This window comes from Aureimonas sp. D3 (assembly GCF_001463805.1).
Taxonomy (GTDB): domain Bacteria; phylum Pseudomonadota; class Alphaproteobacteria; order Rhizobiales; family Rhizobiaceae; genus Aureimonas; species Aureimonas ureilytica_A.
In genome coordinates, this window is sequence record NZ_BBWM01000038.1 from 1 (window position 1) to 56072 (window position 56072).

Below are 56072 nucleotides of genomic sequence, written 5' to 3' on the forward strand. Positions count from 1 at the left end.
GCCCCCCGAGCTGGATCGGCAGGGCTGCCCCGAGCGCGGCGAGGCGGTCGCGATGCTCCGCGAGCGGGCGCGCCCAGGTGGCGAGCTTGTCGGCGGCGGTGAAGGGGAGCGCGGCCTGCATGCGCGTCTGCGCCATCAGCGGGGTCGCACCTTGCGTATCCGCGAGGGTTTGGAGCGCCGCGAGGATGGTATCCAGCCGGCCGCCGAGGAGGCCGAGCAGCGTCTTCATGCGCAGCATCAGGCCCGTGTCGACGGCGTCCTGGCTGGTCGCGCCGCGATGAACGAAAGCGCCATAGGGCTCGCCCATGGCCGCCCGCAGCGCCTTCACCAGAACGGGAATGGGCACGCCGTCCCGCACCATGCCTTGGCCGATCGCGGCGAGATCGGGCGCGAAAGACTTGATCGCGTCTTCGATCGTCTCGGCGGCGGCCTCCGACAGGGCGCCGATGTCAGACTCCGCCCGAGCCAGCGCCGCCTCGAAGCGCAGGATAGCAGCCACTTCCGCCTCCGCGCCGAAGAGCGCCGAAATCTCCGCGTCCTCGATCAGCGAGGCGGCCAGCGAGGCGCGGGCGGGCATCACACCCGCTCCAGCGCGATCGCGATGCCCTGGCCGACGCCGATGCACATCGTGGCCAGCGCGCGACGCTTCCCCGTCAGCTGAAGTTCCAGCGCCGCGGTGCCGGTGATGCGCGCGCCCGACATGCCCAGCGGATGGCCGAGCGCGATGGCGCCGCCGTTCGGGTTCACGCGCGCGTCGTCATCGGCAATGCCCAGATCGCGCAAGGTGGCGAGGCCTTGGGATGCGAAAGCTTCGTTGAGTTCGATCACGTCGAAATCGCCTGCCGTGAGCCCCAGCCGCGCCATGAGCTTTTTCGAGGCCGGCGCGGGGCCGAAGCCCATGATGCGCGGGGCCACGCCCGCCGCCGCGCCGCCGAGGATGCGCGCGATGGGCGTGAGGCCATGGCGCTTGGCGGCCTCTTCCGAGGCGACGATCAGCGCGGCCGCGCCATCGTTGACGCCGGACGCGTTGCCGGCCGTCACCGTGCCGCCCTTGCGGAAGGGCGTCGGGAGCTTCGCCAGCGTCTCGACCGTGGTGGCGCGCGGGTGCTCGTCGGCCTCCACGACTTTCGGATCGCCCTTGCGCTGCGGGATCGTCACCGGCACGATTTCCTTGGCGAGACGCCCATTGGCCTGCGCTTCCGCCGCCTTGTTCTGCGAGCGCACGGCGAAGGCGTCCTGATCCTCCCGGCTGATCTGGAAGTCTTCGGCGACGTTCTCGCCGGTCTCCGGCATGGAATCCACGCCGTATTGCGCTTTCATGAGCGGGTTGACGAAGCGCCAGCCGATGGTCGTGTCGTGAATTTCCGCGTGGCGCGAAAAGGCGGTTTCGGCCTTCGGCATGACAAAGGGCGCGCGGCTCATCGATTCCACGCCGCCTGCCACGATCAGCTCGGCCTCGCCGGACTTCACCGCGCGCGCGGCTTGGATCACCGCGTCCATGCCCGAGCCGCAGAGCCGGTTGATCGTGGTGCCCGGCACGCTCTCGGGCAGGCCCGCCAGCAAGAGGCTCATGCGTGCGACATTGCGATTGTCCTCGCCCGCCTGATTGGCGCAGCCGAAGATCACGTCGTCCACCGCGGCCCAATCGAGCGAGGCGTGCCGCTCCATCAGGGCTTTGAGCGGCACCGCGCCGAGATCGTCGGCCCGCACCGACGAGAGCGCCCCGCCGAAGCGGCCGATGGGCGTGCGCAGATAGGCGCAGAGAAAGGCGTCGCGCATGGTCAAAGCTCCGGCACGATGAGGTCGAGGACGGGGCCGCTCCGATGAAGCTCCGCGCCGGTCAGGGTCTGAAGCTCGCCCAGAGAGAGCGAAGGCAGCTTCTCGCGCAGAACGAAATGCCCGTTCTCGATGTCGATCACGGCAAGGCTCGTATAGATGCGCGTGACGCAACCGACGCCCGTCAGCGGCAGCGAGCAGCGCTTCACAAGCTTGGGCTTGCCGTCCTTGGTGACATGCTCGGTGATGACGGCGACGCGTTTCGCCCCATGCACCAGATCCATCGCCCCGCCCACCGCCGGCACGCCCTTCGGCCCGGTCGACCAATTGGCGAGATCGCCGGTTTCGGCGACTTCGTAGGCACCGAGGATCGCGACATCCAGATGCCCGCCGCGCACCATGGCGAAACTATCCGCATGGTGGAAGAAGGCCGTGCCGGGCTTGAGCGTGACGGCCTTCTTGCCGGCATTGATCAGGTCCCAGTCTTCCTCGCCCGCTTTCGGGGTTTCGCCGAAGCCCAGAATGCCGTTCTCGGTGTGGAAGATCGCCTCGCGGCCCGGCGGCTGGAACTTCGCCACCATCTCGGGAAAGCCGATGCCGAGATTGACATAGGCCCCGTCGGCAATGTCCTGCGCGGCGCGCCAGGCGATCTGGGTGGAGGTGAGTTTGGTGCTCATGCCGCCCTCGTAGGGTAGACTGCGTTCGCGCGGTTCAGCTCTTCTTCCTGCGCGGGGCTCGCGACCTCGACCAGCCCTTGCACGAAGATGCCGGGCGTCACCACGCTTTCGGGGTTGATCGCGCCGGGCTCGACGATCTCAGACACCTGAACGATCGTGACGCTCGCAGCCATGGCCATCAGCGGGTTGAAGTTGCGCGCCGCCTTGTTGAAGGTGAGGTTGCCCAGCCGGTCGCCCTTATGCGCCTTGATCAGCGCGACATCCGCCTTCAGCCAGCGCTCGCGCACGTAGGGGCGGCCGTCGAACTCCTCCACCGGCTTGCCCTTGGCCAGATCCGTCCCGTAGCTCGTCGGCGTGTAGAAGGCGGGAATGCCCGCGCCGCCGGCCCGGATGCGCTCGGCGAGCGTGCCCTGCGGCACCAGCTCCAGCTCGATCTCGCCGGCGAGATATTTCTCCGTGAAGACGCGCGGGTCGGCCGAGCGGGGGAAGGAGCAGATGAGCTTGGCGACCATGCCCTGCTCGATCAGTGCGGCCAGACCCACATGGCCGTTGCCGGCATTGTTGTTGACGATGGTGAGATTCTTCGGCGAACCCGTCGTCAGAAAGCGGTCGATCAGCGCGTGGATCAGCTCGATCGGCGCGCCCGAGCCGCCGAAGCCGCCGATCATGACGGTGGCCCCGTCCTCGATGCCGGAGACGGCCTCGGTGAGGCTGGAAAGGCTCTTGTCCATGAGATCACATATCCAGGAAGACGGTTTCGTTCTCGCCCTGAAGGCGGATGTCGAAGCGGAAGACGGGCAGCCCGTCCCTCTCCGTGCGCGGCGCGATCAGGGTCGCGCGCCGGGCTGGTTCGGGAATGCGGTTCAAGAGCGGATCGGCCGCGTTGGCCTCTACCTCGTCGCCGAAATAGAGCCGCGTGTGGAGGCCGAGATTGATGCCGCGCGCGACGATCCAGACCGTGACATGCGGGGCTTGAAGCCGGCCGTCGGGATAGGGCACGCGGCCGGGCCGGATCGTCTCGAAGCGGAATGTGCCGTCTTTCTCCGACAAGGGCTGGCGCGCCCAGCCGGCAAAGGCGGGGTCGGCCTTGCCACGTGTCTCGGCGGGCGAATTGTGGAAGCCCTCTGCGTCCGCCTGCCAGATCTCGATCAGCGCGTCGCGCACCGGCGAGCCCGCGCCGTCCGTCACCTGACCCTCCAGAATGACACGCTCGCCCTTCGTGTCCGGCCCGACGATGACGAGGCCGAGATCGTCTTTCCAGACGCCCGTGATCTCCACCCAGTTCGGGTTGGTGCCGATATGGACGTAAGGTCCGGCCGTCTGCGAGGGCGACTCTTTGAGGTAGTCGAGGCGCTGGGCCATCAGTTCCCCTCCATCCGGTTTTCGAACATGGTGGAGCGGCGGCCGCGCAGCACGATGTCGAACTTATAGGCCAGACTGTCCATCGGGATCGTGGCATTGCGGTCGAGCGCGGCGACGAGCTGTTCGATCGCGGCCCGGTCGGGGATCGTCTTGACGATCGGGCATTGCCAGATCATCGGATCGCCCTCGAAATACATCTGCGTGATCAGGCGCTGCGCGAAGGCGTGGCCGAACACCGAGAAATGGATATGGGCCGGCCGCCAGTCGTTGACGCCATTCGGCCAGGGATAAGCGCCGGGCTTCACCGTGCGGAAGGAATAGCGCCCCTCCGCGTCCGTGATCGCGCGCCCGCAGCCGCCGAAATTCGGGTCGATCGCCGCGAGATAGCTTTCCTTCTTGTGGCGGTAGCGCCCGCCGGCATTGGCCTGCCAGAACTCCACCAGCGCGCCGGGCACGGGGCGGGCGTTCTCGTCGAGCACGCGGCCATAGACCACGATGCGCTGGCCGATGGCCTCGCCGCCGTCGCGGCTGAAATTGCGGATCAGGTCGTTGTCGAGCGCGCCGATGAGATCGTGCCCGAAGACCGGCCCGGTTTCCTCCGAATGCGTCGTCGGCAGGGAGAGAGGCGCGTTGCGCGGGCTGCGCAGGATCGAGGTCTTGTAGCCCGGCGTCAGGGCCGGCGGATGCCAGTCCCGGTCGCGCTGAAAATAGGAACCGCTCATCGTGCCGCGCCCTCCCGCTCGGTCCATGTCATCTCGGTGAATGTCGTCTTGGCGATCTTGATCGCGTGATTGGCCGCCGGCACGCCGGCATAGACGGCGACATGCAGGAGCGCCTCGGCCACATCCTCCGAGCTCGCGCCCGTGTTGGCGGTGGCGCGCACATGCATGGCGACCTCATCATCCTGCCCCAACGCGGCCAGAAGCGCGATGGTGACGATGGACCGCTCGCGCCGCGTGAAATGGCTGCGCGCCCAGACCGAGCCCCAGGCCCCTTCCGTGATGAAGCGCTGGAAGGGGGCGTCGAAGGGCGTGATGGCGGCCGTCGCGCGGTTCACATGCGCCTCGCCCAAGACGGCGCGGCGCACGCTCATGCCCGCCTCGAAGCGGCTCGTCTGCCCGTCCTCGCTCGGCATGACATGGGCGGCGATGAGCGCCGCAAGGTCCTCGGGCCGCTCCAGACAGGGCAGATGTCCAGCACCCGCGATCACCTCGAAACGCGCGCCGGGAATGCGCTCGGCCGTGGCGCGCACGAGGTCGGGCGTCGTGGCGCGGTCACCGTCTCCCGCCAGAGCCAGCGTCGGCGCGCGGATGGTGGCGACGAGATCGGTGTAATCGGCCTCGCGCAGCGCCTCGCAGGCCCCGACATAACCCTCCGCCGGCGTCGCCTCGAACATGCGCCGCCACGCCGCGAAGCGGGCCGGCTGCGCGGCGGGAAAGCCCTCCGACACCCAGCCGCGCAGGACAGTTTCCGAAATGGACTTGAGCCCCTCGCCGCGCACCGCGCCGATGCGCGCGTTCCACGAGTCCACCGAGCCGATGCGCGCCGCCGTATCCAGAAGCACGAGCCGCTCGACACGCTCGGGGTTATGAATGGCGAGGTGCTGCGCGATCAGACCGCCGATCGAGAGGCCGACCAGCGAGACGCGGCTCCAGCCGAGCGCGTCCAGAAGCGCGGTCACGTCACCCGCCAGGAGCGGGATGGTGATGGGCTCGGCCCCGGTCTCGGACAGGCCGTGGCCCCGCTGGTCGAAGGTCAGGATTTGAAACCGTGAGGCGAGCCGCGCGACCGTCTCGCCCCAGATGCGGCGATCCGACCCCAGCGAGTTCAAGAACACCAGGCGCGGCGCGCCCGCGCGCCCCTCGACCTCGGCGTGGATCGCGATGCCATTGGCGGTGATGAAGGCCATCTGTGTCCTCCCCAGACATGACGTGAGAGCTAGGACGCTTGATCGCTTATGTAAAATAATCATTGCTGCCACAGCGATAACTCAGAGGTTATGCCATGTCCCTCTCCGCCGTTCGCCTGCGACATCTCCGAACCTTCGTCTCCGTCGCGCGGCAGGGCGGCGTGATGCGCGCGGCGTCCGAACTGGCCGTGACGCAGCCGGCCGTGTCCAAGACCATCAAGGAGCTGGAGGCGATCCTGGGCGTCGATCTTCTGTCGCGCTCGCGGGGCGAGGCGTTCCTTTCGCCCTATGGCGAATTGTTCCTGCGCCATGCGGAAGCCAGCCTCGCGGCGCTGCGGCGCGGCGTCGAAGAGGTGGAGGGCGCGGCCTCGCCCAGCGCCCTGCCCGTGCGCGTCGGCGCGCTGCCGACCGTGTCGGCGCGCCTCCTGCCCGAGGCGATCCGGCGCTACATGACGCACGGGCTCGGCGCGGTGCCGCGCATCGTCACCGGGCCGAACGACTATCTCGCCGGCCAGCTGCGCGAGGGCGGGCTCGACATCGTGATCGGGCGCATGGGCGAGCCCGACGCGATGACCGGCTTCGTCTTCGAGCATCTCTATTCCGAGCCGATCGTCTTCGTGGTGCGCGCCGGCCACCCGCTGGCGGACAAGCCGTTCGAGCCCGGCGATCTCGCGGCCTATGAATGCCTCCTGCCCCCGCCCGGATCGGTGATCCACCCGGTGCTCGACCGGCTCTTCACCGCCGCCAACCTGCCCGCGCCGCCGCGCGTGATCGAAACCGTGTCGCTCGCCTTCTCGCGCACCTATGTCCAGACCAGCGATGCGATCTGGGCGATTTCGGAAGGGGTCGTCCTGGACGACCTCACCGCCGGCACCCTCAAGCGCCTCGCCCTCGGAACGCGGGAAACGCAGGGGCCGGTCGGCATTACGCTGCGCGCCGGCATCGCCCCCTCGCCCTCCGCCGCGATCCTTCTGGAGGAGCTGCGCGCGGTGGCCGCGACGATCCGGGGCGAAAGCTGAACGGCATTTCATTCGTCGGCTCTTGACACGAACGTACCAGTTCGTACAAATTTTGCACCATGCCCGTGGGAGCGTGGCTTTTTTCGAGACATTTGGGAGGCGCGGATGGCTCTGCTGGTGCAGGAGCGGTCACACGCGAACACGCAGGACGTCGGGCCAGAGCGCGGGCGTTCGGTTCTCGCCGGCCTGATCGGCGCGGGCATTCAGCGCTCGCTCACCCCGGCGATGCACGAGCGCGAGGGCGATGCGCAAGGGTTGCGCGTCCTGTATCAGAAGATCGACCTGACGCCGCTTGGCCTCGGCGTCGAAGCGCTGCCCGAGCTTTTGACGGCCGCCGAGCGCATGGGCTTTGCCGGGCTCAACATCACCTATCCCGCCAAACAGGCCGTGATCGCGCATCTCGACGAATTGTCGGACGACGCGCGCGCGCTCGGCGCGGTGAACACGGTGGTGCTTCGCGAGGGCCGCCGCATCGGCCACAACACCGACTGGTGGGGCTTTGCCGAAGGCTTCCGGCGCGGCCTGCCCGGCGCGCAGATGACGCGCGTGGTGCAGCTGGGCGCGGGCGGCGCGGGCGCGGCGGTGGCCCATGCGTTGCTGACGCTGGGCACGGGCGAGCTGATCCTCTCCGATGTGGAGCCCAGCCGCGCGCAAGACCTCGCCGCTTCGCTCTGCGAGCGCTTCGGCGCGGGCCGCGCCCGCGCGGCCGGTGATCTTCAGGCCGATCTCGCCGCTGCCACCGGCCTCACCCATTGCACGCCCACCGGCATGGACAAGCTGCCCGGCCTGCCGCTGCCCGCCGAGTGGCTGCATTCCGGCCTTTGGGTCGCGGAAATCGTCTATTTCCCGCTCGAAACCGAGCTTCTGCGCAGGGCGCGCGCGCTCGGCTGCCAAACGCTCGACGGCGGCGGCATGGCGGTGTTCCAGGCCGTGGAAGCCTTCCGGCTCTTCACCGGCCTTGACCCCGACGCCGAGCGGATGCGCCGCCACTTCACCGAGATGACCAGCGCCAGCTGACATCACGCCCCGCGCCCCGTCAGGCTGGGAGAGCCACGGGCCGGGTCCGACACACCACCGAGAGGAGGAACAACCATGACATCTGAGGCAAGCTCGGTGCGATCAAGCTCGGCGCGATCGGCCACGGCCGGGGCGCATCCGCACGAGATGCAGGCCCCCCGCAAGGCGGCGCTCGCGAGCTGGATCGGCAGCGCCGTCGAATACTACGACTTCTTCATCTACGGCGCGGCCGCGTCCCTGATCTTTCCCAAGCTCTTTTTCTCATCGGAGAACCCGCAGGCGGCGCTGATGCTGTCCTTTGCGACCTTCGGCGTCGCCTATATCACGCGCCCGATCGGCGCGGTCGTGCTCGGCCATGTCGGCGACAAGTTCGGCCGCAAGAAGGTTCTGACCTTCACGCTGCTCCTCATGGGCTTCTCGACCTTCATCATCGGCTGCCTGCCGACCTATGCGCAGGCCGGCATCTGGGCTCCGGCCATGCTGGTCGTGGCGCGCCTGCTGCAGGGCATCTCGGCCGCCGGCGAGCAGGCGGGCGCCAATTCCATGACGCTGGAACACGCGCCGGCGCATCGGCGCGCCTTCTTCTCCAGCTTCACCCTGTCGGGCACGCAGGCCGGGCTGATCCTCGCCAATCTGGTGTTCCTGCCGATCACCGCCCTGCCGGAAGACCAGCTTCTCTCCTGGGGCTGGCGCGTCCCGTTCTTTCTGAGCGCCCTCGTCGTTGCGGTCGGCTTCTGGGTTCGCCGCACCCTGCCCGAAACCCCGGCCTTCGAGAGCGAGGAGAACAAGACGGAGCGCGCGCCCGTCGTCACACTGTTCCGCGAGCAATGGCGTGATGTCCTGCGCGTCGTCTTCGCCGCGCTCGTTTCGGTGGTCAGCACGATCGGCGCGAACTACGTTCTGGCCTATGCCGTGCGCGAGGCGAAGATTCCGCAGGCGACCACGCTGCTCGTCCTGATCTCGGCCAATCTCGTGGCGCTCGCCGCCATTCCGCTCTGGGCCATCCTGGCCGACCGGATCGGCCGCCGCCCCGTCTTCATCTTCGGCGCGCTCGGCTCGGCCGCCACCGTCTGGCCGATGTTCTGGGCGGTCTCCTCGGGCGACGTCACCTTGATGTTCGTCTTCGGCATCCTGCTTCTGGGCGTCGTCTATTCGGCGGCCAACGGCGTCTGGCCCTCGCTCTATGGCGAGATGTTCGACACGCGGGTGCGCCTGTCGGGCATGGCGATCGGCACGCAGATCGGCTTCGCACTCGGCGGCTTCGCGCCCACCATCGCCGCCGCCATCCAGGGCACGGGGCCGACCGGCTGGCATCCCGTGGCCATCTTCGTCACCATCACCTCGGTGATCGCGGCGATCTCGGCCTTCACGGCGCGCGAAACCTATCGCACCCCGCTGCATCTGCTCGGCCCCCGCGCCCGCTGACACGGCCCGATGACGACGCGCGTCCGCCGGGTATCGGCGGGCGGACGAGGCTGCGGCGGGCCGGCCGTCACGCGCGCTCGCCTCCCGAAGCTCCGGCCAGCCCTCGCCACTCTCTTCGCCCCATGACGCATTCATCGCCTTTCCATGGCGGGTCCGTGCTGTCTCCCGGCGCGAACCAGGGTCACAGTCGCGCATCGATCCGCCCTCCGCTGAAGGGCGGTGGATCGAGCGCCCGGCCTTATGACGCCGGAATGGGTTCACAGGGGCACGGCGCGTCTGCGCGGCCGCGTTCCGAATGGGAGAAAAAGCGATGGCAGTGATCTCGGGAAATGACGTCTTTTCTCATGTGATGATCGGCGCAACCGATGTCGCGACCTCGGCCGCGTTCTACGACGCCGCGCTGGGCGCGCTCGGCGTCAACAATCTCGGACCCTTCGGCAACGGCTGGGTGCTCTATGGGCGGGACAAGCCGGCCTTCATCGTCGCCAAGCCCGGCAATGGCAGTGCCCCCACCAGCAACGGCGTGACGATCGGCTTCGCGGCAAAGACCACCGCCGAGGTGGACGCCTTCCACAGCGCCGGGCTGGGTGCGGGCGGCACAGACGAAGGCGCGCCCGGTCCGCGCGGGCATCTTCCCGGCGCCTATGCCGCCTATCTGCGCGATCCCGCCGGCAACAAGATCTGCGCCTATACATTCACCGACGGCAACTGATCGGGCATTCCGCGGGGCCGTGCGGCAAGCACGTCCCCGCCGAAACACGCGCCTCCTGTCCCGAACCATCCGGGCTGGGCACGGCGCATCCGTTCCGGCATCGCCCAACGATCGTCCCTCCATCCCCTTGCGCCGCCCCCCGTTCGCTTGTTCATCGGGGGCGTTTGCGCGGGGCAGTCTGTGAGGACAGGCGAGACTTGTGGCTCGCATGGGGGTAGCGCCGATGCCGCGCGAAGCCCGAGCATCGCCAACGATGCCGACTGGGCGAAAGCGCAGGCGGACCGAAAAGCACTGGCGGACCGACCCGAAGGGTTCCGTCCCCGGTTCCGTGGGCTCCGGCGTCTTTCCCCATGTCAGCGGAAGGCAGACGGGTGGCTCCGTGCCCGGTCCCTCCGCCAGCCGAGGCGGGGCGAGGCGTCCCTCACGGTCTCCCTCCATCCATCATACCCCCCAATGGAACCCTTTGGGTCGGCGCGGCTTGCCGGGTCTGCGTGCCGTGATCGCGCGCCAGCCGGTGATGGACGCATGACGATCGAGACCCTTGTCGCCCAATATGGATTGCCCGCGATTTTCCTGGGGGCGGGCCTCGAAGGGGAGACGGTCGCGATCCTGGCGGGCGTGATCGCCCATAGCGGCACGCTCGGCTTCTGGCCGACCCTCGTCACCGTGGGCCTCGGCTCCTTCGTGGCCGACCAGATCTTCTTTCTGTGCGGACGCTTTTTCCGTCAGGCGCGCTTCGTGCGGCGCGTGAGCCAACGTCCCTTCTTCGCCAAGGCTCTCGCCGCCTTCGAGAAGCGGCCGGTCCTCTTCACCTTCGGCTTCCGCTTCATCTACGGCTTTCGCACCGTCAGCCCGATCGCCATCGGAACCACGCAGCTTTCGACCGCGCGCTTCGTGCTGATCAATGCGCTCGCCGCCGCGACCTGGGCGCTGGTCTTCGTCTCGGCCGGATACTGGTTCGGCAACGGCATCGAAGCGGCCTTCGGCCAGCTCCGCCTTCACCATCGCCTTCTCGCCTGTCTGGCCGGCGCGGTTCTGTTCGTCGCCGCGCTCGCCGTCTGGACGCGGCGGCGCTGGATGCCGAAGGGGCTGTAAGGGCCTCCCCTCAGGCGGGCTCGTGCGCCGCGCCGATGCGACGGTCGCGGAACGGGTCGTGCGGGACGGGTCGGTCATCACCGCCAGCGGCGTGACCTCGGGCATCGATTTCGGCCTCACCGTCGTCGCCGAACTTCTCGGCCGTGAGGAGGCCGAAACGATCCAGCTTTCGCTCGAATACGACCCCGCTCCCCCCTTCGATGCCGGCTCCCCCCACTCGGCCCCGGATGCCGCCATCGCAGCCGCCAAGGCTCGCATGGCGGGCTCGCGGCGCGAACGCGAGACGCTTCTGTCGTGATAGCACGGCAGGTCGGGAGGATGGTGGAAGGGCCGTCTCGGCGCCCGAGGCCGTGAACAAGTCAGCGCCCTGCGAACCTGCACATCGCGTCCCGAAGCCGACAGCGGCCTTTCCACCAGTGAAGCTGTCCGCAGACGGCCCGCTTCGATCGCCGCGGCGATCCGTGAGCGTCCATCTTGGCACACTCTATGTGCTGGCCCACCACGGGGAGATGCAGGCCGAGCGCCATCTCTCGAAAGAGGCCGTCCGGTTCCGACCCGACCTCGCCGAACGAAGAGGTTTGCAGCGTGATCGGAAGCGGACTTGAGCGAGTGCCCGGGCTGTTGTCGCGGAGCAGCCTGGGTTCCGATGGTCGGGGCAAGTTCAATTAGGCATGAGCCGAGCGGAGTGCGGAGACAACACCCGTATTCTTTCGATCCCTCGGCGCGAACCGGGTCTGATTGCGTCCACCTTCCTTCGCGGCATAGAGAGCCGCGTCCGCCTTTTGGTAAAGCGCGTCAGGCGATGCAATGCCAGCCGGTCCGACAGCGAGCCCCACGCTCACAGTGACCGCGCCCGCGCCAAGGCCGGCCGACGGAACCGCCAATGACGCGATGGCCTCGTGAAGCTTGGCCGCGATGCGGGAGGCGCCCTCGATATCGGTCTCCGCCAGGAGGATCGCGAACTCTTCGCCGCCAACGCGGGCAACAAGATCATCCGGCCGATGAACGCTGCCCTTCAGGCAGGCGGCGATCCCCTTGAGAACCTCATCGCCGACCGCGTGCCCATAGCGGTCATTGTATCGCTTGAAGTGATCGGCATCGACGACAAGGAGAGAGAACGACCGGCCGGTCCGCTTCGCACCCGCCCACAGGCCCTCAAAGGTCTCCTCGAACCGACGTCGGTTCGGAAGTCCCGTCAAATCGTCGGTGCGCGACAGTTCGGCCAGCTCCGCCTGCATGGCGGCTTGGCGTCTCAGGTCCCGGCCGTACAGCAGCGAGAGCAGCACGGTCAGCCCGCAAAGGATCAGCATGACACCGCCGATAACGAGCGCTTTCACTCCCCATGCAACCTCGATCTCATGGGTTGAGAGGGCGACGTTCAGAACCAGCGGCCATTCGCCGACCTGCGTGAAGTTATAGAGGCGTTCCACGCCATCGCGCACGGATGTGCCAACGAAGGACCCTCGGCGCTCGCGTACGAACCGGTCGAAGTTGTCCGTGCCGGCGATGCTCACGCCGATGTCTTCTTCCACGAAGGGATGGCGCATCAAACGTGTGCCATCGCGCAGATAAAGGTTGATCGCGCCGTCCTTGCCGAGGCCGATCTGGTCGAAGAGACAGCTGAAGTAGGACAATTTCAGGCTTGCGAGAACAATTCCGCCGAACGAACCATCCGGCTTGTCGATGCGGCGGCTCAATACGACGACGCGGTCTCCTGTCAGACGGGAGATCAGCGGCTTACTGATGACAAGTCCAAGCTTGGGGTTGGCCTTATGCGCTTGGAAATAGTCGCGGTCGGCGTTGTTGAGCTTGCGCGGCGGCACGGACGCGGCGTCGATGATGCTATCACCGTTCTCGTCCAAGACGATCATTGCGCCGAGGTCGGGAGCTGTCGAGGCTCGGTCGAACAGGATGAGCTGCCGGAGTTCGGGCGTGCTCTCGGCCACGCCGGGCGCTTTCAGGTTATCGACGACAGCCCGTAAGGACAGGTCGATGATCTCGACGTTACGAGCAATGTCCCGTTCGATGACCTGCATCAGGTTCTTCGAGGTCTGGTCCGCCATGGTCCAGGCATCGCGACGCAAGTCGAGCAGCATCATGCCTGACATGATCACCATGCCGATGGGGGCGAGGATGCCGAGCGCAATCCACGTACGGGCGGAGCGCAAACGTTGCGCGAGATGGTGCGGCAGGGCCATAGATTCGGCTCTCCCAAGCTCGATATTCGATGCGTGCAAGGTAAGGGCGGAAAACCTTACGTTGCCTCTCTATCGGATGAGCCCTCCATGTCGTTTCGGGATATCCCCAAGGCGGAGTAAAGACGCGGGCGAAAATTCGACGGGCGGTGAAGAACAGCAAGCGGGGTCAGTTTCGACGCATTCCCTCGAGGCGGCAAGGAAGCGGGGGCGGCTGAGACTCTGTCACCCGCTTATCCCTTTCTAACGCCTCGAACCGGACCGGCAGCCACCACCCATCTCGGCCATGGCCGGGGTCAAGCAGCCATGGGCAGGGCCGGCTTTGACGGGGTAGACTTCAAGGGCGCGATTTCCGGCTTTCCGGCCGCAAACGCCTCCGCCAGGGCCTGAAGTCCGTTTCCGTCACGGCCCGCTTCGATACCCGCCAGAATGACCCGCGCTTCGCCGTCGTTGAGACGGAAGATCGCCATGCGATCCTCCAGCCGCGCCGCCTGGTCCGATAGCTGTTCGGAGGTCGCTGCCATTTGGTTGGCGGCGCCGGCATTGGCCTGCGTCACCTGATCCAGCTGGCCAATCGCCTGGTTGATCTGCTCGATGCCGACCGACTGCTCGCGGCAGGCCGCCGAAATCTCCGACACCAGTTCGGCCGTCCGACGGATGTCGGGAACAAGGCGTTCGAGGCGCGAGCCGGCGTCCTCAGCCACCATCAGCGTTCGGCTCGACAGGTCTCCGATCTCGGACGCCACCTTCTGCGCCCGCTCGGCGAGCTTGCGCACCTCGGAGGCAACGACCGCAAAACCCTTGCCATGTTGCCCAGCGCGGGCCGCCTCGATCGCGGCGTTCAGCGCCAGAAGATCGGTTTGCCGGGCGATCTCGCGCACCAGGGCGATCTTCTCGGCAATCTCGCGCATGGCCTGGGTGGATTGCACCACCGCGGACTCGGTCGTGCCGACATCCCTGGCGGCATGGGCTGCCATCGTCTCGGTCGTCGCGGCGTTGTCGGCGGTCTGGCGAAGGTTGGCGCTCATCTCCTCGATGGCCGCCGAGGCTTGCTCCGAGGCCGCCGCTTGCTCGGTCGAGCCGGAGGAAAGTTGAGCGGCCGTGGCGGAGGACTGCTGCGAGCCGGCGGCGACCTGAATCGCTGCGCTCTGCACGGCATGGACCGTTCCCGACAGCCGCAGGCGCGTCTGGCACAGGCGCGTCAGGAGATCGCCGAGTTCGTTTTGGCGCGAATGGACGATGCGTTGAGACAGATCCCCGCTCGCGATGCGATCCATGTTCTCGGCCAGTTGGCGAAGGCCGCCGTTCAGGGAATGGATGATCCAGGCGGCCAGCCCGATGCCCAGAACCACGACGCCGGCAATGGCGCCGAACAAGGCGAGCTGCGTGCTGTCATAGCCGGTTTGCCCAGCGCGCGTGAGGGCGTGGATGCTCAAGGCGTTGATGGTGGCGGTGGAAACGAGCAATGCCCCGAAGCTGAGGGCAAGACGCGACTTAATAGTGATACGCATAGAGGCGAACTTTCAGGCAATAGATATATTCTACAGCAAAAACATCTCGTGCGAGGCGTCACCTAGCGTCTCACCGGAACGGCGACGAGGGGCATTTGTCGCGGCTGGTGTTCCAGACGTGAACGACATCGTTCAAATGTCATGGGTCCGCGCCGTGAGCGGGTCTGCGATCATCCTCCGACACTGCGAAACGCAGCGCGTGACAGCATAACGAGATGGGGTAAGGGAGTGTGATGTCAGGCGCGCGGTGCCAGCGTAGCACTTGGGCGGCACGCCAGCACCATGCCGACGCCTTGCGACAGGTCTCTCAGTCATTCTCGCAAACCGTAATGTTTGCATCCTGACTTTAAGCCTCAGGTAATCTTAGGTCTCCAAATTGTAATCCCTGATTACGGAGAGGAAGATGGTCGCAAAATGCAAAAGCTTTCACGCCGATCCAGAGCCGACCGCAGCGCAGTCGCGCGCGGCCCAAGTGGTCGCACTCAGCTCGCAGATTTGCGAAATTACGGAAGTGGCAGCCGCGGCTATCGGAGCCGATCTGGATACCTTGGACACTGTCCCGATCGAGCTCGGTGAGATGTACGAAGGGATGGCGAATGTGTTTCTCGCCCTTGCGCGGAAGGTGCAGGAGAAGCATCGCCCGGCCTGTTCGAAGCTTTAGGCTTGGGCTTTGCGGCTCACGCTTCGCCGATCTCTCGAACGGCCCGCACGCTTGCCCTTGGTCGGAACGGCTCGGTGGCGACGAGCAAAAGGCTCCCGTCGGCGAAGGTAGCCTGAAAGATCGCTTACGATAAAATGTTCAGCAAATTTGAACCATCCCCGCATCAGTATGGCAATCGGATTTTCTGGACCTCGGACGATTGCCATGCGCCTGAATATGAAGCTGAAGCTCGCCGCGAGCTTCGGGACGATCCTGTGCGTCACAGGCGCGGTCGGATACTTCGGCCTCGCCTCGGTCGCCTCCACGAACGATATGCTGAGGGCATTTTCGGAGCGTCCCTTCGTTCAGGTGCAGAGCGCCAACCAAATCCAGACCAACCTCGCAACCATCCGTCGAGACATCCTGACATCGTTCTTCACGTCCGACGCTGAAATCCTGAAGCAGACGGGCGCGGAATATGACCGGAACTGGTTGAACGTCGAGACGAACCTGAAGGACGTTTTGCGGAGTATGTCGCCGGAAGGGCGCGAAGCCTTCAAGGACATCGAGCCGCTGTTGCACGACCTCAAGTCGGTTTCCGACGAGACATTCGCATTGGGAAAGAAGGCCGACACGAGCGCCACCATCAGCGGCCTTGTTCGGAGCGAAGCGCCCATCGGGGACATCAACCGCCAGCTGGCGGACCTGCGGGCAGCGGTCGTGCCTGCCTCGGCGACCGCGACCGTGTCGCCGCCGGAAGCCATCCAACGCATTGCGACCCTCGTTCTGGACGCGCGCATCCAGATGGCAGAAGCCCTCGCTTATGATGACGACGCTCAGATTGCGAAAGCCAGCCAGCGGTTGAACGAGCTCGATGGGACGATCAAGGCGGCAATCGGCGAGCTGACAGGACGCCTCCCCCAGCAAACGGCCCGCATGCAGGCCCTGCAATCGACCTGGACCCAAACATTCCAGACGATGCGCGCGGCGGCCGATATCGGCGTCGACAACTGGCTTGCCAAAGCCAGCGATCTGGCCAACACGAAACAGATCCCCATGGCGGCCGCCGCCTCGAAGCGGCTCGACGAGTTGAACGCGGCGGCCGGTGACCAGGCGAGAAACTTCCTCGCCGATTCCGATCGAAGCTACCGGACGACGCGTCTGTGGCTCCTCTGCCTGATCGCAGGTGGCATCACGCTGGGCGCCAGTGCCGCGACCTGGATCGCCTTGTCGATCTCGCGCGGGCTGGGGCGTGCGGTAGGCTTGGCCGACGCCATCGGTCAGGGCGACGTGTCCCAGCGCGTGTCCGCCAGCAGTTCGGACGAGATCGGCGATCTCCTGCGCGCCATGAACGCCATGAGCGTCAAGCTTGGCGAAGTCGCTTCGACCGTGACATCATCGTCGGGCCAAGTGGCGTCCGGTTCGTCGCAGTCGGCGGCAACCGCCGAGCAGCTGTCGTCGGGATCGAGCGAACAGGCTGCCGCCTCCGAACAAGCCTCCGCCGCGATCGAACAGATGGCCGCGAACGTACGGCAGAATGCCGACAATGCCGGGCAGACCGAGAAAATTGCCGTCCAGGCCTCGACGAGCGCTCGCAAGACCGGCTCGGCCGTTGCCGCCTCGGTCGAGGCCATGCGCACGATCGCCGAGAAAATATCGGTGGTTCAGGAAATCGCCCGTCAGACCGACCTTCTGGCATTGAACGCGGCCATCGAGGCGGCCCGTGCCGGCACCCATGGCAAGGGGTTCGCGGTCGTGGCCTCGGAAGTGCGAAAGCTCGCCGAGCGGAGCCAGGAAGCGGCTCGCGACATCGGCCTCCTGTCGTCGCAGACGCTGCTGACCTCCGAAGAAGCCGGGCAGATGCTGGATGCGCTGGTGCCGGATATCCAGCGCACAGCCGATCTCGTGTCCGAGATTTCCGCCGCGTGCCGCGAGCAGTCGGTCGGCATCGATCAGATCAACCAGGCCATCCAGCAGCTGGACCAAGTGACCCAATCGAACTCGGGCGCCGCCAACGAGATGGCAGCCACCGCGTCCCAGCTTTCGGCAGAGGCCAGCCGTCTCCAACAGAGCGCCAGCTTCTTCAGGTTGGCCCCCTCCAGCCGCACCGAGCCGGCAGCGGCGCCAGACGATGTTCGCTCCGTGCAGCGAAAGGCGGACACCAGCGTGACATCGGCGCAAGCCAAGCCGACCGCGAAACCGGCCCCCAGAGCCATGTCCAAGGCCCGGACCGAAACCGGCCCAGGCTTCGCTCTCGAGCTGGACGACCATCAAAGCTTCGAGCGCATGAGCGCTTGATGGACCCGGCGCTCCTGCGCTGATGTAATTGGGCCGAGAGCGATCAGGCCGCTCTCGGGAAGGGGGAGCGGACAAAGCTGCAGTGTTGGATCGACATGGGCATTCGAGCACCGTTTCCCTCAGCGTGATGCCGACAGGGTGGTAGAAGCTGGGATCGCTGATCCAGGTGACGACCTGCCCCACAATGTCGAAGGGCGCGGGGAAGAAGAGCCGATCGGCTCAAGGTAAGCCCGGTTCCAGTCGCTCGAGATTACCCATGGCCGATGATGCGGCGAACGGTTCGCAGCCTTGATCGGGACCTGTTTGGCCGACTTTGTCCTGCGGGTTTGCGAGAGGTGGAAGTCCAGCGTCTCGCCGCCGTCGCCGATCGCGCGGTAGCGATACATCCATTCGCCCCGAACGCCTTTGAGGCGCTGCCCTTGCAGCTGAGACCTGCTGCCGGTACACGCAGGCACGTCCCCAACGACGATGCCGCTTCGAAGCGGCCATACCTCGTCCTCAACCATCCCGCCGAGGAATGAAACCGCCCTCCGCGCCGCCAGATCAAGGCCAAGACGCAGTTCGCTGTCGCCTTCGGGAACCGCTTCGGCCCCTGACAAAGCCAAGGCTTCCCGCACAGAATGCGTGACAGTCCCCATCATGAGATGGGGGCACGGCCGTGCCGATTGCCAACAGGCGGTAGCCATGCCGTCCGCCCTTCGGCGGCCCCGGACGCGATAAGGTGCGCAGACGCACGGACCCGTCTCATAAGCGCTCTACGAGCCTTGGTGGGACGAGTTGCCAGAAACATCGACCCATCTGGGACCTTTCATCTCGTTTGTTTCAAACGAGGAGATAGGACCTTCGGTTCTTTCAATTCGGTCATATTCATAATCATGAGTTAAAATCAGAACTCTCTTAACCTCAGCATACAGCTTTTCCGGCCGAATAGAATTTACTTAACCGGCAAACCAATATCCTTATCATAGCAAGTGGTGTTTATTATTCTCGTTATCTGAGGTTTTTTGCCTTGTCCGCCTCAAAGATGCTTCTTATTTTCGGAACGTTTGTGACGCTTCTGTTTGCCGCAGAGCTAGGAACGCAAACATATGCATTCCTTAACTTACGAATCGGCAGCGAAAACTACGATCGCATTATTGCCGGGCGCGATCTTCAAGCCGACATCCTGCCACCGCCCCTCTTCCTGTCGGGAGCCTATCGACTGGCGTTTCAGGCGAGATTTTCTCAAGGCGATCTCGATCCGATCCTGAAGTCGATCGAGGCCGCGCGCGCCAGTTACACGGAGCGGAACGCCTATTGGGGCTCCCACGAACTCGCCAGTCAGTTGAAGACGGCGCTGCTCGGCCCTGTCCAGGCGACGTCTCGGGAGTTCTGGAGGGTGCTGGATACTCAGGCTCTTCCTGCCATCCGGTCGGGAGACGCGGCGCAAATCGACACCGCTTTCAAGGCTCTCGGGCAGACGTTCAGTCAGCATGCGGCCGCCGTCGACAGTCTCGTGAAAGATGCCACCACCTATGCCCGAGAGAAGGAGCAGAAGGCTGCGGAGAAGACGCATTCCCTCCTCGTTCTCTCCAGCCTCGTCTCCGCCATGTCCCTCGCTCTCTTTCTGGGCGGCCTCCTCTTCTTCAACCGGAAGGCTATCGCGCCTTTGCGCTTCGTCTCTGCCCAGATCAGCCGTTTTGCCGAGGGCGACCTGCGGCCCGCTCACTCGAACGGCTCGCGACGTCTGAGCGGCGAGTTGCAGATCCTGACGGAGCGCATGCGGACCAATCTGGTCCGGGCGCTGCAGGCCGCTCAAATATCGGCCACCAGCGTTTCCGCCGGATCGACGCATTCTGCTGCGACAGCCGAGCAATTGTCCGCTGGTTCGACCGAGCAGGCAGCGGCGTCCGAGCAGGCCACGGCCGCCGTGGAGCAGATGGCGGGAAACATTCGGCTGAATGCCGACAATGCCTCGCAGACCGAGAAGATCGCCATCCAGGCCAATGCCAGCGCGGAGCGCACAGGCACGGCCGTGGTGGAGTCGATGGAAGCGATGCGGATCATCGTTGAGAAGATCGCGATCATCCGCGAGATCGCGCGTCAGACCGACCTTCTCGCCTTGAACGCGGCGATCGAGGCGGCGCGGGCGGGGCAGCACGGGAAGGGCTTCGCGGTGGTCGCTTCGGAAGTGAGAAAACTGGCCGAGCGGAGCCAGGAGGCCGCGATGGAAATCAGCGACCTATCGAACTCGACGCTCGTTCGGTCCGAGGAAGCGGGCGACATGCTGAGCCGGTTGGTGCCCGACATCAGGCGTACGGCTGATCTGGTGGCCGAGATTTCGGCGGCCTGCCGCGAGCAGTCCGTCGGCATCGAACAGATCAATCAGGCGATTCAGCAGCTCGATCACGTGACGCAGAACAATGCCGGGGCCGCCAACGAGATGGCGGCGACCGCCGAGCAACTGTCCACCGAGGCCGCCCGTCTCAGCGAGCATGTCAGCTTCTTCACGTTGGACGGGGAGACCACCTCTGCTCCTGTGCATCATGAGGTGTCCGACGCTGACACCAGCGGGACGTCACCGAACGAGAGCCAGCTGAAGGGTAGATCCTCCGTAAGCCGACTTGCTCCAGTGGTCATGACCCGGACTTTGGCCCAGGCGTCATGAGAGTTCTCGGGCTGTTCTGAGTTAGTCCGCGACCTCGGCCGGGGTTCAAACTGCCGAGGCTCGTATGCGGTCGGTGGCGCGGGCTCCGGACGATCGGACCCTGCCTTTAGATGGCAGGTCACTCGCCGGACCCAGCTCGTGCGTCGGCGGGTGGTGTGCATGCTTATGGCGCTGCCGTGACGTACCTGCCCCATAGTGCCTCTTTCCATTCTACGGAAAGGGTCACACCATCAAACCCCGGGATCGAACATCTAGAGGAAATGGGATAGGTCGCAGAGGTGCGCCGAGGCGTCGACGCCCTTCTGGAGGCGGTGCCAGCGGCGGTCCTGATAGACGAGAGCGTCGATGTCGGAAGCGTCCCCGTCCGAGCCCACCTCGCCCTCAAGGAGCTCGGCCGCCACCAGCGTCGCCCCTTCGACCGGAAGGAGGCCGAGCTTGCGGACGCGGAACCAGGTGCCGACGCCGGTGTAGCGTGGCTCGCCGGTCGACAGCCGCTCCCACGGCGCGGCCGCGCCGAAGCGTTCCGCGCCGCTCGACGCGCCGAGCTGGGCGAGATCGAGATCGGCATAGCGCAGAAAATGCACGACCATGGTTTCGGCGCGCAGCATGGGCTCGGTGGAGTTCGAGCGCGCCGACAGGGAGAAGGCGATCACCGGAGGAGTCGCGCTGACCGAGATCAGCGACGAGATCGTCAGCGCCACCGGGCAGTCGCCCGGATCGGCCGTCACGACGGCAACGCCGGCCGGATGGTGGCGGAAGGCCGTGCGAAAGGCGTCGGACATCTTGGACTGCTGGTTCATCGGCCTTGTCTCGCATTGAACATAAGGGGTGGCCCGGCGACCCGCGCCGGGCCACGGGCTCACTTCGGTTCGACGAGGTCGTAGAAGCGCCAGACGCGATCGGGCCAGAGCCCGCCGATATTGCGGCCCGCCGAGGTCACGATGCCGGGCGCGATGGTGAAGTGATTGGCGCCCACCATCATCTCGCGGAAGGTACGCTGGAGGGTTCCCGCGCGCAGCGACGCGCCGCCGGCGGCGCGGTAGGCGAAGGTGCAGACATCGACGCCGACCTCGTGGATCTCGGACTTGGCGAGATGAACGAGGCTGATCTGGCGTGTCGAAACCGGATGGCCCGCTTCCACCGTGGCCTCGACGTCGCGCCAGACCTCAAAGACGAAGGCGCGGGCGCCGCGGTAGCGGGCTTCCAGGCGGGCGTAATCGTACCAGAATTTCTCGCTTTCGCCGATCAGACCGGCGCGCCCGGATTTGGAGCGGGCGAAGCTCGCGATCTCGTCCAGCATCCGCCGGCCCTGCCCCATCGCCCAGCCGGTGTGGCCGATCGCGGCAAGACCCACGACGCCGAGGCTGAAGAGCTCCCTCTGACGCTGCGGAACGGCCGTCTGGATCGGGAACACCAGATCGTCGGGAATGAAGACGTCGTTGGCCGCGTAGTCGATGCTCCCCGTGCCGTTGAGGCCGAGCACGTCCCAGTTGCCGAGCTTGTCATGTTCGGATATCGGCGCATGGGCGCACAGGATGAGGGCGTTGCCGTCCGCGTCCTTGGCCGGCCTGCCCGTCCCGTCGTCGAGAAAGGCGGCACTGTGGGAATAGGTGGCGTGGCTGAAGCCGCTGCCGTAGCTCCACTTTCCGGTCAGGCGGTAGCCGCCCTCGACCTTCGTCAACAAGCCGAGCGGCGCGCCTTGGCCGGAGAAGCGATTGTCGGTGCCGGGGCCGAACAGGCGCTCCACCGCGCTGTCGGGCAGGAAGGCCGCCGACATCGCGCCGATGCAGCAGTGAACCATCGAGACCCAGCCCGCCGCGCCGGAATGCCAGGTGATGGCTTCCAGAAGCTCCAGCACCTGCGTCGGGCGAAACTGGGCCCCGCCCAGCGCCTCGGCGGCCAGCGCGTGGGACATGCGCAACGGCTTGAGCGCCTCGAAACTGTCGGCGGTCAGCTCGCCATTCGCCTCGTCCGCCTCGGCATTGGCTTCCAGAAGCGGGCCGATCTCGGCGACCTTGTCGAGGAGCTGCCGATGATCGACGCTCGAGCCCCAATAGCTGTGATGGATGGGTTTGTTCATGATCGTATCCTCCGCTGTTGTGTCAGGACGCCTCGTCGAGGAAGTCGCCAATTCGTTGCAGGACGTCCGGCCGCTCCTGCAGGATCAGATGCCCGGCGCCTTCCTCCAGGAGGACATGCGCGTCGGGCAGCGCCGCAGCCCAGAGGTCCGCCTGCCCCGCCGGCAGCAGCCGGTCGTTCGTGCCCCACACGACGAGGGCGGGCTGGCGGATGCGCCGCAGAAAGCGTGCGAGGTTCGGGTGGCCCATGCCGAAGGGCGCGGTGAGGCGGCCGACCGCCGCGCCTTCGCGCGCACGGTCCGCGCCGAAGCGCTGCGCGGCCGCCTCGTCCGAACCATCGGGGAAGTAGCCGAGAGCCACGGACGGATCGTGCGACAGATAGGCCGGAAGCGCCTGTGGCTGGACGGCGGCGAGATCCGTCGCGGGATAGGCCGGATCGTTGAGACCGGCCGGGGACACGAGCACGACCTTGCCGAAGCGTTCGGGCGCGAGGCCGGCGAGTTCGCTCGCCATCCAGCCGCCCATGGAAAAGCCCATCAGATGGGGCGGCTCGGGCAGAGCGAGCCTGTCGAGAAGGTTCAGGTAATGCAGCACCATGTCGGTCATGCCCGACACGTCAGGCGCATCGCCCGAGAAGCCGAAGCCGGGATGGCTCGGGCACAGAACGCGGAACCGATCGGCCAGCACGGCCGCGAAGTCGAAGCCTTCGAGCGTCGCCGCGCCGTGGAGATAGAGAAGGGTCGGGCCTTGGCCGATCGCCTTCACCACCGTTTCGACCCCGTCGATCTCGAAGCGGAGCGTTTCGAACGCAACCGTCATGTTGGTCGTCTCCTCAAGCCTTGGCAGGTTGAATCAGCACCTTGCACGTCCCGGTGCGCCGTCGCAGATCTTCAAAAACCCGGGGGACCGCCGAAAGGCCGATCCGGTCGGTGATGAGCGCCTGGGGACCGCCGCCGCGCAGCGCCTCGATCGCCATGCCGAACTCGTTTCCCTGGTGGAAGAAAGCGGAGAAGACGAGGTGCGCTTCCTTCGACAGCGCGACGAACGGGTTCCATTCGTCGCCGCCGAGGCACAGGCCGACGCCCACCACCGTGCCGCGCAGGCGCACCGCGCGCATGGCGGTTTCGATCAGGCCGCGACGGCCGACGCATTCGAACACGATGTCGGGCGCGCCGCCGCAGAGTTCCGCGAGGCTTTCCGTCAGCCGCTCGTTCGACAGGGCGAAACCGGTCGCCCCGAGTTGCAGCGCCCGCTCGCGCTGATGGGTGTTGAGATCGGCGATCGCCACACGGTTCGCCCCCAGCCGCCGCGCCCAGAAGGCCACGAGAAGGCCGATCGGACCTGCACCGAGAATGGCGACGCGCGCGCCGGGCTTCATCTGCGAGCGCAGAACGGCATGGAGCGCGACGGCGAGCGGCTCGGCCAGCGCGCCATCGGCCGTTGTCACGTCGTCCGGCAGCACCCGGCATTGCCGCGCGGCGACGAGAACACGCTCGGCATAGCCGCCGCCGATCAGCGTCATGGCGGAACAGCGTGCGGGGTCCCCTTCGCGGCAGGCGTCGCAATGACCGCAGCCGCGCATCGGCGTCACGGCGACGCGGTCCCCCTCGCGCAGGTCCGCCACCTCGGCGCCCAGGGCGACGACCTCGCCCGCGATCTCGTGACCGAGGACGAAGGGCGCGAGAAGGCCGAACGGCGCGGGATCGTGGGTCATGTGAAGGTCGCTGCCGCAGATGCCGCAGGCCTCCACCCGTAGGACCACCTCGCCCGGCCCCGGCGCGGGATCGGCCATGTCGCCGATGCGCAAGGGGGTTCCGACCTCATCGAAAATGGCGGCCTTCATGACGGCTCCTCAGCTGCGAAGGGGGTTGGCGAGGCGCCGGCCGGTCGGAAACCAGGACATGTCCCAGCGCTGCGAGACCAGGCCCCAGATGCCCTTGGGCGCAAACAGGGCGGTGGCGAGCGTCAGGAGGCCGAGCGCCACGAAGTAGACCGAGCCGTAGGAAGCGAACCAGCGCTCGGCGAGGAAGAAGACGAGCGCGCCGATCAGGACGCCCTCGATCGAGCCGATGCCGCCAATCATGACGATGAAGATCGCGACGTTCGCCCACATCGGGTCGAAGGCCGCGCCGGGCGTGATGCGCAGCTGCGCCATGAAATACACCGCCCCGACGAGGCCGCAGCCCGCCGCCGCCGCGACAAAGACGAGGAAGCGCAGCCGCGCGACGTCCACGCCCTGGCTCGCGGCGGCGGTCATGTTGTCGCGGATCGCGACGAGCGCGATGCCGAAGCGCGAGCGCAGGAGCCAGTAGCTGCCGCCGAGCGTGACGAGAAGCATCACCGCACACAGGATCGACATGGCGACGTTTCGCTCGAAGGCGGAATAGGTGCCCATCACCCGCAGCGACATGCCGGCGCCGCCGTTCACCAGCGGCAGGTTGGTGCAGACGAGGCGGAAGACCTCGGCGACGACCCAGGTTCCGATCGAGAAATACGGCCCCTCGAGCCGGTGCAGGAGAAGATAGACCGGCACCGCGAGGATCACCGGAACAACGAGAGCGAGGGCGACCGACACGAACGGGTTGATGCCGACAGTCTGAGCGAGCACGAACAGCGCGTAGCCGCCGGCCCCCATGAAAGCCTGCTGCCCGACCGAAACGAGCCCCGCATAACCGGCAAGGAGATTCCACATCTGCGCGATGGCGATGTAGCAGCACAGGACGAGGACCGATCGGATCGTGCCGGTGGAGGCCCACCAGGGCATGACGGCGACGGTCAGAAGCGCGAGCGCCGCAAGCGTCAGGGCGAGGCGACCGGACGTCGTCTGCCGGATCACGGTCACGGCGGGAGGAGCAGCGGCTAGGCTCATGGTCATGACCTTCCAAAAAGGCCCTGCGGGCGGGTCGCGAGAACGATCAGGAAGACGAGATGGCCGGCGAGCACGCCGAAGCCGGGGTCGATGCGGAAGCCGATGGCCTGCGCGATGCCGAGCATCATGGAACCGGCGAACGCGCCCCAGACCGTGCCCATGCCCCCGATGATGACGGCTTCGAAGGCGTAGATGAGCTGGGCCGGACCGTCGGCGGGCGCAACCGTCGAGCGCAGCGTCTGGAACACGGCGGCAAAGCCGAGAATGCCGACCGCGACGGCGGTCGCCGCCGCGTAGACGGCGCGCGGGTTGATCCCGGTCATGGACGCCGCTTCCACGTCCGAGGCGGCGGCGCGCAGCGAACGTCCGAAGCGGGTGAATTTCAGCGTCGCGTCGAGGCCGAAGGTCAGCGCGCTGGCGACGCCGAGGACGATCATCGGAAGCAGGCCGATATGGATGCCCGCGACATCCACCGACAGGCTCTCCACCCCGCCGCCGGGCAGCGACCGGCTGTTGGCGGACCAGACCTGCAGCATCAGGTTCTGCAGGGCCATGGAGAGGCCGAACGTGGCGATCAGCGAGGGCAGCGGATCGCTCCCGACGACGCGGTTCAGCACCAGCATCTGCAACAACCAGCCGAGCGCCACCGCGATCGGCACGAGAATGAACAGGATCGCGATCGGACCGAAATTCCAGCTGGCCGCCATCGAAATGCCGATCAGCGACAGGAGGATGACCAGATCGCCGTGGCTGATGTTGACGATCCGCATGACGCCGAACATGAGCGCCATGCCGAGCGCATACTGGGCATACATTCCGCCGAGAAGGATTCCCTGGACGAGGGCATCAAGCCACTGCATGGCGCACTCCGAAATAGGCCTCGTCGATCGCGGCGCGGGCGATGTCGGTGGAGCGGCCGGTCAGCGTGATCCGCCCTTCGAGCATGCAATAGAGGCGGTCGGAAGCGGACTGCGCGAGGCCGACATCCTGCTCCACCACGATCAGCGCGGTTCCCGCCGCGCGGATTTCGGGAAGAACGGCGTAGATTTCCCGGATCACCTTGGGCGCGAGGCCGAGACTGATCTCGTCGCACAGGAGAAGGCGCGGCTGGCACAGGAGCGCGCGGCCGATCGCCACCATCTGCTGCTGTCCGCCCGACAGGCTCTGTACGGGCGCGCGCGCCTTTTCCTTCAGGACCGGAAACAGCTGGTACAGGCGCTCCATCGTCCAGCCGCCCTTGGCGCCGGCGCGCGCGGCCTGATCGACGGCCACGCGCAGATTGTCGACCACCGACATGCCGCGGAAGAGCCGGCGTCCTTCCGGAACGATGGCGACGCCCTCGGACACCATGCGCTGCGGCGCGATCCCGCCGACCGGACGGCCCGCGAGGCGCACCATCTCGGGCGCCACCGGCAGAAGCCCCATGACCGAGCGCAGGACGGTCGACTTGCCGGCCCCGTTCGCCCCGATCAGCGCGACGGATTCGCCGGCATGGAGTTCGAGATCGACGCCGTGAAGCGCCTGGAAGTCGCCGTAACGGGCAATCAGCCCGTGCGTGGACAGAACGGCGCTCATGGCTCGATCCCCATATAGACGCGCCGGACCTCGGGCATCGCGATCACCTCGGCCGGGGAGCCGTCGGCGATTTTGCGGCCGAAATCGAGCACCATCAGCCGGTCGGCGACGGCCAGGAGCGCGTGCAGGACGTGCTCGATCCAGACGATCGTGACGCCGCGCTGCCGGATGCGCCCGATCAGCGCCACGAGGTCCTTGGATTCGCCATCGGTGAGGCCGCCGGCGATCTCGTCGAGAAGCAGGAGGCGCGGGTCCGAGGCGAGCGCGCGCGCCAGTTCCAAACGCTTGCGGTCGAGGAGCGTCAGCGTCCCGGCCGCGACATTGGCCTTGCCGGCCAGTTCGCAGTCGCGCAGCACCTCGGCGCAGAACCCGTAGCTGTCCGCCTCCGACCGGCCGCCCCCGAAGGTCGCCGCGACCAGAAGGTTCTCGAAGGTCGTCATGCCCGAATAGGGCCGCGGGATCTGGTAGGTCCTCCCGATCCCGATCCGGCAGCGCCGGAACGGAGGCTCGGCCCCGAGCGCCGTGCCATCGAGGGAGATCGTTCCCCCGGAGGCCTTGTGGTCCCCGCTGATGACATTGAACAGGGTGGTCTTGCCCGCCCCGTTCGGTCCGAGCACGCCGAGGACCTCGCCCCGGCGCACATCGAAGCTCACGTCGTGCAGGACGGGATGCGCGCCGAAGGATTTCGACACGTTCCGAGCCTCCAGGAGAACTGGCTCCGTCATCGGTTCTCTCCGCTTGTTCCGCTGCACCTCACCAGGCGAGCGGCTTGATCTTCTGTTCGGGCGCGAAGAGCTGGTTCACCGAGTTGTCGACGATCTTCAGATCGAAGGGCCATGTCTTGCCCTTCACCCACTGGCCGCCGAAGATCGGGGTTTTGCAGACGTTCTTGTGCGTCGAGCCATCGAATTTGATGCGCCCGACCAGCGTCTGAAGATCGATCGAGGCGATGGCGTCGCGGTTGGCGGTCCGGTCGAGCGGATTGGCGGAGCGCTTCAGGATGTCGATCACGACCTCGAGCAGCGCGTGCGAATAGCCGAGAGGCTGGGTCCACTGCCGCTTGGTCTCCACTTCCCAGCGATCGGCGACGTCCCGGCTGTTCTGGCCGGTCAGCGACGACTTGAAGGGGAAGGCCGGCGTCCACCAGACCTCCGAGGTCATGCCGTCGCCGAGCTTGCCCAGCGCCTCGACGCTGCTGGGGAACAGGAGCGCGGCGGCGACCGTCACGGCCTTGGGCCGGAAATTCTGCTGGTTGCACTGCGTGACGAAGGTCTTCAGATCGTCGGGATAGGTGATGCCACCGACGATCTCGCAGGACTGCTTCTGGAATTCGGCGATCTGGGCGGAGAAGTCGTTGGTGCGCGGCTGGAAGGAGCCGGGAACGGTCACGTCGTAGCCGGCGGCACGGGCCGGCGCGGGGAGGCCGTATTCGTTGTTGCCCCAGGTCAGGCCGTCGATGTTCTGAGGGAACAGCATTCCGACCTTCTTGTTGGTCTCCAGCCCGTTCCAGAGGCCGACGAAAGTATTCAGCGCCTCGTCGAGGCCCCAGAAGAAGTGATAGGTCCAGTTGAAGGGCGCTTCGTTGCCGCCGCGCGGCATGACCACCGCCTGCCAGGGCGCGCCGGAGGAGATGCAGGGCGTCTCATAGAGTTCGGCCTGTTCGGCCGCCGGGATGATCGTGTCGGTCGTGGAGGCCGGAACGAGGAGGTGGACCTCTTCGTTCAGGACCAGATCGCCGGCGAGCTCGGCGGCCTTGTTCGTGTTGGACTGGCTGTCGCGCTCGATGATCTCGATGTCGTAGACATTGCCGTTGGACGCCTGGAGCTTGCCGCCGAGCGTCTGGCGGATCTTGGCGAGCATGTAGGCGTCGGTCTCGCCGAACAGGGCAAGGGGGCCGGTGGCCGGCGTGATATAGCCGACCTTGATCGTCCCGGCCGTCTGCGCGCGCAGATAGGTCGGCATACCCACCGTCGCGGCGGCGACGCCCGCGCCCATCCCCTTCAGAAGCGTGCGGCGGTTCGGCTGCCGGACGGATGCCCGCTGGTCGGTTGTTTCTGTCATGCCCATTCCTCCCGTTTCGATGAAGTCCGGCGCCGGGCCTCCCCCCGGCGCCGGCAGGATCCTGGCTGCCCTTACGTCATCCGCAACAGCGCGCCGCCATCGATGACGATCTGCGAGCCGGTGACGTAGGACGAGGCGGGGGATGCGAGGTAGAGGGCGAGGCCCTTGATGTCCTCGGGATCGCCGATGCGCCCGATCAGCGACATGGCCTCGAAGGCCCGACGATCCTCGGGATTGCGCAGGCGTCCGCCGGCGATGTTGGTGATGAAGGGACCGGGCAGGATCGCGTTGACGAGAATCCCGTAGGCGCCGAGCTCCATCGCCATCTGCCGCACGAGATGGTTCACGCCGGCCTTGGCGGGCATGTAGGGCGTGCCGACGATGCTCTCGTTGATCAGCGAGGCGATCGACGACGTGACGATGATCCGGCCGCGCCCCTTGGGTTTCATGTGCCGGGCGGCGTTCTTGATCGTGGTGAAGACCGAGGTGAGATTGATCCCGATCACCTTGTCCCAATGCTCGTCGGGCAGGGTGTCGATGGCGCCGGCGGAATTGCGCGTGCCGTCCGGCGCCATGAAGCCCGGCCCGGCATCGATGCCGGCATTGGCGAAGACGACGTCGATCGCCCCTGCCCTCTCGGCCACCCTGTCGAAGGCCGCCGCCATGGCCGGCCGGTCGCCGACATCGACGACCTCGCCCTCCACATCGCCGCCCGCCGCCCGGATCGCCTCGACGGTTCGCTGAAGGCCGTCCGGGTCGAGATCGAAGATCGTCACACGTGCGCCGCGTTCCGCCATGATCTCGGCATAGGCGCGCCCGATGCCGCTCGCGCCGCCCGTCACGATCACGCAAAGGCCCCGGACGTCGAACATTCTCTCCAATGCGCCCATGTGCTCCTCCTCGATTTCCGTCAGATTTTGGGCCAGCTTGCGCCGCGCGCCGGCGGGACGACGCAGCGCGCTCTCACCGGGGCGCTCCGAACCCCACGGCTCGTCCCGACGAGAGGTCGGTGAGAACCGACGCCATCATCGCAATTTCCGCGTCGCAGACCTCATGGCCCCGCCCGGGGAAGAGATCGGCCCGAAGCCGGACGCCCGAGCGCCCGAGCGACAGGGCCGCATCGGCGAAGGCCGTGACCGGAATCCAGGGATCGGCGTCGCCGCCCGACAGATAGACCGGCAGGCCCTTCGGCAGATCGTCCGGCCGGTCGTCCTGGGGTGTGCCGACGCGGCAGCCGGTGAAGGCGATCAGCGCGTCGGGCGTGGACAGGCCGCGGCAGACATATTCGATCGACAGGCACGCCCCTTGCGAAAAACCGCCGAGAAGCACCGGAACGCCCGGAAAGGCCGCGCGCGCCTCATCCATCGCCGCGGCGAGCTGGTCGATCGCCTCATCGAGGGCCGAGCGCGTCGCCGAGGTCAGCGGATCGACGGCGCGGGCCTCGTACCACGCGCCCTTGGGGGCGCGCGGCAGAAGAAAGGCGACGTCCGGCGCATCGAGCCGCGACAGGACGCCGGTCTCCATCTCTTCGGGAGACTGGCCGCGCCCGTGAACGAAGACGCAGACCATCCTGGCCTGCGGCCGGCGCGGGCCGATCCGGAGGGAGGCGTCAGGCGCGCTCACTGGAACGTCGCTTCCTCGAGGCCGGCGCGCAGCTCGTCCTCCCGGTCCTTGAACCAGGGCGGGAACACGAGGGTCTTGCCGATCTCTCCCGGCGCCTCGTCCTTGGCCCAGCCCTCCGGCGTCGTCCAGGCCAGTTCGAACAGCGCGCCGCCCGGGGAGCGGACATAGCAGGACTTGAAGTAGTTGCGGTCCTTCTGCTCGGAGATGTCGGTGAAGCCGAGCCCCTCGATATGGGCGCGCAGCTTCATCTGGCTTTCCTCGTCGCCCGTATTGAGGGCGAGATGGTGGATCGTGCCGCCCGACAGGGTCCATGTCCCCTGCGCACTGTCGCGATCGACGAGCACCTCGACGCGTTGGACAACGCCGTTCGTGTCGGGAACCCGGAACACCAGGCCCTCCTGCGTGTCGGCCTCCTTTTCGAGAGGCAGGGCGATGGTCAGGAAGTCGTCCATCGCGGTGCGATCCATGACCGCGACGCTCGCGCCGTAGATGCCCTTGATGCCGTGCTCGCGACCGATGCCCTTCGCCGCGTTGACGATCGGCTCGCGGCTGTCGCCGTCGCTCTCCACAAGCTCGTGCACAATACCGCAGGGATGGGCGAAGACGACGCGGTCGGCTCCGAAGCGCGTGACCCGCGAGGCGGCGATGCCATGGGCGTTCAGTCGGTCCTCCCAGAAGGCGGCGGCCCCCTTCGGGATCGCCTGCATGATGGCGCGGGACTGGTTCGTGCCTCGGCGGCCGTAGACGCCGGGCTTGCGGAACGGAAAGGTCGTGATGATGGTCGAGGCGTCGCCGTTCGGCGATCCGTAGTAGAGGTGGTAGACAGGGATCGTGCCGTCGAAAAGAACGGTGCGCTTCACCGAATGGAGGCCGAGCGTCTTCGTGTAGAAGTCGAAGTCTTCCTGCGCGCCATCCGTCGACATCGTCAGATGATGGAAGCCGTTGACCAGAGCCATCGTCTAGATCCTTCCTGTTTGTTCGGGTTGTTCTGAAGACTGGGGGCAGAGCACGAGGATCAGATCGAGCCCGTATCGGCGCGAGCCCGCCCCTGCCGGATGCGCGTGGAATTCGGCCATGAGCCCGGGTTTGACCCCGAAGATCGCGTCGTCGCGCACCGCAGCGTCGGCCTTGTCGAAAATCTGTGTGGTCAGCGTCTGAAAACCGGCCGCCGAAACGCGAAAATGAATGTGAGCGGGTCGGTTGAGGCGAAGCCCGAGCCGTTCGGCGAGCCGCCCGACAGGGCCGCCCGTCGGCAGGGTGGTGCCGCCCGGCTTGACGCTGGCGAACCGGAAGCGCCCCTGCCCGTCCGTCCTGAACCGGCCGCGCAGATTGTGCTCCGGCTGGTGGTCGGGGTCCTGGTTCTCGTAGAGCCCCTTCGCATTGGCGTGCCAGACTTCGACAAGAGCGCCGCTCAGCCCTCGTCCGTCGAGATCCTGCACCCGCCCCTCGACGAGAAGCGGCTCGCCCTTCCCGTCGCGCGAGATGTCCGCCCCGAAGGGCAGGACCGGCACGTCGGCACGATAGAAAGGACCCGTCGAGGTGTTCGGCGTGGCGCCGGAGGGCCGTTGATGATTGAGATCCTCCATCAGGGAGGCGAGGCCGACGACATCGGCGAGGAGCGCCCATTCCTGACACCGGGCGTCCGTGTGATGGCCGACCTCGGTCAGGAACTCGATCGCGGCCAGGAACTCGTCTCGGGTGGGCCGGAGCTCCGCCAGGAGCGCGTGAAGAAGGGTGACGCTCGTTCCGGCGACATCGGCGAGGCGAGACGGACCGGCCTCCTGCAGGCGTCGCACGAATTCATCGGCGATCGTCCGCGACGCCGGATGCACGATCCGGGACGCGCTCTCGTGGCTGACGCCCATCCATCGGGACCTCCCGCTCCCTTGCGCCATGGTCTAGCACGCCTATAGCCGGCTATTGATGAGTTCTTGCCGAGTCGATATAGCAATTTGGTATGAAGCTGAACGAACGACACCTGATGCAGCTCGCCGCCGTTCTCGACGGAGGCGGCGTGTCGGAGGGCGCGGGATTGTTGGGCCTGACGCAACCGGCCGTCAGCCGGTCGCTCGCCATGCTCGAGGCGCGGGTCGGCGAGCCCCTGTTCGTGAAAGGCCGCCGTCCCCTCCAGGCGACGCCTCTCGGCGCCCAGCTCGCGGCGCAGGGCCGGGCGATCATCACCGCCTCGCGCCGGGCGTCCGATGCCGTCCAGGGCTTCGTGAAAGGAACGAGCGGCGTCGTTCGGATCGGCGGCGTGCCCTTCTTCATGGACGCCATCATCAGCCGGATGATCGCCACGTTCCAGAACACGGAGTCGGAGATCACCTTCGAGCAGAGCTATCTCAATCTGCCCGAAATCGTCGCTGCCCTCCAGGGAAAGCAGATCGATCTCGGCATCGTGCCGATCGGGACGCTCGATCTCGGGCCGAGCTTCGAGTTCACCGAAATCCTGCCCGGCCGCAACGTCGTCACCTGCCGGCCCGATCACCCGCTGCTTCTCAAGCGCCGGCTTCAGGCGCAGGATCTCGTGACCTACCCCTGGGTGGCCCCGCTTCCCGGCTCTCCGCTCATGTCGGACCTCCAGATGATCCTGATGAGCATCGGCATGTCCGATCTCAACATCCGCTATTCCGGCGGCTCGCTCATGAGCGTCGTTCATTATCTGGCGGAAACGAACGCCCTGGCCGTTCTGCCCTTTTCGGTCGTGTTCGCGCAGCGGCGGGAGAACAAGATCACCGTCCTGCCCTACGACATTCCGCAGCCCAACCGCTCGCTCGGCATCCTGCGCCTGAAGGCCGGTCCGCAGTCGCCGGCGGCCGATCGTTTCGCCGGCTATGTCGTGACGGCGTTCGAGGAGTTGAAGCACGTCATCAAGCGGCACGAGAATTCGGTGGTCTGGGGAAGCTGACGATCGGGATTTGAAACCGGGCTCACGGCGCTTACGGCGCGCGACCGCTCGCGGTGACACTCGCCAGCCCATGCAGAATCCACAACGCGGCGCAGGCCGCGCCATAGCCATTGCGATGTGGCAGACGGCGAGGCCCGGGGCGCAGCTCGCCAGCATGGCACCGAGCGCCGTGCGACCGGCCTCCGCCGCGCCGTAGCCGACGGAGGTGGGCACGCAGATCATCGGTGCCGAGACCAGCCCGCCAAGGACGCTGGCAAGGGCTGCGTCCATCCCGGCCACTGCGATCACGACCCGATAGCGCCGGCAGCCGGGTCTGCGCGTCCCGGAACTCGTTCGAGCCGAAGCCCTCCGAGCATTCGAACACCATGATGAGGGTTCCACCCGGCTCCAGAATGTCGAGCGGCGTCACCATGCCCTTGATCGTCTGGTCGTAGGTCTTGTCCAGCGGGTATCCAGCCGACGAGGTGACGATTGTGGAGAAGCGCCGGGGCAGAATCACCCGCGTCGCGCCCGACACGAAGTCGACGGCGGCGGCATGGCTTGCGATGATCTCGCCGAAGGTCATGCAGACGAGGTCGCGCTCCTCGTCGAGCCCCGTATTGAGGGCGTAGAGATCGCCCAGCATCTTGATGATCTCGAGCTGCTCCTCGTGCAGGGAATTGCCCACGAGATTGCACTGGACCGCCAGCGGATCCCCATGAAGCGCGCGGAATGGAAGGTGCGGATCGTCTCGTGATGGGCGACGCCGGGCGCGACGACCTTCCGACCGCCCGACCAGCCCGCCATGAAATGCGGCTCGACGAGCCCGGTGGCAATCTTCAGATCGGCCTCGGCGAAGAGGTGGTCGATCCGCACGGGTGTTCCGCGCGTTGCCGTGACGCCGACATCGACATGGTCCTCATCCCATCGCGCATCATGGTTCTCGACCCGCACATGCTCCAGCACCAGGGGTCGCCGACGAGTTCTCCGAGTTCCTCGCCCAGATTGGGCCGGTGCAGCCCGGTGGCGACGAGCACCGTGATCTTGTCGCGCGCGATGCCCGCCGCCATCAGCGGCTCAATCATCGGGCGCAGGCACAAGCCGTTCGGCACGGGTCGGGTGATGTCGCAGATGAGGATGCCGGCGCTCCGCCGCCCGGCGGCGAGCTTCGACAGTGCCGGTGCGCCGATCGGCTGATCCAGCGCGAACAGGACCGCGCCGGGCGGGTCGGGGAGCTTGGCCAGCGGCTGCTTGCGGATGACGGTGGCGACGGCCTCGACCGCATGGGGCGGAGTCCTCCCCTCGACCCGTCGCCTGTCCCCGCTTCCCTGAGACGGTGCAGCGTTGGCCTTCGCCTTTCGAGAGGGTGAGCGTCCATCATAGATGAGAAACATGGCATGACCGGCCTTTGCTCGGCAAGCCGCATAGCGGATCGCTATGGGTTCGGCACCCTCGTCGCGGCAGGCGGATCCCCGTTGGGCCCATGAGCGCGCGGCCCGTCGCCCGATCCGCCGCCCGGGCGCGTCTTGAAAAAGGAAGGTTCCGGAACACGGCCTGCCCCGCGCTGCATCGTGTCGGTCCAGCCCGTCACGGTCAATTCGTGATCGCGCCCGAGGCCGATGATTCGTGCACGAACCCCGCGCCCGTGTTCGAAACGGGCGGATCGAAGCGCCCGCGTCGCGGGCCGAGGGCCGAGGGTGCCACGGCCCGAAGAAACGTCTCCGCCCGGAGATCTCATCCGTGCCTGTCGCGCTGAATCCGTGGCCGCGCACCGGGTTTCATAACGATCGGCTATGTCAGACCCGAAAAATATCATCTCCGCACCGCACGTCCTCGGCTAGCTTGCTCTCTGCAAGGCTTCGGGAGGGAGCATGGCGAAGGCAGCGCATCCAGGCGATTTCGGCGGGCGGGCGGCGAGCGTGGTCGCGCGGCGGCACCTGTCCGGCCCCGATCGCGACGGGCCGCGCGTCGCGTTGGCCCGGCCGGATCGCCGTGCCTCTTAGCGGCGCTTCCCGCCACCGTCGATCCTCTCGCCATCCCCGCTCGGATACCAAGGAACATCAGCTCATGAGCTTGCCATCGTCCTTCGTCTTCAAGGGCCTGCCGACACGCGTCGTGTTTGGCCGAGGCACGATCCAGCGCGTCGGCGAAGAGGTCGAGCGCCTCGGCGCCACCCGCGCGCTCATCCTGTCGACGCCGCATCAGCAAGCCGACGCGGCGGATCTGGCGGAGCGGCTCGGCTCGCTGGCGGCCGGCGTCTTCAGCCGCGCCACGATGCACACGCCGGTGGAGGTGACGCAAGACGCGCTCGAAGCCTACCGGACCGCCGGGGCCGATTGCGTGGTTTCGCTCGGCGGCGGTTCCACGACCGGGCTCGGCAAGGCCATCGCAACGCGCACGGGCGCGGATCAACTGGTGATTCCGACCACCTATGCCGGCTCCGAGATGACCGACATTCTCGGGGAAACCCAAAACGCCCGCAAGACGACGCGGCGCGATCCCTCGATCCTGCCCGAAACCGTCCTCTACGACGCGGACCTGACGCTCGGGCTTCCGCTCGCGCTCAGCGTCACGTCCGGCCTCAACGCCCTCGCGCACGCCGCGGAAGCGCTCTACGCGCCCGACCGCAATCCGATCATCAGCCTGATGGCGCAGGAGGGCTCGCGCGCCTTCGCCCGCGCCCTACCGGCGATCGCGGCCGACCCGGCCGACGCCCGCGCCCGCTCCGACGCGCTCTATGGCGCCTGGCTCTGCGGCGTGGCGCTCGGCGGGTCCACGATGGGCCTCCATCACAAGCTCTGCCACGTCCTCGGCGGCACGTTCGACACGCCCCATGCCGAGACGCACGCGATCATGCTGCCCCACACGGTCGGCTTCAACGCCGCCGTCGCAGTAGCGGAGCTGCGCCCCCTGGCGGAGATCTTCGGGGCCTCGCCGGGCGTCGGCCTGCACGCCTTCGCAACGACGCTCCGCGCGCCGTTGCGGCTGAAGGATCTCGGCCTCGGCGAAGCGGATCTCGACAAGGCGGCCGAGATCGCGGTCGCCAGCCCCTACGCCAACCCGCGCCCGTTCGCGCAAACCGATATCCGCGCGCTGTTGCAGGACGCCTGGGAGGGGCGCCCGCCACAGCTTTGACCCTCCACCACACCAAGCCGTTCCGGGAGGAAATCCATGGCTGACATCACAACCGACGTCCTGATCGTCGGAACCGGCCCCGCCGGCTCGGCCGCCGCCGCGCTGCTGGCGACCTACGGCGTCGAGACGCTCGTCATCAACCGCTACCGCTGGCTTGCGCAGACGCCGCGCGCGCATATCACCAACCAGCGCACGATGGAGGTCCTGCGCGATCTCGGCCGCGAGGTCGAGGACGAGGCCTATCTTTTCGCCGTGCAACAGGAGCTGATGGGCGAGAACGTCTTCTGCACCTCGCTCGCCGGCGAGGAGATCGGTCGCATGAAGAGCTGGGGTCAGCACCCGCTCAGCAAGGCCGAGCACCTTCTCTCCTCCCCCTCCCGCATGAACGACCTGCCGCAGACCTTCATGGAGCCGCTGCTGTTCAAGACGGCCTGTTCGCGCGGCGCTCAAGCGCGGATGTCCACGGAATACCTGTCCCATGTGCAGGACGGCGACGGCGTGACCACCACCTGCCGCGACCGCCTGACGGGCCAGACCTTCACCGTGCGCTCGACCTATCTCCTCGGCGCGGACGGCGGAAATTCCAAGGTCGCCGCCGACCTCGGTCTGCCCTTCGAAGGCAGGATGGGCGTCGGCGGCTCGATGAACATCCTGTTCAAGGCCGACCTCAGCCGCTTCGTCGCCCATCGCCCCTCCGTTCTCTACTGGGTCGTCCAGCCCGGCGCCGATGTCGGCGGCATCGGCATGGGCCTCGTGCGCATGGTGCGGCCGTGGAACGAATGGCTCATCGTCTGGGGCTACGACATCAACCAGCCGCCGCCGGACGTGGACGAGGCCTTCGCGCGAAAGGTCGTGCGCGATCTCGTGGGCAGTCCCGACATCGACCCCGAGATCCGGTCGATCTCCACCTGGACCGTCAACGACATGTACGCGACGCGCCTCTCGCAGGGGCGCGTCTTCTGCCTCGGAGACGCGATCCATCGCCATCCGCCCTCGAACGGGCTGGGCTCGAACACGTCGATCCAGGATGCGTTCAACCTCGCCTGGAAGCTCGCCTTCGTGCTGAAGGGCCATGCGGGTGCGGACCTCCTGGAAAGCTTCAGCCAAGAGCGCGCGCCGATCGCCAAACAGATCGTGACGCGGGCCAATCGGTCGATCGGCGAGTTCGGCCCGATCTTCGGGGCGCTGGGGCTTCTCGATTCGATCGATCCGGTGACGATGCAGGCCAACATGGACGCGCGCTGCGACGACACGGCCGAGGCCGAGGCGCAGCGGGCGGCGATCCGCGAGGCGATCGCCTTCAAGCGATACGAGTTCGACGCACACGGCGTCGAGATGAACCAGCGCTACCGCTCCGGCGCGGTGGCGGCCGGCGGCCAGCCAGAACCCGCCTTCGAAAAGGACGCCGAGTTGCACTACCAGCCGACGACATGGCCGGGCGCACGCCTGCCCCATGTCTGGCTCTACGGCGCGGCTGGCGCGAAGGTCTCGACGCTCGACCTGTGCGGCCACGGCCGTTTCACCCTTCTCACCGGGATCGGCGGTCGGGCCTGGGCGCAGGCCGCTCGCGAGATCGCCGCCGAAACCGGGCTGCCCCTCGCGGCGGAGGTGATCGGGCCGCGCTGCGACTGGCAGGATCTCGGCGGCGACTGGGCGCGCGCGAGCGAAATCCGCGATGGCGGCGCGCTTCTGGTGCGCCCCGACCATCATGTCGCCTGGCGCGCACACGGTCCGGTCGCCGACGCGGGTGCGGCGCTGCGCGAGGCTCTCAACTCCGTTCTTTCGAGGTGATGCGATGACGAGTCAGACCAAGGATGGCGATGGCGGCTTCTTCACCGAGGCGGACTCGGTCGAGGTCGTGACGGCCCGAAACGCCGGGGCGCCGGACAAGCGCCTTCGCGAGGTGATGGAGGTCGTGACCCGCAAGCTGCACGAGGCGGTGAAGGAGATCGAGCCGACGCAGGACGAGTGGTTCGCCGCGATCCAGTTCCTGACGCGGACCGGCCATATGTGCAACGACTGGCGGCAGGAGTTCATCCTCCTGTCGGACGTTCTGGGCGTCTCGATGCTGGTCGACGCGATCAACAACCGAAAGCCGTCCGGCGCCTCGGAAAGCACGGTGCTCGGCCCGTTCCATGTCGCCGACGCGCCCGAAATGCCCATGGGCGCCAATATCTGCCTCGACGGCAAGGGCGAGGACATGCTGGTGCATGGCCGGATTCTCGACACCGAAGGCCTGCCCATCGCAGACGCCCTGATCGACGTCTGGCAGGCCAATGACGAGGGGTTCTACGACGTCCAGCAGAAGGGCATCCAGCCCGACTTCAATCTGCGCGGCGTGTTCCGCACCGGGCCGGACGGGGCCTATCGCTTCCGGGCGGTGAAGCCGAAATTCTATCCGATTCCCGATGATGGCCCGGTGGGCAAGCTGCTCGGCGCGCTCGGCCGCCATCCCTTCCGGCCCGCCCATCTGCATTACATCGTCAAGGCACCGGGCTTCGAGGCGCTGACGACGCATATCTTCGACCCCGACGATCCCTATATCGGCTCCGACGCCGTGTTCGGCGTGAAGGAAAGTCTGCTCGCCGAGTTCCGGCGGATCGACGATCCGGCCCGGGCGGACGCGCTGGCATTCCGCCACGGCTGGTTCTGGGAGGTCGAGCACGACTTCGTTCTGGCCCGCAATGGCGCCGGGCAGCCCGATGGCACGGTGGATCAGAAGGCATCCACACGGTGAGGCCCGCCCGCCAAGCGGGATGATGGCGGAAAGCGCTCGGCGGGAAGCGGTCAGCGCGCCGCTCCCGCCTTTCGTCTCCTCCGTTCCGGAGCGGTCCGATTTTGCCCGAGCCGTGCTAGGCGCTCAGCCGGTCGAGCGTCGCCCCCCGCTCCGCATTGGCCGCGACGGGGGAAGCCGCGCGCCGTCCCAAGAACCGGAGAAGCGGCGAGCTTGCGCGCCGCGCAGGCTCCGCCTCCCGGCTTTGCGGCATCGCCCCGCCGCCTTGCGCGGCGGCCGCGTCCGGCACCTTGAAGAAGCCGGCTCGAACATTGAGAGAGCGAGCTTCGCTGGACAGCTGTTCGGCGGTTGCCGCCATCTCGCTGGCCGCGCTGGCATTGGCCTGCGTGACCTGATCGAGCTGCACGATGGCCTGATTGATCTGCTCCGCGCCCACCGATTGTTCGCGGCAGGCCGCCGAGATTTCCGTCACGAGTTCGGCGGTGCGGCGAATATCGGGGATCAGATGGCCGAGCAGCGCACCGGCTTCTTCGGCCACCACGAGGGTTTCGCCCGACAGCTTGCCGATTTCCTGCGCCGCGACCTGGGAGCGCTCGGCGAGCTTGCGCACCTCGGAGGCGACCACCGCGAAACCCTTTCCGTGATGGCCCGCGCGGGCCGCCTCGATCGCGGCGTTCAGCGCCAGAAGGTCGGTCTGGCGGGCGATGTCCTCCACGATCGCGATCTTCTCGGCGATCATGCGCATGGCCTCGACGCTGCGTGCCACGGCCTTGCCGCCGCGCTCGGCGCTTTCGGCGGCGGTGGAGGCGATCTTCTCGGTCTGCGAGGCGCTGTCGGCGTTCTGGCGGACATTGGCCGTCATCTGCTCCACGGCGGCGGAGGCTTGTTCGCTGGCCGCCGCCTGTTCGCTCGAGCCGGAGGACAATTGCTCTGCGGTGGCGGCGGACTGCATCGAGCCGGCGGCCACCTGCTGGGCCGACACGGTCACCTCGACGGCGGTTTCGCGCAGGCGCTCCGTCATCACCGACATGGCGCGCAGGAGATCGGCGATCTGGTCCGTTCCCCGTGCCTCGACATTCGCGGTGAGGTCGCCGCGACCGATGGCTTGGGCCTGCACGACCGAGCGGCTCAAACGCCGGGCGATCGAGCGGGACAGGAGGATCGCGACGCAAACGCCGATCAGGAACGCGACCATCATGGAGGCGATCAGGAACCAGACGGTGTTGACGAAACTTTCCCGCCCGCTGGCGATATACTCGTCGGAGATCGACTTGGCGCGGGTCGCCAGTTCGCTGACACGTTTCGAAACGGCCGTCATCAGCGGACGTTGCTCGGTGTCGGCGGCGGTGATGAATCGGGCATTGCGATTCTCGAGTTCGAGATCGCCGGCTTGACGCAAGGCCGCCGCCTGCCGGGTCCATTGCGCATCCAGGGCCCGAACGGCGTCCGACGCGGGAACCAGCCCGCCGAGAGCGGACAGATCGGCCCGAACCTGCGCAATCTGCCGGTCGAGCTCCTTACTGGCCAGCTGGCTCAGTGCCTCGTCCTTCTCGACCGAAACGGCAAGGGCCGCCAGAGCGGCGCGGGTCATCGCCAGTTCCGCCCTCAGGCGCGCCGCGCGCGCCTCCGCCCCGCTCGCGCCCGCCATGGCCCCGTCGAGCAACTTCGTTTCCTCTTCAAGACCGGCCTGTCCCAGGCGGAGCGCGTTCTGGGCTTCGTTGGGATCGGTCTCGATCGCCATCGCCATCATCTTGTCCGTGACGGGTTTGAGCTGGGTCATAGACGTGCGGATGTCGGACACTTCGGCCAGGTGGTCCGGGCTGACGGCACCGAGGTAGCGCTCGACCAGAGTATCGATATTCTTCCAGGCAGCTTCATGCTGCGCTTGGAAGCTGTCACGCGTCTTTGCATCGTCGGCCAGCATCACATAGCGACTGAAACGCCGAAGACGCTCCAGCTCCGTCAGAATCTGGTTGGTCGTCTCCATCTGGACGAAGGGACGGTGGGTGAAAAGACTCAGTTGCTCGTTGCTTTGCACGAGCGAGGTGTAGCCGGCGTAACCTACAAATCCGGTCATCGCCAGAACTGCAAGAAACCCGGAGCCGAGTTTAGTTCCGATACCAATCTTCATGAGCCTACATGCTCCAACCCACGTGCCGGATCGTTCCGAAACACCTTCCCCACAATAATATGAGATCTGTTTATTTTTAGAGAACTGGCGTGGATGTAAGTGCCGATTATCATAAGTACAGATTGCTTTAGTCTCGCCACTCATTGATCAAATCCGGAAGATGACGGCGCCAGCGATGCAGATGGCGCAGAGGAAGGTGTGGGCGCATCTGACCTGCCACTGAGTTTTTCTTCCACGTTGGACGAGGGTCCGCCCCCATCAGGGACGGATGGCATGAAGCGAACGGGCTCCGTTGCGAAAGTTTTGAGGGCCTGTTGGCGCCTGTTAGCGCCTGGGTCTGACTCTATGTCGCTGGCTTTTCCGGTGAGGGAGAGCTGGGATGCTGAGCGAAGAGCAGTGGTCTGATCTGGAACCACTGATCGAGGTGTGTCGCCCTTACGCCAAGGTGCCGAGCCAGCACCTGCGGCGGACGGTCGAGGCAATCCTCTGGCGTTTCCAGAACGGAGCGACGTGGCGATCCTTGCCGGCCGAGTTTGGCCCGTGGTGGATGGCAGCGCAAACCTTCATCCGTTTGGCACGGCTCGGCGTCTGGAAAAAGCTGCTGGCACTGGTTCGGGAGCGCAGCGTCAGGCTCGGCATGGTGTTCCTGGACGGAACCAACGTCCGAGCACATCAGAAGGCAGCAGACGCCAGCCGAAAGGAGGATTTGCACAGCACTCAACGATTGAAACAAGCCGTCCGGCGGTTTTCCGGGCTCCTCGATCTCGGGCTCATGCTGGGAAACAAGCCCCCGGCCTCGGATCGACGGTCTCGCTCGGGACCGTTCAGAGCATGCGTGTCAGCACGTCCCTCTCGCTACCCGCATGCAGCACACGATGCTTGAGCGCGCCCGCCACATGAAGCGCGACACATGTGAGCAGAATGTAGGCGCTGTAGCGGTGCAACGTTTGAAAGAGGGGAAACAGCGCGTCGTTCTTCGGCAGGAACTCCGGCAGGCGCGAGACCACGAAGAACGGCACACCGTCGCTCTGTGTGAACACGCTCGACATGGCGTATCCGAACATCGGTGTGAGAAGCGTCAGGGCGATCATCAGCCGTTGTGTCGCCATGGAAAGCTTGCGCTCCCACGGCCTCAGCTCATGCGCCTCGCGCGGCAGCCGTACGCGCTCGCGCCAGCGCACGACGAGATGCACCATCGCGAGCAGCCAGACGAGCAGGCCGAACTGCTTGTGATTGGGGTAGAGCCAGGCGGCTACAGCGTCGTCCTCCGCTCGTCCGGTCATGAACCAGCCGCAGGCGATGAGCCCGAGGATGAGAACCGCCCGCGACCAGTGCAGAACGCGAAGCGACAGGGGGTAGCGCAAGGCTGGGGCGGAAACGGGGTGAACCATGGGCGATCTCGTTTGCGGTCGGCGCGCCGACGGCGTGCGGCAGGGCCGCAGCAGAGCATCGCCGTGTCGCGTTGGCGTGCAGGATTCGTGGAGGTTCGGTGGATGCCGTTCGATGCACGAGCCTGCTCCCGCGAGGAATGCGGAGCGCCCTTATCGACGCACGCCGTGTCCGTGAACGCGTGTCATCCAGCCAACGCCCGCCCCGGCGGCGAACGTTGCGATGCTCGCCACGAGAATGACGGCCATGACCGCCCGGTCGAACGCGGCGAACGCCGCCTTCCTGAATCCGTCGGACAATCCGTCCGGCAACGCCGCGGCTGCGACGAGCGCTTCGTCGAGGCTGTCGAATGCCGTCGGCGCCACCACCAGTCCTTCTGGCACGGCCAGGGACCCGCCATAGACGGCGGTGAGGACGCTGCCGAGAACCGCGATGCCGATTGCTCCGCCGAGCTCGAAGGACAGCTCCTCGATCGAGGCTGCCATGCCGGCCCGGTCGGCGGGCGCGCTCGACATGATGACGCCGGACGCCGCGGTCATCGTTGCGCCCAGCCCCGCTCCCAGAAGCACGAAGCCCGGCACCTGCCATGTCAGGTGCGCGTCGTAGGTCAGTCCCGACAGCGCAAGGCCGAGGCCGGCAAGAAGCAGGCCGCCACAGAGAATGTTTGTCGCGCCCAGGCGCGGCACCACGGCTCCTGCGATCGGCCCGGTCACGAAGGCCGCCAACGGGATCGGCAGCGCGAACAGGCCGGCCTCCAGCGGGCTCAAGCCCAGCACGAGTTGAAGACGCTGCGAGAGGACGAGCATGAAACCGATCAGCGCGAATGTCGCGACGAGAGCCGTCGCGACGCCCGCAGTGAAGTTGCGGTCTCGGAACAGCGAGAAGTCGATCAACTTGTGCCGGGCGCGATCTTGGCGCCGCTTGAAGAGGAGGAAGGCCACGACGCCGACAAAGACCGCCAGGAGGGCGTGCAACAGCGACGCGTCGCGTCGAGCTGCTTCCTTGACCGCGTAGGCGATGGCCACGAGTCCCACCAGCACCTGGAAGGAGCCGAGAAGATCCCAGGGACGTGTGGACTGACCGGGACGCGACGGCATCAGCCAGGCGCCGAGTGCGAGGGCCAGCAAGACCACGGGAACGTTGATCAGGAACACCGATCCCCACCAGAGGCGTTCGAGCAGGAGGCCACCCACGACGGGTCCCAGCGCCGCGCCGCCGGACGCGACCGCCGCCCAGACACCAATCGCGAAGGAACGCTCCTGTTCGTTCTCAAAGGTCAGCCTGATAATCGAGAGCGTCGCGGGCATCATCGCGGCCGCTCCGACGGCAAGGAGTGCGCGGGCGCCGATCAGCACCACCGGCGTCGGCGCAAAGGCGGCCAGCAAGGACGCGACACCAAAGACCGCCAAGCCCGACAGGAACAGGCGTTTATGCCCGAGACGGTCCCCCAGCGTGCCGAGTCCCGGCAGGAGCCCGGCCATGACCAGCGGATAGGCGTTGACGACCCAGAGCTTCTCGGACGCGGTCGCCGACAGGTCCGCCGTCAGCCTTGGCAGGGCGGCGTAGAGGACGGTGACGTCGATGGTGATCAGCAGGAGGGCGCTGGACAGGATGGCCAGCACCAGCCAACGGCTTCCGGCAAGGGTCTCGGTCATGGATCGGGCTTTCGGAAACGGGACGGGAGCGGACACCGGGACGGCGTCACGTCGCTTGGGAAGCGATGGTCGAGTCGGCCGTCAGACGGTGCGGACAGGGGACGCGGCATCCCGGCGGGCGACACGATCGGGCGGACCGGACGTGGTCAGGGCGATTTCGAACAAGGCGCCACCTCCTGGCGCCGGGCGGTAGCGCAGGTTCCCCCCGTGCGCCTCGACGATGGCGCGCACCACCGAAAGGCCGAGGCCGTTGCCGCCGACCTCCCGGGAGCGCTCGGGATCCCCGCGCACGAAAGGGTCGAAGACGCGGGCGGCCAGTTCGGGAGTCAAGCCCGGGCCATGGTCGGCCACACCGAGAAGAACCGTACGCTCCGACACGCCGAGCGAGATCGTGATCGCGCCCCCAGCGCCATGCCGCCGCGCGTTGGTGACGAGTGCGAGAAGGGCCTGGCGGATGCGCGTCGCGTCGACTCGGACGATGACGTCGGCAAGGTCGAGCCGAACCGGAAACCCGGCCGCCGCCAGGTCGGGTCCGGCGAACTCGGCCAGCTCGGCCACCACCACAGCAAGGTTCACGTCCTCCCGGTGCAGGTCGAGATGTCCGCTGTCGGCCAACGTCACGGTGCGCAGGTCCTCCACCAGCCGGGCCAGGCTGTCCACCTGTAGCACCAGCCCACGCAGCGACCGCTCGTCCGGCTCGAACACGCCGTCGATCATGCCCTGAAGACGGCCCTTAAGGATGGTCAGCGGCGTGCGCAGCTCGTGCGCGATCGTGGCGTTCCAGAGCGCCATGTCGGCCGCCATGTCCTGAAGGCGCTGGGCCATAGTGTTGAAGTCGTCGACCAGTTCCGCCGTTTCGCCAAGCGAGCGGTCGCCGGGCTCGGCGCGCGCCGACAGGTCGCCGTCAGCGATGCGACGGGCGCTCAGGGCTAGCGTTTCCAGCGGCTCGAGGATGCGACGCGCGAGGCGAAGAGCGACGAAGACCGCGATCGGCAACGTCACCAGGATGGCTGCGCCGAGGATGGCAAGGTCCGTCAGCGTCAGCCCGCCGTCGTCCGACTCCAGACGAGGATAGAAGGCGATCATCACCGTGTAGGCGAGATAGGTCCCGAAAAAGACAATCAGGCCGGCGACCACGGTGATCGCGGACATGGCGAGGAGGATCTGGCGGCCGAGGCCGACGGGAAGCTTCATGGCTTCAGACCATCAGCCGGTAGCCAACGCCGCGCACGCCAGGCAGCAGACCCACACCACCAGACTGCTCCAGCTTCCGCCGCAGCTTGCTGAGATGACTGTCCACGGTGCGGTCGAGCGCGTCCGACCCCGGCAGGCAGGCGTCCACCAACTCGCTTCGCGTGAACACCTTGGTCGGGCTGCGCGCCATGTGGGCGAGAATGCGGAACTCGGTCAGCGTCAGTGCGAGCGGCGCCTCGCCGAGGCTCGCCTGATAGGCGTCGAGGTCGATCGACAGGTCCCCGACCCGAAGAACGCCTGCGGCGCTGGCAAGGCCCGACCGGCGGAGCACCGCCTTGGCACGCGCCACGACCTCGATCGGGTTGAAGGGCTTCACCACGTAGTCGTCCGCGCCAATGCGCAGTCCCTGCAACCGGTCGATGTCCTTGTCGAGCGCGGTGATCATGATCGCAGGCGTCTGGCCCCGGCGGCGCAGCTCGGCCAGCACCTCCCATCCATCGAGACGCGGCATGGTGACGTCGAGGAGCACGAGGTCGGGCTTTAGCGCGAGATGGAGGTCGAGCGCGGTGCGGCCGTCGCGTGCCTGCACTGTGCGGAACCCCTCGCGGGTCAGGTAAGCGTCGAGGATCGCTGCGATCTCGATGTCGTCCTCGGCGATCAGGACCAGGGATGTCATGGCGGTGGTTCTCCTTGGCATCGATGGATGCCACCGGCCGGTGCCGACGTCGAGCGCCCCGCGGCCGTCTCCACACAACCGCAACACGGGCTCCACGTGGGCTCGACGGAGAGGGAGGATGGAAGCGTCGTCGCACCGCCGCGACCTGCCCAATGCTCTGGACCTATAGTGATGCCAGCCCTGCGCCGTCTTTCGATCCGCGCCGCCCTCGCCACTGCCGCGCTGCTGCTCGGCGCCTGCACCAAGGGCGAGAGCGGCCCGGCTGAGGCCGAGGGACCCGCCGATCCGCCGCCGCGCGTCGCGGTGCTCACCGTCGAGCCACACCGCGTCGTCGTCACCGACGAGTTGCCCGGCCGCGTCTCGGCGCTGCGCACGGCCGAGATCCGCCCGCAGGTCTCCGGCATCGCCCAAAAGGTTCTCTTCACCGAAGGCTCGGAAGTGACAGCCGACCAGCCGCTCTTCCAGATCGATCCCGCTCCGCTCGTGGCCGATGTCGAGGCGGCAGAGGCGGTGCTGACCCGCGCGCAAGCCGACCTCCTCAATGCCGGGCTCAAGTACGACCGCATCCAGGCCCTGTCCGATGCGCGGACGGCGAGTGCCGCCGCGCTCGGCGACGCGACGGCCGCGCTTGCTCAAGGGAAGGCGAACGTCGCCGAAGCCACGGCCACCCTGACGCGCCGCAAGCTGGAGCTTGCGCACGCGACCGTGCGCAGCCCCATTCCGGGGCGCATCGGCCAGGCGCTCACCACCGAGGGGGGCCTCGCCTCGGTCGGCGGCACGGCGGCCCTCGCCGTCGTCCAGCAGCTCGATCGCGTCTATCTCGACGTGCGCCAACCCTCGATCCGCCGCGAGGCTTTGGAGGACATGGCGGCGAGCGGGCGCAGCGAGGACGCCGGCACGCTCGGCATCGACATCTTCACGATCGCGGGCAAGCCCTACGAGTTTCCCGGCAAGGTCCTGTTCTCCGACACGACGGTGGATCCTGGAACGGGCAGCCTCTCCCTCAGGGTCGTGGTGCCCAATCCCTATCGCCAGCTCCTGCCCGGCATGTACCTGCGCGCCCGGGTACCGAGCGCCGTCTATCCAGCCGCCCTGACCGTACCGCAGCAGGCGGTCACGCGCGATGCGTCCGGCAAGCCGCAATTGACCGTCCTGGCGTCCGACAACATGGCCGCGCCCCGCGCGGTCGAACTCGGGCCGTTGGTCGAACGACGCTACGTGATCCTGTCGGGCCTGTCGGCCGGGGAGACCGTCGTGGTCGAGGGGCAGGACCGTGCAGGAGCCGGCCGTCCCGTCGCGCCCGTCCCCTACCAGTCCGCCGCTTCCCCGACCGAAGGCTGAGACCCTCCCCATGCCGCAATTCTTCATCGACCGGCCGGTCTTTGCCTGGGTCGTCGCGATCTTCATCACGCTCGCGGGCCTTGCCGCGATCCCGCAGCTTCCCGTCTCGCGCTTCCCCACGATCGCGCCGCCAAGCGTCAGCATCAGCGCCAGCTACACGGGCGCCGGCCCGCAGACGGTCGCCGACAGCGTGGTCGCGCCGATCGAGCGCGAGCTCTCGGCGGTCAAGAACCTCCTTTACTTCGAGTCCTCCGCAGACGCGACGGGCAACGCCAGCATCACCGCGACCTTCAAGAGCGGCACGGACTCCGAACTCGCGCAGATCGACGTCCAGAACCGCCTGAAGGCCGTCGAGTCGCGCCTGCCGGAGCCCGTCCGCCGGGCCGGTCTCTCCGTCGAGTCCGCCTCGTCCGGCTTCCTGATGATCGTGACGCTGCGCTCCGAGGGCGGCAAGGTCGGAACGCTCGCGCTCGACGACTATCTCGCACGCAGCCTGTCGCCCGAACTGAAGCGCGTGGCGGGCGTCGGCCGGGTCCAGTCCTTCGGCTCGGAAGCGGCGATGCGGGTCTGGGTCGATCCGGCGCGTCTCGTCTCCTATTCTGTCTCGATGGCCGAGATCGTGCAGGCGATCCAGACGCAGAACGTGCAGGTCGCGCCCGGCCGACTCGGCGAGGCGCCGACCGTTCCCGGCCAGGCCGTCAGCGTGCCCCTGACCCTCAGCGGCCAGTTGGAGACGCCGGACGCCTTTCGGGCCATCGTCCTGCGCTCCAACCCGGACGGCTCCAAGCTCACGCTCGGCGACGTCGCCGAAGTCGCGGTCGGGCCTCAGACCATGGGCTTCTCGATCTTCGACGACGGCAAGCCGGCGACCGCCGCGGCGATCCAGCTCGCGCCCGGCGCCAACGCCGTCGCGACCTCGGAAGGCGTACGTGCGCGCCTGGCCGAGCTCGCGCCCTCGATGCCGGACGGCATCTCCTACGCCGTCTCCTACGACACCGCGCCCTTCGTGAAGCTCTCGATCGCCAAGGTCGTCCATACGTTCCTTGAGGCGATGGTGCTGGTCTTCCTGATCATGCTCCTGTTTCTCCAGAACGTGCGCTATACGCTCATCCCGACGATCGTCGCGCCCATCGCGCTCCTCGGCACGTTCGCGGTGATGTGGGCGATCGGCTACTCCGTGAACGTTCTCACCATGTTCGGCATGGTGCTGGCCATCGGCATCATCGTCGACGATGCGATCGTCGTGGTCGAGAACGTCGAGCGGTTGATGGCGACCGAAGGCCTGTCCCCGCGCGATGCGACGCGCCGCGCCATGCGCGAGATCACCGGCGCCGTCATCGGCATCACCCTCGTCCTCGTGGCGGTGTTCCTGCCGATGGGCTTCGCCACCGGATCGGTCGGCGCGATCTACCGCCAGTTCACGGTGTCTCTTGCCGTGTCGATCCTGTTCTCGGCCTTTCTCGCCCTCAGTCTGACGCCCGCGCTCTGCGTGACGATCCTGAAGCCCCTTGCCGCGCATCACGAACGCCGGGGCTTCTTCGCCTGGTTCAACCGCGGCTTCGACGCGCTGACGATGCGCTATGTCGGGTGGGTCGGCTGGCTGGTAAAGCGCGGCTTGCGCGTCATGCTCCTCTACGGCGCGATTGTCGCGGCGCTCGCCTACGGTTTTGCCACTTTGCCCACGGCCTTCGTACCGGACGAGGACCAGGGTACGTTCATGACCTCCTTCAGCCTGCCGGCGGACGCCACGGCCGAGCGCACCCGAAAGCTCGTGGAGCGCTACGACGCCCACGTCATGGCGCGCCCCGACATCGCGGGGAACCTGTCGATCATGGGTTTCGGCTTCACCGGCTCGGGGCCCAACGCCGCCATGGCCTTCACGAGCCTCAAGGACTTCGACAAGCGCACCGGCAGCACCGACACCGAGATTGCCGCCGCGACGGACGCGATGCGGCAAGCCACCGAAGGCGATGTCCTCGTCATGAAACCGCCCGCCATCGAAGAGCTCGGCACCACGGGGGGCTTCGCGCTTCGGCTCGTCGACCGCGCGGGCCGCGACGTGGCGGAGCTGCGGGCGGCGTCCGAGACGTTGGTGGCGCAGGCCGCCAAGAACCCGAAGCTTGCCGACGTGCGCGTCGACGGCCTGCCCGGCGGCCCGACCGTGCGGCTCGACGTCGACCGCGAGAAGGCCGGGGCGCTCGGCCTGTCCTTCTCCGCCATCACCGACGCGCTCGGCGCCGCCATGGGATCGACCTATGTCAACGACTTTCCAAGCGCCGGCCGCCTTCAGCAGGTCATCGTCCAGGCACGGGCGCAGGACCGGATGCAGGTCGAGGACGTCCTCAAGCTCAACGTGCGCAACGACAAGGGCGGGATGGTTCCCCTCTACGAAGTTGTGACGCCCCGGTGGTCGGTCGCACCGCTCCAACTCAACCGCACCAACGGCTATCCCTCGCTCAGCATTTCCGGGGATGCCGCGCCGGGCGTATCGAGCGGCACGGCGATGCGTGAGATGGAGCGGCTTGCCGCAGAACTGCCCGGAGGGTTCGGCGTCGAATGGGTCGGCCAGTCGCTTCAGGAGCGCCAGTCGGGCTCGCAGGCGCCGATCCTCCTCGGCATCTCCTTCGTGGTCGTGTTCCTGGTGCTCGCCGCGCTCTACGAGAGCTGGGCCATCCCGCTGGCCGTCATGCTGGTCGTGCCGCTCGGGGTCGTCGGCGCGGTCGCGGCCGTGCACGTGCGGGGCCTGGAGAACGACGTGTTCTTCAAGGTCGGGCTCATCACCCTGATCGGCCTGTCGGCCAAAAACGCCGTGCTCATCGTCGAGTTCGCCCGCCAGCTTCGGGGCGAGGGCCAGGGGCTCGTCGAAGCGGCACGGGAGGCGGCGCGGCTGCGCCTGCGCCCGATCGTGATGACCTCGCTCGCCTTCGCGCTCGGCATCGTGCCGCTCGTGGTGGCCCGCGGCCCGAGTTCGGAAACGCAGAACGCGCTCGGCACCGGCCTCTTCGGCGGCATGATCTCGGCGACCGTTCTCGCCGTCCTGTTCGTGCCGGTGTTCTTCGTCCTCGTCATGCGTCTGGCCGAGCGCCGGTCGAAAACCCCAGCGCAGGCGAGCCCGGCGCCGGCCGGTCTCTGATCTCGAACTCTCGCGGGCGCCCGGCTCCACCCAAGGCCCGCCCATTCTTGCCAAGGAAACGTCCCATGATCTCCAAACCGGCACCCGGCCGCATCACCCTCGACATCGCGCAGGAGAGCGACCTGCCGCGCTTGCGCAAGGACCTTCAGGACGCCTTCGCGATCGCGGTCGTGGAAACCTTCGGATCGCTTGATGAGGGTCCGATCCCGTCGGACGAGGACGTGGCCGCCTCCTTCGCCGAGCCGAACGCCGTGGTCCACCGTATTCTCGAGGACGGCCGGTGGGTCGGCGGTGCGGTCGTCTCGATCGACGCCGAGACGCGGCACAACGCGCTCGACTTCTTCTATGTCGGCGCGGGCGAGCTCGGCCGGGGCATCGGCCGCGGGGCTTGGAAAGCGATCGAATCCGCCTACCCGGACACCGAGGTCTGGACCACCCACACGCCGTACTTTGAGAAGCGCAACATCCACTTCTACGTCAACGTCTGCGGCTTCCACATTGTGGAGTACCATCATGCCGGTCACCCCGACCCGAACCGCCCGAACGAACCGAATCTGCCGGGCGGCGATGGAATGTTCCGCTTCGAGAAGCGGATGTAAGATGCCGGACCGGTCCGAACTCGTTCGCTTCCGTTCCTCCCAATTTGACAGCAGACAGACGGCATTCCACGCCGTCCAGTCTCTGGCGGCTGAGGAAGCGGACCAACCGCTATCGACGCCATGTCGTCATTCGAGGTGCCTAGGCCGCCAGTCTCGAAGCCGACGTCGAGCGCTCAACACAGCGATTTAGACGGTGTGCTGATGGAGCTGCCTCGCCCATTCCGATCCCATCATGGGAGGGCCCAACCGGGTCGATCCCGAAGAGAAGCGCGACAGCCAAGGGATCCCACATCACCAAGGGCAAACATCATTTCAGGAGCGCTTCACCTCAACACGCCGAATAGAGAAAAGCCCGCCAAATTCCTGCCTTATGCCCCCGACTGTAGCCGCCGCGAGCACCGAGGCTTGCATCCCCAATGGCTATTAGCAACGGAGCCGTTTCCCGAGCTTACTGCGGAAGAGGTTGATGCTGGGTGCTCGGATTGACGATTTCACGCGGATTTGCCGGGTAAGTCGGTCCACCGTACTGTGTGTTGTCGTTAGAGACCATGGTCCAAGACGAGAAGAAGGCCTCCACGGTCGTTCCGAATAATATGGCCAAGAGGTAGATCGTGCTAGCGCTTGCCCTGTTCTGTCCGGTCTCATATTTCAGAATTTGCTGTGGTGTCACACCCAGATAGGCGGCGACGTGGTTCACAGGCTGTCGGCGAGCTGTTCGTAACTCCCGAATCCTGCGACCGATATTTCTGTCGATCTCCTCGCGCATTGCCCTTCTCCCTCTCCAAGACCCTTCCGTCAAAAACACAAAAGTTCAACTGTACGTGGTCTTTCCATCTTATGGAGTGTCGGATCGACCGGATAACTGTTTAATGGCAGTACTATGGGGAGCGTTACCCACGACGGGAGAGGTGCGCTCTGGTCCAGGCAGCCTCGGGGCTTTCCGCCGTTCCGACGCGATCGGTTTCCCTTGGAGCTTTCACCTCCTTCCGGGCGAATGTCTGCAGCTTTTCCTGTAGCTGCTGGACCGTTTGCGATTGACCCGTTCGGGCTGGCGAGGGCGTGTCGCCCTGCGCGTCAGGCGAAAGACTATGCGAGCGTTTGGGGTCGGTGATCTGGAAGAATGCCACCCCCTCGGCCAGACGTCCGGCCTCGGCCGAGAGCTGGTGGGCCGTCGCGGCCATCTCGTTTGCCGCCCCAGCATTCGTCTGCGTGACCTGGTCGAGTTGCTGGATCGCCTGGTTGATCTGCTCGATGCCGACCGCTTGCTCCCGGCACGCTGCGGAAATCTCCGACACGAGTTCGGCTGTGCGCTGGATATCAGGCACGAGATCGTTGAACATACGCCCCGCATCCTGCGCGACCTTCAGCGTCTCTCCCGAAAGTTCACTGATTTCTGCGGCCGCCGTTTGGCTTCGCTCGGCCAGCTTTCGCACTTCCGAAGCGACCACCGCAAAGCCCTTGCCGTGCGCCCCGGCGCGCGCGGCCTCGATCGCAGCATTGAGCGCCAGGAGATCGGTCTGTCGCGCGATCTCTTGGACGACGCGCACCTTCTCCGCGATCGTTGCCATCGCTTGAAGAGAACCCGCGATAGCCTCGCGGCTCTTCTGCGCACTGACGGCCGAGATTTTGGCCATCTTCTCCGTCTGCGAGGCGTTCTCCGCGTTTTGGCGGACATTGGCCGTCATCTCTTCGACGGCAGCGGAAGCCTGTTCTGACGCTGCGGCCTGCTCCGTCGAGCCGGATGAGAGTTGTTCGGCGGTCGCTGCAGATTGGGTCGAACCGGCTGCAACCTGGGCGGCTGATAGGCGGATATCGCTGACGATGCCAGACAGATGCTCGCTCATACTGTTCATCGAGTGTAAGAGTTCGCCGACCTCGTCGGAACTCCGTACGGCGACGCTCTGAGAAATGTCGCCGGATCGGATCGCTTCGGACAGGTTCACGGCGCGCCGCATCCCGCGACTCATCGATAGCGACATCCAGACCGCCGCTGCCCCACCCATCAGCAGCGCCGCAAGAACGAGCGACGCGAGCACCAGACGGGTCGAGAGGTAACTCTCATCAATCCCGTCGCGCATGGCCTGCGCCTTCTTCCCTTCCGCCGCAATCAAATCCTGCAGGGTGCGAACCAAAGCCAGCGTTTTGGGTCGCACCTGATTGATCGCGATATCGATGGCCTTGGCATCCGTATTGGATGCACCGAGATCAAAAATCGTCTTCACTACCGGAACGATAGCGGACCATCGATCCATCACCGCGCGAACTTGCGAGGCGGAGGACTCGCTCGATACCGTTGCCGCCACGGTTCTCAAATCCCTGTCGAGACCTTGCAGCGTGGCCTCGAACTCGGTCCGAAGCTCTTGGATGCGTTCCTCCTTCGTTTCCGCAATAACGGAGACCATAAGAAACCGCAGATGTTCGAACGTGGGATGAAGATTGGACAGCACGGTGCGAGCCGTCGGATCGAGCTCCTGGGTGGGGACCACGCTCTCCAGCTTGTCGATCGCCTCCGCCATCTCGTCTCCCATCGGGCGGCCTTTCTTGGCTTCCCAATCGAGAGCGCTGACGATGGTATTCTGCTTCGACAATTCGACTGCCGCTTGCGCGCTCGCCCACCAGTCGTTCAAAGCCAGGATGGCTTGATCGGCCCGCTGGGTTTCTTCGTTCGCCATCTCGCCAAGCTGGTGGCGGTACGACGTGAGGATCGGGGCGATTGCATCCATCGCCTCCTTGATCGCATTTTCGCGATCGTTCTTGAGGGACACGTCGCCCACCATCATCAAAGCGTTCAAGCTTCGCCCCATGCCCTGCATGAGCTGCGCAGCATCTCCCAGTCTCAGAGCTGTTTCATAAGGTCCAGCGGCGAATTGTTTCATCGCATCGTTCGCAGAACCCAAGCGAGAAATCCCGATATATCCAGAAAAACCCAGCATCGACAGAACTGCGGCAAAAGAAATACCGATCTTTGCTTTTACGGATACGCGCATAACACCCTCAATTGGCTTCGTTTGTAATTATGATGCGGATTCCCCAAATTCATGATGCAAAAACATCGTTTTTTCGTACACAGCAATAATACCTAGCGTACGTGCCATTTTCAAAAAGCTGGTTAAAAGCCCGTCAACAGGAATACTAACATAGATATATTTGTAAATGTCCGATATCTCTGGTGCTTACGTGAGTATTATTTGATTTTTGCGTGGTGCGAAAAAATAGAACGCGAGAAGGTCACGCTCGAAGACAATCGTCGCCAAGCAAGGTGTTTAAGACCTGTGAAGACGAGACATCAGCTCAGGAGCGCTCGACCTCGACACGCCGAAGCGAGACGACCCGTCAACAAACGCCGTCGACAATCATTCCGACCTGATCATCCTGCGCGGTATGAATGTTCTTTCTGGCTGAACCCGGACGATGCCGCCTGACGCACCGATTTTGCCGCCCGATACGTTGCCGCCCTCCGGCCTCTCCCTTATTCTACGAGATGAAACAATATTCACTAGGAGGAATTCCGTGACGGCATTTCGAACCGAATTCGAGGTTCAGTGGGGAGACTGCGATGCGGCGGGCATCGTGTTCTACCCCAACTACTTCTACTGGATGGACTCGACCTTCCAGCGGTTGCTCGCCTCGCGGGGCCTCGGGCAGCGCGAGTTGCAGGCGCGCTTCGGCGCGGTGACGCCTCTCGTGGATGTCGGTCTCGCCTTCAAATCGCCGGTGACCTTCGGCCAGATCCTCACGATCGACGTTACCCTGACCGAGTGGCAGGAACGCCGATTGCGGCTAGATTACCGGATCGAATGCGAAGGGCGCCTGGCAGCCGAAGGTCACGAGGTGCGAGCCTGGGCGCTGACGGGGGGCGAGAAGCTCAAGGGTGCCCCCGTACCGGACGAGTTCAGGAAGATGCTGACATGAAAGACGACATCGAGGCCGCCACCGACCAGCACGCGCGCGGTGGCATCCAGGCGCTCGACACCGCTCTCGTCGTGCTGAAGGGCCTGGCGATGTTCGACGGGCCGGTGACGCTGACGGACCTCGCGCGCGCCGTCGGTATGCCGTCCAGCAAGATCCATCGCTATCTCGCGAGCTTCATCCATGCCGGGTTCGCGCAGCAGACGGAGCGGTCCGGTCGCTACCAGCTCGGTCCCTTCGCCGCCGCCATGGGGGTCGCGGCGCTGAGCCAAAGCGATTTCGTCAATCAGGCCGCCGACGCGTTGCCGGACCTCGGCGAGCGCACGGGTCTCACCGCCCTCCTCTCGGTCTGGTCGCGCCAAGGCGCGATGGTCGTGCGTTGGTACCGGGCACCGAGCCCGCTGGTCACATCCTTCGGTCTCGGCAGTTCGCTGCCGCTCCTGACCTCGGCGAGCGGGCGTGTCTTCCTCGCCTACCTGCCGACGCGGATGACGGAAGCGCGTACGGCCCTCGAAATGGAACACGCGCACGAGACGGGCGCTTCGTGGCCGGGGCTTCAACTGACGGGCGCGGGAATCGAGGCGCTGGTCGCCGACATACGGGAGAAGGGGTTCGCCTCTGTGGATGGTCAGTTCGTGCCGGGCCTGCGGGCCGTCGCCGCGCCCATCCTGAACTGGCAGGGCGAGGCCGAGGCGGCGGTGACGCTCATTTCGACGTCGGACAGCGTGCTGCGACCCGATGGGGCCGCCGTGCAGGCGCTCGGCGACTTCGTCCGGAGCCTAGCGAGCCAGAAGGTCTGG

General features: G+C 66.4%; 51 protein-coding genes and 3 pseudogenes (2 of these 54 only partly in view). 19 read left to right on the top strand and 35 right to left on the bottom strand.

Going from position 1 to position 56072, the window contains the following annotated elements; genetic code table 11:
- From AUL36_RS12020 to pcaDC, 7 genes are all read right to left on the bottom strand, one after another.
- On the bottom strand, positions 1-577 hold a 577-nt coding region (locus AUL36_RS12020), incomplete at its 3' end, for a lyase family protein (protein WP_244497112.1).
- Positions 577-1779 (bottom strand): 3-oxoadipyl-CoA thiolase, encoded by a 1203-nt coding sequence (gene pcaF / locus AUL36_RS12025; protein WP_062220976.1) that lies wholly within the window; start codon positions 1777-1779, stop codon positions 577-579. The genes AUL36_RS12020 and pcaF, both read right to left, overlap by 1 nt.
- Before the next feature lie 2 nt (positions 1780-1781).
- A complete protein-coding gene (locus tag AUL36_RS12030; protein WP_062220979.1) occupies positions 1782-2453 on the bottom strand; it encodes a 3-oxoacid CoA-transferase subunit B in 672 nt (223 codons plus the stop codon).
- Positions 2450-3184, bottom strand: a complete 735-nt coding sequence (locus AUL36_RS12035; protein ID WP_062220982.1) for a 3-oxoacid CoA-transferase subunit A — start codon at positions 3182-3184, stop codon at positions 2450-2452. Before AUL36_RS12035 ends, AUL36_RS12030 begins: the two co-directional genes overlap by 4 nt.
- Before the next feature lie 4 nt (positions 3185-3188).
- Positions 3189-3815, bottom strand: a complete 627-nt coding sequence (gene pcaG, locus AUL36_RS12040) for a protocatechuate 3,4-dioxygenase subunit alpha (RefSeq protein ID WP_062220985.1) — start codon at positions 3813-3815, stop codon at positions 3189-3191.
- Complete coding sequence (gene pcaH / locus AUL36_RS12045) at positions 3815-4537, bottom strand: protocatechuate 3,4-dioxygenase subunit beta (RefSeq protein ID WP_192843826.1); 723 nt, start codon at positions 4535-4537, stop codon at positions 3815-3817. Before pcaH ends, pcaG begins: the two co-directional genes overlap by 1 nt.
- Positions 4534-5724 carry a bifunctional 3-oxoadipate enol-lactonase/4-carboxymuconolactone decarboxylase PcaDC gene (gene pcaDC / locus AUL36_RS12050; protein ID WP_062220991.1) on the bottom strand — a complete coding sequence of 397 codons (1191 nt, stop codon included), beginning with the start codon at positions 5722-5724 and terminating at the stop codon, positions 4534-4536. Before pcaDC ends, pcaH begins: the two co-directional genes overlap by 4 nt.
- Before the next feature lie 95 nt (positions 5725-5819).
- Here pcaDC and pcaQ point away from each other — a divergent pair, with 95 nt between their 5' ends.
- The 6 genes from pcaQ to AUL36_RS12080 all read left to right on the top strand — a co-directional run bounded on the left by pcaQ (position 5820) and on the right by AUL36_RS12080 (position 11290).
- On the top strand, positions 5820-6743 hold the full coding sequence (gene pcaQ, locus AUL36_RS12055) for a pca operon transcription factor PcaQ (RefSeq protein ID WP_062220994.1): 924 nt from the start codon (positions 5820-5822) through the stop codon (positions 6741-6743).
- Between the two features lie 105 nt (positions 6744-6848).
- Positions 6849-7760, top strand: a complete 912-nt coding sequence (locus tag AUL36_RS12060; RefSeq protein WP_082655791.1) for a shikimate dehydrogenase — start codon at positions 6849-6851, stop codon at positions 7758-7760.
- A 147-nt stretch (positions 7761-7907) separates the two neighbouring features.
- The gene (locus AUL36_RS12065) at positions 7908-9185 is read left to right on the top strand and encodes an MFS transporter (RefSeq protein WP_058601782.1); all 1278 of its coding nucleotides are present in this window, start codon (positions 7908-7910) and stop codon (positions 9183-9185) included.
- Positions 9186-9495: 310 nt separating this feature from the next.
- Complete coding sequence (locus tag AUL36_RS12070) at positions 9496-9897, top strand: VOC family protein (protein ID WP_058634199.1); 402 nt, start codon at positions 9496-9498, stop codon at positions 9895-9897.
- A gap of 525 nt (positions 9898-10422) precedes the next feature.
- Positions 10423-10992, top strand: coding sequence for a DedA family protein (locus AUL36_RS12075; RefSeq protein WP_062220997.1), 570 nt, complete (start codon positions 10423-10425; stop codon positions 10990-10992).
- A 22-nt stretch (positions 10993-11014) separates the two neighbouring features.
- Entirely contained in the window at positions 11015-11290 is a 276-nt protein-coding gene (locus AUL36_RS12080; RefSeq protein WP_082640551.1) for a hypothetical protein, read from the top strand.
- A 367-nt stretch (positions 11291-11657) separates the two neighbouring features.
- Here AUL36_RS12080 and AUL36_RS12085 read toward each other — a convergent pair whose 3' ends face one another.
- Positions 11658-13190 (bottom strand): sensor domain-containing diguanylate cyclase, encoded by a 1533-nt coding sequence (locus tag AUL36_RS12085; protein WP_062221000.1) that lies wholly within the window; start codon positions 13188-13190, stop codon positions 11658-11660.
- Between the two features lie 293 nt (positions 13191-13483).
- Positions 13484-14698 carry a methyl-accepting chemotaxis protein gene (locus AUL36_RS12090; RefSeq protein WP_062221003.1) on the bottom strand — a complete coding sequence of 405 codons (1215 nt, stop codon included), beginning with the start codon at positions 14696-14698 and terminating at the stop codon, positions 13484-13486.
- Positions 14699-15101: 403 nt separating this feature from the next.
- Between AUL36_RS12090 and AUL36_RS12095 the strand changes: the two genes are divergently transcribed.
- Together AUL36_RS12095 and AUL36_RS12100 are read left to right on the top strand one after the other, a co-directional pair.
- The gene (locus tag AUL36_RS12095; protein ID WP_062221006.1) at positions 15102-15359 is read left to right on the top strand and encodes a hypothetical protein; all 258 of its coding nucleotides are present in this window, start codon (positions 15102-15104) and stop codon (positions 15357-15359) included.
- Between the two features lie 204 nt (positions 15360-15563).
- Positions 15564-17636, top strand: coding sequence for a HAMP domain-containing methyl-accepting chemotaxis protein (locus AUL36_RS12100; protein ID WP_062221009.1), 2073 nt, complete (start codon positions 15564-15566; stop codon positions 17634-17636).
- Between the two features lie 119 nt (positions 17637-17755).
- On the opposite strand, the gene AUL36_RS24995 is transcribed toward AUL36_RS12100, so the two are convergent.
- Complete coding sequence (locus AUL36_RS24995) at positions 17756-18322, bottom strand: DDE-type integrase/transposase/recombinase (RefSeq protein WP_082655792.1); 567 nt, start codon at positions 18320-18322, stop codon at positions 17756-17758.
- Positions 18323-18684: 362 nt separating this feature from the next.
- Between AUL36_RS24995 and AUL36_RS12105 the strand changes: the two genes are divergently transcribed.
- Positions 18685-20283 (top strand): methyl-accepting chemotaxis protein, encoded by a 1599-nt coding sequence (locus AUL36_RS12105; RefSeq protein ID WP_244497113.1) that lies wholly within the window; start codon positions 18685-18687, stop codon positions 20281-20283.
- Positions 20284-20534: 251 nt separating this feature from the next.
- On the opposite strand, the gene AUL36_RS12110 is transcribed toward AUL36_RS12105, so the two are convergent.
- The 13 genes from AUL36_RS12110 to AUL36_RS12170 all read right to left on the bottom strand — a co-directional run bounded on the left by AUL36_RS12110 (position 20535) and on the right by AUL36_RS12170 (position 32354).
- Positions 20535-21083: a flavin reductase family protein gene (locus AUL36_RS12110; RefSeq protein WP_062221015.1), complete on the bottom strand. Its 549-nt coding sequence runs from the start codon at positions 21081-21083 to the stop codon at positions 20535-20537.
- A 59-nt stretch (positions 21084-21142) separates the two neighbouring features.
- Positions 21143-22363 (bottom strand): acyl-CoA dehydrogenase family protein, encoded by a 1221-nt coding sequence (locus AUL36_RS12115; RefSeq protein ID WP_062221018.1) that lies wholly within the window; start codon positions 22361-22363, stop codon positions 21143-21145.
- A gap of 22 nt (positions 22364-22385) precedes the next feature.
- Positions 22386-23180, bottom strand: a complete 795-nt coding sequence (locus tag AUL36_RS12120) for an alpha/beta fold hydrolase (RefSeq protein WP_062221020.1) — start codon at positions 23178-23180, stop codon at positions 22386-22388.
- A gap of 13 nt (positions 23181-23193) precedes the next feature.
- Positions 23194-24204 carry a zinc-dependent alcohol dehydrogenase gene (locus AUL36_RS12125; protein WP_062221023.1) on the bottom strand — a complete coding sequence of 337 codons (1011 nt, stop codon included), beginning with the start codon at positions 24202-24204 and terminating at the stop codon, positions 23194-23196.
- A gap of 9 nt (positions 24205-24213) precedes the next feature.
- A complete protein-coding gene (locus tag AUL36_RS12130; RefSeq protein WP_062221027.1) occupies positions 24214-25230 on the bottom strand; it encodes a branched-chain amino acid ABC transporter permease in 1017 nt (338 codons plus the stop codon).
- Between the two features lie 2 nt (positions 25231-25232).
- Positions 25233-26090 (bottom strand): branched-chain amino acid ABC transporter permease, encoded by an 858-nt coding sequence (locus AUL36_RS12135; RefSeq protein ID WP_062221030.1) that lies wholly within the window; start codon positions 26088-26090, stop codon positions 25233-25235.
- The gene (locus AUL36_RS12140; protein WP_062221033.1) at positions 26077-26805 is read right to left on the bottom strand and encodes an ABC transporter ATP-binding protein; all 729 of its coding nucleotides are present in this window, start codon (positions 26803-26805) and stop codon (positions 26077-26079) included. The genes AUL36_RS12135 and AUL36_RS12140 overlap by 14 nt, the downstream gene beginning before the upstream one ends.
- A complete protein-coding gene (locus tag AUL36_RS12145; protein ID WP_062221036.1) occupies positions 26802-27530 on the bottom strand; it encodes an ABC transporter ATP-binding protein in 729 nt (242 codons plus the stop codon). The genes AUL36_RS12140 and AUL36_RS12145 overlap by 4 nt, the downstream gene beginning before the upstream one ends.
- A gap of 28 nt (positions 27531-27558) precedes the next feature.
- Positions 27559-28866, bottom strand: a complete 1308-nt coding sequence (locus tag AUL36_RS12150) for an ABC transporter substrate-binding protein (protein WP_062221101.1) — start codon at positions 28864-28866, stop codon at positions 27559-27561.
- Positions 28867-28937: 71 nt separating this feature from the next.
- Positions 28938-29756, bottom strand: a complete 819-nt coding sequence (locus tag AUL36_RS12155) for an SDR family NAD(P)-dependent oxidoreductase (protein ID WP_062221039.1) — start codon at positions 29754-29756, stop codon at positions 28938-28940.
- Positions 29757-29829: 73 nt separating this feature from the next.
- The gene (locus AUL36_RS12160) at positions 29830-30489 is read right to left on the bottom strand and encodes an alpha/beta hydrolase (RefSeq protein ID WP_062221042.1); all 660 of its coding nucleotides are present in this window, start codon (positions 30487-30489) and stop codon (positions 29830-29832) included.
- On the bottom strand, positions 30486-31445 hold the full coding sequence (locus AUL36_RS12165) for a VOC family protein (RefSeq protein ID WP_062221045.1): 960 nt from the start codon (positions 31443-31445) through the stop codon (positions 30486-30488). Before AUL36_RS12165 ends, AUL36_RS12160 begins: the two co-directional genes overlap by 4 nt.
- Positions 31446-31448: 3 nt before the next feature.
- Positions 31449-32354, bottom strand: a complete 906-nt coding sequence (locus AUL36_RS12170; RefSeq protein ID WP_062221048.1) for a dioxygenase family protein — start codon at positions 32352-32354, stop codon at positions 31449-31451.
- 92 nt (positions 32355-32446) lie between these two features.
- On the opposite strand from AUL36_RS12170, the gene AUL36_RS12175 reads away from it, so the two are divergent.
- A complete protein-coding gene (locus AUL36_RS12175) occupies positions 32447-33397 on the top strand; it encodes a LysR family transcriptional regulator (RefSeq protein ID WP_062221051.1) in 951 nt (316 codons plus the stop codon).
- A 31-nt stretch (positions 33398-33428) separates the two neighbouring features.
- Here the strand turns inward: AUL36_RS12175 and AUL36_RS24630 are convergent.
- The 4 genes and pseudogenes from AUL36_RS24630 to AUL36_RS24635 form a co-directional block, all read right to left on the bottom strand.
- Positions 33429-33700: pseudogene (locus AUL36_RS24630) on the bottom strand (nickel pincer cofactor biosynthesis protein LarB); the annotation flags it as partial.
- A gap of 76 nt (positions 33701-33776) precedes the next feature.
- Positions 33777-34022 (bottom strand): annotated as a pseudogene (locus AUL36_RS25000) (nickel-dependent lactate racemase); the annotation flags it as partial.
- Positions 33959-34330 (bottom strand): lactate racemase domain-containing protein, encoded by a 372-nt coding sequence (locus AUL36_RS24865; RefSeq protein WP_280137986.1) that lies wholly within the window; start codon positions 34328-34330, stop codon positions 33959-33961. The gene AUL36_RS24865 and the pseudogene AUL36_RS25000, both read right to left, overlap by 64 nt.
- Positions 34216-34770: a lactate racemase domain-containing protein gene (locus AUL36_RS24635; RefSeq protein WP_280137985.1), complete on the bottom strand. Its 555-nt coding sequence runs from the start codon at positions 34768-34770 to the stop codon at positions 34216-34218. Before AUL36_RS24635 ends, AUL36_RS24865 begins: the two co-directional genes overlap by 115 nt.
- A 673-nt stretch (positions 34771-35443) precedes the next feature.
- On the opposite strand from AUL36_RS24635, the gene AUL36_RS12185 reads away from it, so the two are divergent.
- From AUL36_RS12185 to AUL36_RS12195, 3 genes are read left to right on the top strand one after another with little or no spacing between them, the layout of a single operon-like run.
- A complete protein-coding gene (locus AUL36_RS12185) occupies positions 35444-36511 on the top strand; it encodes a maleylacetate reductase (protein ID WP_062221054.1) in 1068 nt (355 codons plus the stop codon).
- Between the two features lie 36 nt (positions 36512-36547).
- Complete coding sequence (locus AUL36_RS12190) at positions 36548-38302, top strand: FAD-dependent oxidoreductase (protein WP_062221057.1); 1755 nt, start codon at positions 36548-36550, stop codon at positions 38300-38302.
- A 4-nt stretch (positions 38303-38306) separates the two neighbouring features.
- Complete coding sequence (locus AUL36_RS12195; RefSeq protein WP_062221061.1) at positions 38307-39248, top strand: intradiol ring-cleavage dioxygenase; 942 nt, start codon at positions 38307-38309, stop codon at positions 39246-39248.
- A gap of 115 nt (positions 39249-39363) precedes the next feature.
- On the opposite strand, the gene AUL36_RS12200 is transcribed toward AUL36_RS12195, so the two are convergent.
- Complete coding sequence (locus AUL36_RS12200) at positions 39364-41376, bottom strand: HAMP domain-containing methyl-accepting chemotaxis protein (RefSeq protein WP_062221063.1); 2013 nt, start codon at positions 41374-41376, stop codon at positions 39364-39366.
- Between the two features lie 379 nt (positions 41377-41755).
- Here AUL36_RS12200 and AUL36_RS23260 point away from each other — a divergent pair.
- Positions 41756-42130, top strand: a pseudogene (locus AUL36_RS23260) (transposase); the annotation flags it as partial.
- A 70-nt stretch (positions 42131-42200) separates the two neighbouring features.
- Here the strand turns inward: AUL36_RS23260 and AUL36_RS12205 are convergent.
- The 4 genes from AUL36_RS12205 to AUL36_RS12220 form a co-directional block, all read right to left on the bottom strand.
- The gene (locus AUL36_RS12205; protein ID WP_062221066.1) at positions 42201-42767 is read right to left on the bottom strand and encodes a cytochrome b; all 567 of its coding nucleotides are present in this window, start codon (positions 42765-42767) and stop codon (positions 42201-42203) included.
- Between the two features lie 150 nt (positions 42768-42917).
- Positions 42918-44420: an MFS transporter gene (locus tag AUL36_RS12210; protein WP_062221069.1), complete on the bottom strand. Its 1503-nt coding sequence runs from the start codon at positions 44418-44420 to the stop codon at positions 42918-42920.
- Between the two features lie 81 nt (positions 44421-44501).
- Entirely contained in the window at positions 44502-45614 is a 1113-nt protein-coding gene (locus AUL36_RS12215) for an ATP-binding protein (RefSeq protein WP_062221072.1), read from the bottom strand.
- Between the two features lie 4 nt (positions 45615-45618).
- Positions 45619-46290 carry a response regulator gene (locus AUL36_RS12220; protein ID WP_058634168.1) on the bottom strand — a complete coding sequence of 224 codons (672 nt, stop codon included), beginning with the start codon at positions 46288-46290 and terminating at the stop codon, positions 45619-45621.
- 171 nt (positions 46291-46461) lie between these two features.
- On the opposite strand from AUL36_RS12220, the gene AUL36_RS12225 reads away from it, so the two are divergent.
- The 3 genes from AUL36_RS12225 to AUL36_RS12235 all read left to right on the top strand — a co-directional run bounded on the left by AUL36_RS12225 (position 46462) and on the right by AUL36_RS12235 (position 51363).
- Positions 46462-47631 carry an efflux RND transporter periplasmic adaptor subunit gene (locus tag AUL36_RS12225; RefSeq protein ID WP_062221075.1) on the top strand — a complete coding sequence of 390 codons (1170 nt, stop codon included), beginning with the start codon at positions 46462-46464 and terminating at the stop codon, positions 47629-47631.
- A gap of 10 nt (positions 47632-47641) precedes the next feature.
- Complete coding sequence (locus AUL36_RS12230; protein WP_062221078.1) at positions 47642-50764, top strand: multidrug efflux RND transporter permease subunit; 3123 nt, start codon at positions 47642-47644, stop codon at positions 50762-50764.
- Positions 50765-50829: 65 nt separating this feature from the next.
- On the top strand, positions 50830-51363 hold the full coding sequence (locus tag AUL36_RS12235; RefSeq protein ID WP_062221081.1) for a GNAT family N-acetyltransferase: 534 nt from the start codon (positions 50830-50832) through the stop codon (positions 51361-51363).
- A 448-nt stretch (positions 51364-51811) separates the two neighbouring features.
- On the opposite strand, the gene AUL36_RS12240 is transcribed toward AUL36_RS12235, so the two are convergent.
- Together AUL36_RS12240 and AUL36_RS12245 are read right to left on the bottom strand one after the other, a co-directional pair.
- A complete protein-coding gene (locus AUL36_RS12240; RefSeq protein ID WP_058634164.1) occupies positions 51812-52129 on the bottom strand; it encodes a helix-turn-helix domain-containing protein in 318 nt (105 codons plus the stop codon).
- 124 nt (positions 52130-52253) lie between these two features.
- On the bottom strand, positions 52254-54350 hold the full coding sequence (locus tag AUL36_RS12245) for a HAMP domain-containing methyl-accepting chemotaxis protein (RefSeq protein ID WP_082655794.1): 2097 nt from the start codon (positions 54348-54350) through the stop codon (positions 52254-52256).
- Positions 54351-54873: 523 nt separating this feature from the next.
- Between AUL36_RS12245 and AUL36_RS12250 the strand changes: the two genes are divergently transcribed.
- Together AUL36_RS12250 and AUL36_RS12255 are read left to right on the top strand one after the other, a co-directional pair.
- Positions 54874-55275, top strand: coding sequence for an acyl-CoA thioesterase (locus tag AUL36_RS12250; RefSeq protein ID WP_062221087.1), 402 nt, complete (start codon positions 54874-54876; stop codon positions 55273-55275).
- Positions 55272-56072: the 5' portion of an IclR family transcriptional regulator gene (locus AUL36_RS12255; protein WP_062221090.1), read on the top strand. The gene runs 18 nt beyond the window's last position; only the first 801 of its 819 coding nucleotides appear in the window; its start codon is at positions 55272-55274; its stop codon lies off the right edge, out of view. The genes AUL36_RS12250 and AUL36_RS12255 overlap by 4 nt, the downstream gene beginning before the upstream one ends.
- Positions 56052-56072, bottom strand: the final stretch of a protein-coding gene (locus AUL36_RS12260; protein ID WP_244497114.1) for a maleylpyruvate isomerase N-terminal domain-containing protein. Its footprint extends 588 nt past the window's final position; 21 of the gene's 609 nt are visible here — the last part of the coding sequence; the start codon falls outside the window, past its right edge; it ends in the stop codon at positions 56052-56054. The two genes, AUL36_RS12255 and AUL36_RS12260, sit on opposite strands and share 39 nt — an antisense overlap.

What these genes read in the sequence shown, in the direction of transcription:
- pcaF (WP_062220976.1), bottom strand. Translation starts at nt 1,779, where the DNA reads ATGCGCGACGCCTTTCTCTGCGCCTATCTGCGCACGCCCATCGGCCGC.
- AUL36_RS12030 (WP_062220979.1), bottom strand. Translation starts at nt 2,453, where the DNA reads ATGAGCACCAAACTCACCTCCACCCAGATCGCCTGGCGCGCCGCGCAG.
- AUL36_RS12035 (WP_062220982.1), bottom strand. Translation starts at nt 3,184, where the DNA reads ATGGACAAGAGCCTTTCCAGCCTCACCGAGGCCGTCTCCGGCATCGAG.
- pcaG (WP_062220985.1), bottom strand. Translation starts at nt 3,815, where the DNA reads ATGGCCCAGCGCCTCGACTACCTCAAAGAGTCGCCCTCGCAGACGGCC.
- pcaH (WP_192843826.1), bottom strand. Translation starts at nt 4,537, where the DNA reads ATGAGCGGTTCCTATTTTCAGCGCGACCGGGACTGGCATCCGCCGGCC.
- pcaDC (WP_062220991.1), bottom strand. Translation starts at nt 5,724, where the DNA reads ATGGCCTTCATCACCGCCAATGGCATCGCGATCCACGCCGAGGTCGAG.
- pcaQ (WP_062220994.1), top strand. Translation starts at nt 5,820, where the DNA reads ATGTCCCTCTCCGCCGTTCGCCTGCGACATCTCCGAACCTTCGTCTCC.
- AUL36_RS12060 (WP_082655791.1), top strand. Translation starts at nt 6,849, where the DNA reads ATGGCTCTGCTGGTGCAGGAGCGGTCACACGCGAACACGCAGGACGTC.
- AUL36_RS12065 (WP_058601782.1), top strand. Translation starts at nt 7,908, where the DNA reads ATGCAGGCCCCCCGCAAGGCGGCGCTCGCGAGCTGGATCGGCAGCGCC.
- AUL36_RS12070 (WP_058634199.1), top strand. Translation starts at nt 9,496, where the DNA reads ATGGCAGTGATCTCGGGAAATGACGTCTTTTCTCATGTGATGATCGGC.
- AUL36_RS12075 (WP_062220997.1), top strand. Translation starts at nt 10,423, where the DNA reads ATGACGATCGAGACCCTTGTCGCCCAATATGGATTGCCCGCGATTTTC.
- AUL36_RS12085 (WP_062221000.1), bottom strand. Translation starts at nt 13,190, where the DNA reads ATGGCCCTGCCGCACCATCTCGCGCAACGTTTGCGCTCCGCCCGTACG.
- AUL36_RS12090 (WP_062221003.1), bottom strand. Translation starts at nt 14,698, where the DNA reads ATGCGTATCACTATTAAGTCGCGTCTTGCCCTCAGCTTCGGGGCATTG.
- AUL36_RS12095 (WP_062221006.1), top strand. Translation starts at nt 15,102, where the DNA reads ATGGTCGCAAAATGCAAAAGCTTTCACGCCGATCCAGAGCCGACCGCA.
- AUL36_RS12100 (WP_062221009.1), top strand. Translation starts at nt 15,564, where the DNA reads ATGCGCCTGAATATGAAGCTGAAGCTCGCCGCGAGCTTCGGGACGATC.
- AUL36_RS24995 (WP_082655792.1), bottom strand. Translation starts at nt 18,322, where the DNA reads ATGGCTACCGCCTGTTGGCAATCGGCACGGCCGTGCCCCCATCTCATG.
- AUL36_RS12110 (WP_062221015.1), bottom strand. Translation starts at nt 21,083, where the DNA reads ATGAACCAGCAGTCCAAGATGTCCGACGCCTTTCGCACGGCCTTCCGC.
- AUL36_RS12115 (WP_062221018.1), bottom strand. Translation starts at nt 22,363, where the DNA reads ATGAACAAACCCATCCATCACAGCTATTGGGGCTCGAGCGTCGATCAT.
- AUL36_RS12120 (WP_062221020.1), bottom strand. Translation starts at nt 23,180, where the DNA reads ATGACGGTTGCGTTCGAAACGCTCCGCTTCGAGATCGACGGGGTCGAA.
- AUL36_RS12125 (WP_062221023.1), bottom strand. Translation starts at nt 24,204, where the DNA reads ATGAAGGCCGCCATTTTCGATGAGGTCGGAACCCCCTTGCGCATCGGC.
- AUL36_RS12130 (WP_062221027.1), bottom strand. Translation starts at nt 25,230, where the DNA reads ATGAGCCTAGCCGCTGCTCCTCCCGCCGTGACCGTGATCCGGCAGACG.
- AUL36_RS12135 (WP_062221030.1), bottom strand. Translation starts at nt 26,090, where the DNA reads ATGCAGTGGCTTGATGCCCTCGTCCAGGGAATCCTTCTCGGCGGAATG.
- AUL36_RS12140 (WP_062221033.1), bottom strand. Translation starts at nt 26,805, where the DNA reads ATGAGCGCCGTTCTGTCCACGCACGGGCTGATTGCCCGTTACGGCGAC.
- AUL36_RS12145 (WP_062221036.1), bottom strand. Translation starts at nt 27,530, where the DNA reads ATGACGGAGCCAGTTCTCCTGGAGGCTCGGAACGTGTCGAAATCCTTC.
- AUL36_RS12150 (WP_062221101.1), bottom strand. Translation starts at nt 28,866, where the DNA reads ATGACAGAAACAACCGACCAGCGGGCATCCGTCCGGCAGCCGAACCGC.
- AUL36_RS12155 (WP_062221039.1), bottom strand. Translation starts at nt 29,756, where the DNA reads ATGGGCGCATTGGAGAGAATGTTCGACGTCCGGGGCCTTTGCGTGATC.
- AUL36_RS12165 (WP_062221045.1), bottom strand. Translation starts at nt 31,445, where the DNA reads ATGGCTCTGGTCAACGGCTTCCATCATCTGACGATGTCGACGGATGGC.
- AUL36_RS12170 (WP_062221048.1), bottom strand. Translation starts at nt 32,354, where the DNA reads ATGGGCGTCAGCCACGAGAGCGCGTCCCGGATCGTGCATCCGGCGTCG.
- AUL36_RS12175 (WP_062221051.1), top strand. Translation starts at nt 32,447, where the DNA reads ATGAAGCTGAACGAACGACACCTGATGCAGCTCGCCGCCGTTCTCGAC.
- AUL36_RS24635 (WP_280137985.1), bottom strand. Translation starts at nt 34,770, where the DNA reads ATGTTTCTCATCTATGATGGACGCTCACCCTCTCGAAAGGCGAAGGCC.
- AUL36_RS12185 (WP_062221054.1), top strand. Translation starts at nt 35,444, where the DNA reads ATGAGCTTGCCATCGTCCTTCGTCTTCAAGGGCCTGCCGACACGCGTC.
- AUL36_RS12190 (WP_062221057.1), top strand. Translation starts at nt 36,548, where the DNA reads ATGGCTGACATCACAACCGACGTCCTGATCGTCGGAACCGGCCCCGCC.
- AUL36_RS12195 (WP_062221061.1), top strand. Translation starts at nt 38,307, where the DNA reads ATGACGAGTCAGACCAAGGATGGCGATGGCGGCTTCTTCACCGAGGCG.
- AUL36_RS12200 (WP_062221063.1), bottom strand. Translation starts at nt 41,376, where the DNA reads ATGAAGATTGGTATCGGAACTAAACTCGGCTCCGGGTTTCTTGCAGTT.
- AUL36_RS12205 (WP_062221066.1), bottom strand. Translation starts at nt 42,767, where the DNA reads ATGGTTCACCCCGTTTCCGCCCCAGCCTTGCGCTACCCCCTGTCGCTT.
- AUL36_RS12210 (WP_062221069.1), bottom strand. Translation starts at nt 44,420, where the DNA reads ATGACCGAGACCCTTGCCGGAAGCCGTTGGCTGGTGCTGGCCATCCTG.
- AUL36_RS12215 (WP_062221072.1), bottom strand. Translation starts at nt 45,614, where the DNA reads ATGAAGCTTCCCGTCGGCCTCGGCCGCCAGATCCTCCTCGCCATGTCC.
- AUL36_RS12220 (WP_058634168.1), bottom strand. Translation starts at nt 46,290, where the DNA reads ATGACATCCCTGGTCCTGATCGCCGAGGACGACATCGAGATCGCAGCG.
- AUL36_RS12225 (WP_062221075.1), top strand. Translation starts at nt 46,462, where the DNA reads ATGCCAGCCCTGCGCCGTCTTTCGATCCGCGCCGCCCTCGCCACTGCC.
- AUL36_RS12230 (WP_062221078.1), top strand. Translation starts at nt 47,642, where the DNA reads ATGCCGCAATTCTTCATCGACCGGCCGGTCTTTGCCTGGGTCGTCGCG.
- AUL36_RS12235 (WP_062221081.1), top strand. Translation starts at nt 50,830, where the DNA reads ATGATCTCCAAACCGGCACCCGGCCGCATCACCCTCGACATCGCGCAG.
- AUL36_RS12240 (WP_058634164.1), bottom strand. Translation starts at nt 52,129, where the DNA reads ATGCGCGAGGAGATCGACAGAAATATCGGTCGCAGGATTCGGGAGTTA.
- AUL36_RS12245 (WP_082655794.1), bottom strand. Translation starts at nt 54,350, where the DNA reads ATGCGCGTATCCGTAAAAGCAAAGATCGGTATTTCTTTTGCCGCAGTT.